Below are 57,671 nucleotides of genomic sequence, written 5' to 3'. Positions count from 1 at the left end.
CAATCACTGTTTCTCCTGCTTTTGGTCGCTTTTTTGAAACAGCGACTAAATCCATTGAAATACTGCCTACTACTGCAATATTTGGCATATATCTCATCTCCTTACTTCGTTGTATTTCGTTCTATAATTTCAATCGGTAAACGATAATGTTCTGTGTCTAATTGATTCCCTTCCATTTGCTCTAGCAATAATTCTGTTGCAATTCGCCCCATTTCATAAATAGGCTGCGCAACTGTTGTAAGAGATGGGTACATCATTTCTGTTAAAGAAATACCATCAAATCCAATAATTTGCAAATCACCTGGAATAGAAATCCCTTTCTGTAATGCTGCTTTCACTACACCAATTGCAATCAGATCATTTCCGGCAACAATACCATCAATATGTGGATGTTCTTCTAGTAGTTCCCTTGCCACACGCTCGCTATCAGTGGGATTAAATGTACTCTCCGCAATCATATAAGGAAGCCCATATTGTGTAATAACATCTACAAAACCTTCAAAACGCTCATTTGCTGTGCTAACATCACGTGGTCCACGAATATGCGCAATGTGTTTGCAGCCTTTTTCTAACAATAACTTTGTCGCTTCTTGACTTCCTACATAGTTATCCGCATACACCGTAGGTATACGCTCATTAAACATGCGGTCAATCGCAACAATTGGTACAGACAAGTTCATGTAATTCATACTGTTTTGTGGATTTGTCGCCACAATAAAACCGTCTACATTATTCTGTCTGAGCACATCGATATATTGTTTCTCTTTTTCTAAACTTTCATCAGAATTACAAAGTACAACTGTATATCCTTGTTTATGTGCTACATCTTCTACGGCACGAGCAACTTCTGGAAAGAATGGATTTACGATATTTGGAACGACCAAACCAATTAAACGAGATTTTTTATTATACAAAGAACGTGCTACTGTACTAGGCTTATAATCTAGCAGTTCAATTGCTCGTTCTACTTTTTTTAACGTATCCTCATGAACGTATCCATTCTTATTTAACACTCTGGAAACGGTCGCAACAGATACTCCCGCTAATTTTGCTACATCTTTAATCGTACTCATTCTCTTCCCTCTCCATTCTCTGTAACCGTTTACACAAAACAATATAACGTATTTAGAAAAATACGTCAATCATTTCTAACTAAAAAAGATTGTATGTTATACATTACTAAAAAAGCACCACCGTAAGGTGATGCTTTTTTCTTATTATGAGTAAGATACGTTTGTTTCTTTTTCCTCTTTCACAGCAGGCTCTTCTGCATCTTTTTTGCGATCAGAAAGTTTGATTTTTTGTAAGAAAATTGTAAACACAGCCCCAACTACAATAAAGACTAATCCCGTCATAAATACAGTATGAAGTGAACCTACTAAAGATGTTTTTAAAATAGGTACGATTGTGTTTGTAATTGTCTCTGGCATTTGTTTTAATGCTTCCGGACTAAATAGCATCGAATATAAGCCTTGTGGATCTGTATGAATCATATCTTTAAATTTCTGTACTATTTGCCCAGCTTCTGCAGGAAACGTATTCAGTACAGGAACTAATTTATTTGTCAATGTTGTACCTGAAGTGTTATTCATAATAGAACCTAAAATCGTGATTCCAAATGTTCCCCCGATTTGACGGAAGAATTGGCTGGAAGATGTTACAACACCAAGGTCTTTTTTCGGAAAGCTTTCTTGCAATGCTAATGTTAATGTCGGCATTACAAGTCCCATACCTAAACCAATAACCATCATATATGATGTTGCGACAAGCTTCGTTGTATGCATATCCATTGTTGTTAACAGCCAAAATCCTCCAGCCATAATAAGCATACCTGTAATAATTTGTGGTTTCACGCCAACCTTTAATACAAGCTGTCCACCAATAATACTTATCACAATCATCGTAATCATCATTGGCGTCATAATTGTTCCCGATTCAGCAGCACTTACGCCCACAATTCCTTGCATAAAGAATGGGACAAACATAATTGCTCCAAACATTCCGATACTCATAAAGAAGCCAATTGCATTTAAAAGAGTAAAGGTGCGATTTTTAAAGAAATGCATTGGTAAAATTGGTTCTTCTGCTTTTGTTTCAACAATAATAAAGCTCACGATACCAATAATAGCAAACGCAAACAACCCAATAATCTGCCAAGAATCCCACGCATAATCTTTCCCGCCAAATGTTAATGCAAGTAATAAACTTACAACACCGAGAATCATTGTGAAAATACCAGCGATATCAATTTTAATTGGACCTGTTTGTTTATGTGCTTTTAATCCCATTGCGATAAAGATTGTCGCTAAAATCCCAACTGGTAAGTTAATGTAGAAAACCCATCTCCAGTTAACAGCATCAACAATCCAGCCACCAACTTGTGGTCCAATTACAGAAGCGAGACCATATAGCGCTCCAAAAACACCTTGCCATTTCGCACGTTCTTTCCCTGTAAACATATCCCCGATAATAATCATTGCCATTGGCATCATAATACCGCCACCAAGACCTTGAATACCACGGAAAATAATTAACTCTGTCATACCGTTTGCCATACCACATAGAGCTGAACCAACCATAAAGATAATTAATCCTGTGATATATACGTTACGACGTCCTAATAAATCTGCTAACTTACCAGCAATCGGTACAACTGTCGTTGATGTTAACATATAAGCTGTTGTTAACCATGTCATTAAACTTAATCCGCCTAGATCACCAACGATGCGCGGCATTGCTGTACCAACAATTGTCCCGTCTAATGCAGCAAATAACATGGCAATTACTAAACCGATTAACAGCAGCTTTCTATTTTGATTTTCTTGTTGCTCCATGTAATCTCCTCAATTCCATTTAGTTTTTCTCTTTTTTCTCAGATGCCCCACAAATAATGGCTTCTAACTTTTCAAATAAGCGTAATAAATCTTCTCTTTCCTGTAATTCCAATTGTGAGAAGTACTTTGCAATATGCTGATTACGAGCAGCCATCGCTTCTTCTAATGTAGCTTTCCCCTTCTTTGTTAGCTCAATAATAACAACACGGCGATCATCTTTGTCATGATAGCGCAGCACCCATTCTTGATCAATTAAACGATCAATCATCACTGTAATTGCACTTGGCTTCACATACATTTTTTTCGCCAGCTTTGTCGCTCTTGAAGCACCATAATGATCTAAAATCTTCAAAATATAAAACTGCGGTGGTGTAAGTCCTGATGCTTGTAACTGTTCTAGTAGCTCTGTTTGCATTTTCTTTCCTATAGAGAATGTTAGAGCTTGAATTTTATCAATATGAGTCATATCATTTGGCATGTTTTCCACCTCTTATTTAAACAATAAAATAGTTAATGTATTTAAATATTAATTCCTCTAATTAATTTCGTCAATACCTTTTATTTATAAAAACGTTTACAAAGTTGTCACAAAGTTGTATAATTTTTGACGAAGTTAATATTGAAAGTCATGGAGAATTAGAGTATACGACTATGGAGCATGGAAAGAGTACCTTTCTATATTTCATGGTCTTTTTTATTTTCCATGGTATAAAACGCTTTCAATAATAAAGGAGGATTTTAGGCAATGTTTTTAACTCAGTTATTTAAACCTGCGCCGCATACAGAACGCTTGCCTGCTGATCGTGTTGACAGTGAGTACCGCAAACTGCGTTTGCAAGTGTTTTTAGGCATTTTCATTGGCTATGCAGGTTATTATCTTGTTCGCAAAAACTTTTCACTGGCTATGCCTTATCTTGTTGAACAAGGTTTTAGTAAAGGAGAACTTGGGGTTATCCTTTCTGCCGTATCTATTGCATATGGCCTAAGTAAATTTATTATGGGGATTGTATCCGACCGTTGTAACCCTCGCTACTTCTTAGCAGCAGGACTATTTTTATCTGGTATCATCAATATTATTTTCGGTTCGTTCTCTTTTATTACAACGAGCATTTTACTTATGTTTGTCTTTCAGTTTTTAAATGGTTGGGTACAAGGTATGGGCTGGCCACCTTGTGGTCGTACAATGGTTCACTGGTTCTCTATTAGCGAACGTGGTACAAAGATGTCCATTTGGAATGTTGCCCACAATGTTGGCGGTGGACTTATGGGTCCACTCGTAACATTAGGACTGTTCTTATTTGCAGGTAGCTGGCAAAGTATTTTCTACTTCCCGGGTATTCTATCAATTTTAGTTGGAATTTACGTTTTAATTGTAATGCGTGATACACCACAATCTTGTGGATTACCACCTATTGAAGAATATAAAGGTGAATATCCTTCAGGTGAAAAAGTAAAAGACCGTGAGCGTGAACTTTCGGTAAAAGAAATTTTATTCACATATGTACTGAATAACAAATTTTTATGGTACATCGCCATTGCTAACGTATTTGTATATTTCGTACGCTACGGCGTTGTAGACTGGGCTCCAACTTATTTAGTAGAAGAAAAAAGCTTTACACATAATAGCTCACGTACTGCATACGCACTGTACGAATTTGCCGGTATTCCAGGTACGCTCCTTTGCGGGTGGATGAGTGATAAATTATTTAAGGGCCGCCGTGCACCTGCTGGCATTTTATTCATGGTTGGTGTATTCATTGCCGTTCTTGTTTACTGGTTAAATCCAGCTGGTCATCCAATCATTGATAGTATCGCACTTGTAGCAATTGGATTTTTAATTTATGGACCAGTTATGTTAATCGGTTTACATGCGCTTGACTTAGCACCGAAAAAGGCTGCTGGAACAGCCGCTGGTTTAACAGGTTTCTTTGGTTATCTGGGCGGAGCAGCATTTGCTAGTGCTGCTATGGGCTTTATTGTAGATGCTTTCGGATGGGATGGTGGGTTCATTTTACTACTTGCATCTTGTGTGCTTGCAATCGTCTTTCTTGCTCTTACTTTAAATACAGGATCGAAAAAATCACAACAAGCTTAAGAAGAAATTTTTCTACATTTCTTTCTCCCCTCTTTAAATTGTTTTACTTTTAGTGAGGGGAGATTAGCGTAACAAATGAAAAAAAGCGAAGTAGAGAAATAAAAATAGCTCCTAGCATTGATATATATGCTAAGAGCTATTTTTTATTTAAACATGCTGTTTCTTTCTTGCAGTATATAAAAATCATTCCCTTCCATTCACAAAATCCATCCTATAAAAACATGTGCTGAAACACCTTTACAGCAACAGCCAACATCACCGAACTAGCAAAACCAGCTAAACAAACAAGACTTACTCCTTGACTATATGATAAACTTTGAAATCCTTTCATTTCTTTCATCCTCCCATTCGCTCATTTGATATTTTTATTTTATCAATGAAAGGAATTCTATAACATCGATTTCGCTAACAACTATCTTACAAAATTGTAAGTTTTCTTCCTACTAAAAACAGACAACATTTCTGCTGTCTGTTACTTCACTATCATCACCGGACATTTCACTCTTTTTGCAATTTTATGACTTACACTACCAAGCACCATTTCTTGCAATGTATTTAAGCCCCTGCTTCCCGCTATTACAAGATCAATGTCTCCTGTATTTACGTATTGAACAAGGGTATTTCCTGGATCACCATGTAAGATTGTAATTTGATAAGAAACTTCTTCTTGCTGTAATAACGCTTCTATTTCTTTTAATCTATCTTTTCGGCTAGTTGAGATTGTTTCTATATTCGTCTGTCCCTGTATAATATCTGATTTTGCCGTCTTATTATCTACTACATATACAACTTCAACGTTTGTTTCTTTATTAAATTTAGCGATGTACGCGGTATGTTTTGCAGCACGTAATGAGTGTTCTGAACCATCACACGCTAATATAATCTGCTTATACATATGCTGAAGCCCCTTTCATCATCATACTCGTATTATAATACAAAAATCCCCTTTCTGGTCTTCCAAAAAGGGGATTCATCTTCACTTAGCCGTTTGCTCTACATTGTTATTCTTGTTATAAGTGATTAAATTCGCAACAAGCTGCGAACTACGCTCATTTAACCCTGTTATATTAACTCCCACACCACTTTGTTCATACTTCATAGCAACTTTATCAATTGCAGCTACAGCTGAATCATCCCATACATGTGCATGTGTGAAATCAATTTCTATTTCTTTTACATCCTCTTTAAAATGAAATGCATTTATAAACTCTGTCGCAGATGCAAAGAACAGTTGACCATGAATAGCGTATACTTTTTTCTCACCAATATGAGAATGTTTCACGTGAATCTTTGCCATATTTACTGCAAATAAAACTGCACTTATTACTGTACCAATAATAACACCGAGACCCAAATTGTGTGTTATGAGAACAATCGCAACTGTTATAAGCATGACAAACGCATCGCCTTTTGGAACTTTATGAAGCGTAAATACAGAATTCCAATCAAACGTTCCGATGGCCACCATAATCATGACAGCAACTAATGCTGCCATTGGAATATGAACAACATAATCACCTAGAACGAATAGCAATACAATTAAAAATCCACCGGCTACAAATGTTGATAATCGACCACGACCACCTGATTTAATGTTAATCACAGATTGTCCAATCATTGCACACCCTGCCATTCCACCAAAGAATCCTGCAACAATATTTGCAATTCCTTGTCCACGTGCCTCTTTATGCTTGCTACTTGGCGTATCTGTCATGTCATCCAAAAGAGATGCTGTTAGTAGTGATTCCAGTAAACCAATAACAGCTAGCATTACAGAGTACGGTAAAATAATTGCTAATGTTTCTAACGTAAATGGTACATCTGGGATATTAAAGAACGGTAATTCTGTCGGCAAACTTCCCATATCACCAACTGTACGTAATTGAAATCCACTAAAAATCGCAAGACTTGTAACAACGATAATAGAGACAAGTGTAGAAGGTACTGCAGTTGTAATACGTGGAAACAAATAAATAATTGCTAATCCTAATGCAACTAACGCATACATTTTCCAATCTACCCCTTGAAAATGTGGCAATTGTGCTGTAAAAATTAAAATTCCAAGTGCATTTACAAAACCACTCATTACAGAACGAGGTACAAATTTCATGAGTGAGCTTAACTTCAGCACTCCAAAAATAATTTGTACAACACCAGTTAAAATTGTTGCAGCAAATAAATACTGCAGTCCATGATCCTTTACAAGTGTAACCATTAACAGTGCCATTGCACCTGTTGCAGCAGAAATCATCCCCGGTCTTCCGCCAACAAATGAAATCGTCACAGCAATACAAAACGCAGCATATAATCCAACCATTGGATCTACCCCTGCAATAACAGAAAAAGCAATTGCTTCAGGAATCAATGCTAACGCAACAACAATACCTGATAATACATCGCCTTTCACGTTAGAAAACCATTCATTTTTTAATGTTTGTAACAAAATAACACGCCTCTCCTTCTCTCTCTTGATTTTCTTCATAAGAAAATCGGTCCGACTGCACGAGAGACATTATATAACGAATGTTAGATTTTTTGCTATGAAAAAGTTTCCCAAACAAAAGAGACGCTACATCACGTAACGTCTTTCGCATTTAATGTCCACCGTGCCCTCCGCCATTTTCCTGAACAATCTCTAATTTTTCATCCAATATCCCTTGCGTTTCAAACGAAATATTCTCTATATTCCCCAATAAGAAACCGTGATTATATGGACCTAGCGTTGGATCATCTTTAAACTTAGGTTGAATTGTTGCTAGTAAATCATATATTGGCTGTGAAACATTCCCTTTATCTAATAAAAGAACCGGGGCATGTTTTCCCATATGCGAGAACGGTGCGCCAGCAATTACTAATTCCGGTGTTTCCGTTGAAACAAATGAGACACCATGACCTGGTTTAGTAAATCCCCAACCAAATTTTGTTTTCTCATCTTTAAACTTAGCAAACGCGATTGAGTTCTCAGTTGGCGTTTCCCCACTAATACGTGTCACTTTCCCATGCTTACTTAGCTCTTTCTCTACCTCTTTTGAAATAATTTTCTCTGGACCTAAAACATATATATTTGCTTTCCCTTTTCTTTCTTTTAACGCTTCAATTGTAGCTTCTGATACTTTATCTTTTTCTACATATAAAAGAGATTCAGGCATATGAGCAATCCAGTTCACAGCTGGTGTCGTATACAAACGTCCTTCTTCTTCAGATGAACCGATAATAATGCTATTTGGGTACTTCCCTGTTATATCGGCATATTCCTTATCAACGTCTTTTGCAAAAATTGCTGGATCAGTTTCTTTTATTTGTTTTACTTTATATCCCTTCAATTGGTCTAATGCAGAAGGTTCTACATCCCCCATTACCATAATTTGTGTCCCATCTTTTGTTCCGAGTGGATTTAACCGTTTAATTTCTTTTAACGTCACCTCAGGAACACTTTCTTTATTTATAAATAAAATAGGACCATTATTTGGATGATGAATGAGATCAGCACTAGCAAGTCCAATTTGCCATTGGTTAGATGGTACTAGAATAACTGCTCCTGGCTGATTCTCTTTATGAGTCGCTGGCCAAATTGTTTGCGATGTTAATACTGCCATTTGCATAGGATCATTTGTATTTAGTCTTGTGATATTTTTTAAACTTGTTGTTAACAAATCACTAGATGCTCCTGCGTTCATTTCTTTCGGTCCCATCGCCCCATGATCCATTTTCATATCCTTTTGATTCTCATCCTTCTGATGCTTTGTATGTTCATTCTTTTTTTGCTCTGTACTCATTTGTCCACACGCCGCGAGCCCGAGTGTAGCAACTATTGTCATACTCAAGACTTGAGTTGTTTTTTTCATTATATCGCCTCCCTGTCCATTATGTTCTGAGCCTATATCCTTTACCTAAAATGTGTATTTCAACTATACGATAACAAGCAATTCTGGAGAAATTATGCAGACACCTCATAATCTGCAACATTTCTTCATAATTTTGCATTACACTTTGTATAAAGTGAAACTTTAGTCAGTGTAGTTTTTCTTCAACCACACTGATTATTAACATTTATCAATCCGAATTTTACGGGATAATGAATACAAATACGGAGGATACTCTATGATTGATATACTACTCGTAGATGATGAGCCAAGAATGCTAGAATTATTAACCCTTTATCTGACTCCCAGAGGATATAACTGTGTATGTGCAACTTCAGGACATGAAGCCATTTCCTATATAGAAAGCAAAAGTTTCAAGTTCGTTCTTCTTGATATTATGATGCCAAAAATAGATGGATGGGAAACATGTAAAAGAATCCGTTCATTTAGTAGTGTTCCTATTATTATGGTAACTGCTCGGGATCAAACGATAGATGTTGTTCAAGGATTGAAAATTGGAGCTGACGACTATATAACTAAGCCTTTTCATGAAGAGGAACTGTTAGCTCGTATTGAAGCTGTCCTGCGGCGCAGTAATCAAAATGAACAAATACAATATAGGACAATTTTGTGGGATGAAGCAAAACATTTTATTTCTGTTCATGGACAAGAGATTTTTCTTACCCCCATTGAATTCTCTTTACTCGGATTATTTTTACGTCACGTAAACTACGTGCTTAGCCGCGATCAGCTTATTGAACGGATTTGGGGACTGGAAACAAATACAGAAGATCGCACAGTAGATTCCCATATTCGTAATTTACGTGATAAATTACGAAAAGCAAATTTTCCAATTGATGAACATTTAAAAACGGTATATGGAATTGGCTATCGATGGATTGATACTGAAAATCAAGGAGCTATGTGATGAAACGAATTTCTGTTCAACTTGGTTTTTATTTTTTAATTGTTACGTTATTAATTGAAAGCTTACTGTTTATATCGCTCTATTACAGCCTTGTCAATACGAGGGTAAATGAAGAAATGACCGCGTTATTAAAGCGTGGAAATAGTCACCGAGATGTGCTTGAAAAATATTTTGATTCGCAAACCATCTCTCATGTTGCCTTAATGGAGTCAGAAGCTGCAACGAAGGTTGTCATTACAAATGCCGACAAAAAGATATTAGCAAAGTCTAATGATATAGATTCTACTATAAAGAAACATATTACGAAAATGATAACAGGTGCTAACCATAACGGAACCATCATTGAGAACCACTGGAAAACATCTAATTATATATGTACAGTCAGCCCTATTGTAATTAATGGAAAGACCGAAGGGTATGTTTATATGTTTCTTGGAACAAATTCTATTGAACAAATGATTGACGGACTAACAAAGCAGTTTATTATCGCTGGTGCAATTACCTTTGTATTAACAGTTATTACAATTTTTCTTCTATCACGCTTGTTAACACAACCACTTCTTCGTATGAAGCATGCTACTGAAAAAATGAGTCGTGGTGATTTGTCCGTTTCATTAATTACTACTCAAAATGATGAAATTGGTGAACTTGCAGAGTCTATTCAAACACTCGCAAATGACCTACATTATATGAAAAAAGAAAGAAGTGCGTTTTTAGCAAGTGTGGCCCACGAACTAAGAACACCGTTAACCTATGTAAGAGGTTATGCAGACATCTCGCTGAAAGACAGTACGTCTCATGAGCAACGTCAAAAATATTTATCAATTATAAAAGATGAAGCGGATTACATTACAAATTTAGTACAAGACTTATTCTTACTTGCGCAAATGGAACAGCTTAACTTTTCCATCCAAACAACAGAAATACACTTACACAACTTTCTTTCTCGCATTGTTACAAAAGTGAATACTATGTATGAAGCAAAACATATCAATGTTTCTTTAACATGTTCTTCTTCACTTTTTACCGTTCTGGATGAACAACGATTTGAACAAGTTATCGTTAATATTTTAAATAATGCGTATGCACATTCAGCAGAATATTCTCAAATTATGATTTATGCTACAGCACATAAATCACATATTGAAATTGCAATCCAAGATGAAGGTGACGGAATTCCCGAAGAAGATCTCCCACATATCTTCGAACGCTTTTATCGCGTCGATAAAGCAAGGTCACGCGCTACTGGCGGAACTGGATTAGGACTTGCCATTGTCAAAGAAATTGTAGAACTACATGGCGGAAAGGTTACCGTTAAAAGTACCTTAGATCATGGTTCTTGCTTTACTATTTCTTTGCCAATAGTAGAAAAAGCTTAAGAAAATTCCTCTTAAGCTTTTTCTATACCCGTCATTTGATTAATCGTTTCTTTTAACAATCGTTTCGTATCAGAAAAATTATGAATCTTATTTTCCCTATCTATTGACTGCTCAATATAAAAATCAGCAAATGGTTGGTTTTTATACCTTGGTACAACATGCATATGATAATGAGTTAATTCATTAAAGATCCCACCATTTTGACAAATTGTAATTCCGTCCGGTTTGTACAATAACTTGATGGCTTTTGAAATAAGCTTAGAAGCATCCATAATCGCTTTTGCTGTATCTGTATCAAGTTCATCTACTTCTAGGAAGTGCTGCTTTGGAACGATTAAAGTATGCCCTGAATTAAAAGGAGCATGATCTAAAAAACAAGTCACATAATCATTTTCATATATCTGATATACAAGTTCATCATTATTTGCTAATTTACACCCTAAACATTCATTATCTAACTTCATATTACCACCCCCTTTTTCAGTATATATATAATTTAATTCAAAAGAAAAATCGAGGGCAGGATCTATACGCTCTTACTCTCGATTTCTTCCGATTTTACATATCTCTCATAAAAATTATTCACCAATTAGCTCAAGTGTTTCCGTAATTTTTATACTATCCTTCACAGATTGAGCAATCGTACAATTTTTCACCGCAAGTTCTAGAACCTTTTCTAACTGCTCCTGCGTAATTCTCTCTGCTTTTATTATATAGTGCAGATGAATACTTTCCACCGGTCTTGATAAAGCTTCACTTCTTCCAATTTCAGTTTCAATTGTAAACGCATCGTATGAAATACGCTTCTTTTCTAAAATTGTTCGAAAGACAATAGCGCTACATCCTGCAATAGAAGAAACGAGTAATTCTAGCGGTGTAAATCCACTTTCTTTTCCAATTTGTAATTGTCCATGAGAAAGTTCTACCTCAATATCATCATGCTTGATTGTTAGTTTCATGCGTTTTTTTCCATCTCCACTTTCGTAATTTGCTGCCTTTTCTTATTTATATAATAATATACATAGCAGAAAATGATAAATGGAATACCGCAATATAACGCCATACGCTGCTCTGGAATAAACGCTAAACTAATGACAACAATGCTATTCGTAATCAATGCTAGAATTGGTACAATTGGATATAGCGGTGTTTTATATTTTAAATCTTCCACTTTCCCGCCTTGTTTTACATATTGACTTCTAAAACGAAGCTGCGATAATGCAATGATAATCCAGCTTGCAACCGCCGATAATCCAGCAATAGATAATAAGTAAATATATACTGTATCTTCCGCTAAAATACTTGTTAATAACGATAATGCTGCTACCGCAATTGTAACCACTAATGCTGTAAGAGGAATACCACGTTTATTTACCTTTTTGAAGGAAGCTGGTGCCATTCCTTCATTCGCTAGTGACCATAATATACGAGTTGCTGCATATAAACCGGAATTTGCTACAGATAATAAAGCGGTAATAATGACAAAGTTCATAATATCCGCTGCATATGGGATACCGATTTTATCAAATACAACAACGAATGGACTTTCAATAACACCTGCATCTTTCCATGAAATTAACCCTACTAAAATTGTCATTGTTAAAATAAAGAACAACATAATGCGCCATACTGTATTACGAATCGCACGTGGGATTGTTTTTTCTGGTTCTTCACTCTCCCCCGCTGCAATCCCGATTAACTCTGTACCTTGGAATGAAAAGTTAACCGTAATCATTGTAAGAAGCACTGCAGCGAGCCCGTTCGGGAATAATCCACCATCGCTCACAAAGTTAGAAAAAAGAGGCGCTGCTTCTTTTCCGTCATAAGATACAAATCCAAATAATGCACTGCCTCCAAGAACAACAAATGCAATAATCGTAAGCACTTTAATACTAGAGAACCAAAATTCTAATTCTGCATAACTTTTTGCTGAGATAGCATTGGACATGTATAAAATTAAACCAAATACAAGGCACCATACCCAAACATCAACGGATGGAAACCACCTTTTCATCATTAAACCAATCGATGTTAACTCTAAGCCAACTGTAACTGCCCAGCCTAACCAATACAACCAACCAATCATAAAACCTGTGCCAGGTCCAATAAACTTAGTCGCATATTTTTGGAAAGAACCCGAAACTGGCATTGCTACCGTTAATTCACCAAGACAGAGCATTGTTAAATACATTATAAATCCACCGACTAAATAAGAAAGAATTGCTCCTCCTGGTCCTGCTTGATTAATGGTATAACCCGATCCAAGGAAAAATCCTGTTCCAATTACCCCTCCAAGTGCAATCATAAATAAATGTCTACTCTTCATCGTACGATGTAACTTCTCATTCGTTGTTTGCTGCATCTTAATCCTCCCCTACAAATACCCCTCTATATCTTTTAAAATTTTCTGATAATAAAAATATACACGAAAGCGTTTACAATTTCTATATAAAATTAAAACTTTTCTGATAAAATATCATATTTTTTCAATTCCACTACTAAAAAATAAATATCTAGCAAATCACAATTTCCATACTATGTAAAAAAACAAAAAACTCTTACATCTCATTTCATGTAAGAGTTAACGGTTTTCCAATTTCCTAGATACAAGCGATAAACTGTAGTTGACAACGAAATACATACAAGCAACAAGTATAAGGGTAGGAATCATATAGTTTACGTTTTGTCCATTAATAATTTGAGCGTTATGCATAAGTTCTGGTAATGAAATAACAACCGCTAGTGATGTATCTTTTAATAAAGAGATAAACTGACTCACGAGCGGTGGTACCATACGCCTCAATGCTTGCGGTAAAATAATATACCAAAGTGTTTGTACATATGATAACCCAGAAGCGCGCGCGGCTTCAATTTGTCCTTTTTCAATCGATAATAACCCACTTCGCACAATTTCTGATATCATTGCTGCCTCAAATATCGTTAAGGCAACAATAGCCGCCGTTGTAATTTCTAATTTCAGTCCAGCTTCTGGGAGTGCAAAATACGTAAAGAAAATAATTAAAAGCAGCGGTAAATTACGAATGATTTCAACGATAAAGGCCAGTAACTGTGATATAACTGGTATTTTCGTATATCGCAAAATTCCAACTACACTACCAATAATAAAGCTAAGCAAAATGGCTACAACAGCTATCTCTAACGTAACAAGCAGCCCTTTTAATAAAAATAGAAAATGATCACCTGTGTAAGCACCTCGAAAATCCATTTACACCGCCCCTTTCGCCAAGCGCTTCTCAAAATAGCGCACAAGCATACTGAGCGGTACAGTCAACAGTAAATAAAACATGCCAACAAATATATATACATCGAATGTAACAAATGTTCTTGTTGAAATTAAATCCCCTTGATACATTAAATCCGCTCCGGCAATAATACCAAGTATAGAAGAGTTTTTTACTAAATTAAGAAATTGATTACCTAATGGCGGAATTACTATTTTAATAGCTTGGGGTAAAACAACATAATACATCGCTTGCACATATGTTAGACCTGAAGAGCGGGCTGCTTCAAGCTGCCCTTTCGGAACTGACAAGATTCCAGCTCGAATTACTTCTGCAATAAAAGCAGCGGTATAAATCGTAAGTGCAGCAGTACCAGCAACAAAACCATTTAATGTAACACCCATTACTGGAAAAGCAAAATAAAATACAAATGCAATTAACACGAGTGGAACATTTCGAATAAATTCTACATAAGCCGCGCCAAACCAATTCAAAATTCGAATGGGTGCAATTCGCATTACTGCCATTATAATACCAAGAATAAAACTCCCAATCAGTGCAACAATACTAGACATCACTGTATATTTGAACCCTTCTAAATACAAATCAAGATTGTTTGTAAGAATAGAAAAATCAGGCAAATGCTCCCCCCCTCTTTCTTTACAAGAAGAGGATGAGCATCTCTCACCCTCTTCCTATACTCTACTTCTCTGGCTTTTCACCAATCCATTTTTCATATAACTTATCGTATTCTCCATTAGCTTTCATCTCTTTTAACAAATCATTAATTGCCTTTGTTAAATCTGTTGCTCCTTTTTGAGCAGCAATTCCATATGGTTCATCTGTGAAGATTTTTCCAACAACTTGATAATTTGCATCTTGTTTTGCCATGCCATATAAAATAGCGTTATCTGTTGTAAGAACGTCCCCTTTTCCTGCTTTTAATGCTGTAAATGCTTCACTGTAATTTTCAAATTCTAGCACCTTTGCCTCTGGTGATTTTTTACGAATATTTTGCGTAGAAGTTGATCCTTTTACTGCCAATACTGTCACACCGCTTTTCACATCATCAATACTCTTAATCTTGCTTCCTTTTTTCACAAGTAACGACTGCCCCGCTTTAAAATATACATCTGAAAAATCGACTTCTTTTTTACGCTCTTCTGTAATTGTCATCGTTGCGATAATCGCATCGATATCACCATTTTTTAACATTGGAATACGCGTTTTAGAAGTTACTTCTTTTAATTCTACTTTACTCTCGTCTCCTAGAATTTTTTTCGCAAGCTCTTTTGCTACATCCACATCAAATCCTTCTACCTTTCCTGTTGCAGGATCTTTCAATCCAAATAAGTTTGTATCATTCTTAACCCCGACCACTAATTTCCCACGCTTTTTAATTTGCTCTACTACTTTCCCGCCCGAAGTTTCTTTAGAAACTTCTTTTGACGCTTCTTTCTTGCTTCCACAACCTGCAATGATCAGAGTAAATAAACACGAAAACACAATTAAACCAAACAGTTTTTTCATTTTCAAAATGAAATCCCTCCCCTAATGATTTAACACTCGACTTAAAAACAATCTTGCTCTTTCTTGCTGTGGGTTTGCAAAGAAATCTACTGGCTTTGTATCTTCAAGGATTTTCCCTTCATCCATGAAGATGATACGATCTGCTACTTCACGTGCAAACCCCATCTCATGTGTTACGACAACCATCGTCATTCCTTCCTTCGCTAAGGTTTTCATAACATCAAGTACTTCTCCAATCATTTCTGGATCAAGTGCAGAAGTTGGTTCATCAAATAACATAATTTCTGGTTTCATTGCTAATCCTCTAGCAATTGCTACCCGTTGTTGTTGCCCTCCAGATAATTGCTGTGGGTACACACCCGCTTTCTCTGGGATACCTACCTTCTCTAAATAAAACATCGCTGTTTTTTCAGCTTCTTCTTTCGAAACATTACTTACCTTTGTAGGTGCAAGCGTAATATTTTGGAGTACAGTTTTGTGCGGATATAAATAAAAATGTTGAAATACCATTCCAATATTTCGGCGTAACTCATTCATATCTGTTTTCGGATTATGTACTTCCACTTCTTGTACCAATAATTCACCGTCTGTTATTGTTTCCAATTGATTGATACAGCGTAACAATGTACTTTTTCCAGACCCTGACGGCCCAACAATTACAACTACTTCTCCTTTTCCCACTTCTAAATTAATATTTTTCAAGACTTGAAAACTACCATAAAACTTATTCACATTACGAAAGGCAATCAATACACCGCCCCCTTTCTTCGCTATTTTTATCATATTTTTACTTGATTCAATTCTTAATAAAGTGAACCTTCCCTGCTTCAAATTTTATTCGGCCATGCAAATAGAAATTCCCATTATTTGAGCAATAACAGACAGATAAACTGCCCGTTATTGCTTTACAAACATTTCACATCATGACACTTCTTCTTTTTTATCCTTTCCATACTCGTGTTCCCAAAAATCAGCATTTTTAATTCCTAGTTCCTGCGGATCAAATACAGGATCTTTTCCTTCTTTCTTCTGCTTTTCATAATCTTTCAATGCAAGTAGCGCTGGCTTTTGTAAGAATAAAATTGCAATGATATTTACCCATGCCATAATTCCTACGCCGATGTCACCAAGAGCCCACGCAGTCTCCGCTGTTTTCACGCAACCATAGAATACAACACCTAAAAAAACAAATTTTAATACAAATGACATCCATGGACGCTCTTTATCACGGTTTAAATAAGCGATATTTGTTTCTGCAATGTAGTAATACGCCATAATTGTTGTAAAGGCGAAGAATAATAAAGAAATTGCAACGAAACCGCTTCCAAATCCAGGGAATACAGATTCTACTGCAGCCTGTGTATATCCAGGTCCTGGCTGTGCTCCATTTAGTTTATTTACAATGAAGTTTTTTCCGCTTGCATCAAATACGTTATACATGCCTGTAATAATCATCATAAAAGCTGTTGCTGAACAAACAAATAATGTATCAATGTAAACGGAAAATGCCTGCACAAGACCTTGTTTAGCTGGATGCGATACCTCTGCAGCAGCGGCAGCATGTGGCCCAGTCCCTTGCCCAGCTTCATTTGAATAAATACCACGTTTTACTCCCCAAGAAATAGCCAAACCAATAATTCCACCAAAAGCAGCTTCTAATGCAAATGCACTTTTCAAAATCAACATGAATGCTTCTGGTAATTTTTCAATATTCATAAACACAATCACGCAAGCGACAAGAATATATCCAACCGCCATAAATGGAACAACAACTTGCGCTACATTAACAATTCGCTTAACTCCGCCAAAAATAATAAGAGCTAATACAACTACCATTACTGCTCCTGATACAGATGTATTAATACCAAAAGCCGTTTCCAAACTTACGGCAATACTATTTGCTTGAACGCCTGGCAATAGCATCCCAGTTGCAAGAATTGTCGCCGCAACAAACACAAGCGCATACCACTTAATCCCTAATCCTTTTTCAATGTAATAAGCTGGTCCACCGCGGAATTGACCTTGGTGCTTCGTTTTGTATATTTGCGCAAGTGTCGACTCTACATAAGCAGATCCTGCTCCTAAAAAAGCCACAGCCCACATCCAAAACACAGCTCCTGGTCCACCAAATGCAATAGCGGTTGCTACACCGGCGATATTTCCTGTTCCTACGCGTCCAGATAATGAAAGTGCTAGCGCCTGGAATGAAGAAACACCAGCCTCTGACTTTTCTCCTTTAAATGTAAGTTTCACCATCTCCCCTACATGTCTAACTTGTAGAAACCTCGTTCGAATGGAAAAATATAAACCTGCGCCTAAACATAAATAAACAAGTGCGGGACTCCATACAATAGTGTTTAGCCAGCTTACGAAAGCCTCCAATCTATTCCCCCCCTTTTTTATAAAGAATATTCAGAATATATAAAAATTATAAATGTATCTTTAGTCTATGACAATATTATTTTAATAAAACAAACATATTTTTGTATAAAAAAACAAAGTATATATTTGTTTTATATACTTTGTTCTCTTACAACTGTATTATATATTCACAATCGACTGTTGCCCCATAATTCTCTCATACAGTACATTGGATAGTTCAAGAAAATTCTCTGGCATCTCTTTCCCTTTGAACTTTTTCTGAATTGTACCATACAAGCCGACATCACGGAGTCTTAAAAACAACGGTAGCGATTCATACCAAATTTCTTCTAATTGGTGTTCAGATTCATATCCTTTTCTTAGCACTTTTAATTGATTACGAGCAAACACTGTTTTCTCTTCTTCTGTCCAGTTTGTTGTAAGTACAGAATAATAGATCACCATCGCCAAATCATGAACAAAATAATTGTAAGTTGCATCGTCAAAATCAAAAATCGTCAACTCTTTCCCATCATAATGAAAATTCCCTTGATGAATATCACCATGCATAAGTCCGAAAGTTTCCTTTGCTATTGGAAGTACCTTTATCTTATCAATTAGTGCATGTGCAATCTTTTTTACTTGTTTATCCTCTAATTCATCAATAATCGTCTTCTCATCTATTTCCCATGTCTCACGATATTCTGTTTTAGGATACTCCATTGTAAGGCGATGAAGTTGACCAATTGCTTTTCCCCACGCCTCAAAAAGATTGTCTCCCCAATACACTGAAGTTGCACCTTTTACTCTTTCTCCTTTTGCATATGCAAATAGAGAAGCGTAAAAGAAAGTTCCATCTACTGCTTGTATCCCTTCTACAAGTTTTTTAGATTTTGAATAATATGGCCCTGCAATCTTAGCTCCATGCTCTCCAAGATACTGTAAAAAGTCTAATTCTGCTTCTACTTGTTTTTCAGACCGATGAGAAGAGTGCGTTAATCTTAATACGTAAGATGCGCCCTTTTCATCTTCTGCACGAAAAATATAGTTTTCAAAATCTCCAAGCGGAGTTTCTTCCGCTTTAACATTAAATAAATTTGCTGCTTCTTCCAAAATTTCATTGGTAAAAACTCGTTCTACAGCTATTTCCATATATAATCCCTCCTTTATGTATCCCTTATTTAATTCGCCATAAACGTGAAAAGTACTGCTACGAATGTAAGTAAAAGGTATAAATCCTATCCACAAAAAAATCTGACAATAAAAAAAACAGATTGATTTATCAAACCAATCTGCACAATATTTAGAAGAAATTACCCAAAAGTGTTTACATCACAACTAAAGATATCGCTCTATCAACCTATTCTTGTATAAGAACAGTAATCTTTATATTTACTTATCCTCACCTTCTGTCTGCATTGAGTTGAAAGTCCAGTTCAAATTCAATGCATCTCCTTGAAACACATTTTGATCTTCACCGTTATCGACAAATGTGAACATTACATAGAAAGTATCATCATCACCAGGAGCAAGTCCGTTTCCTTCTCGATCTACAACACCTTTTTGTACAAGATCAAGAATACTTCCATTTTGTGTAGCTTCCTTCAATTCAGACAATGTAGTAGACCATATAGGTAATGTATTTTTATCTAAGTTCCACAAGAAATCAACGCGGATGTGATCACCGAAATCCAAGCTTCCATTATCTCCTTTAGCATCGGTTACAGTGTAATCAGTAAGAAGCTTCACATTTCCTATCGCTAATGTACCTTTGTTAACTAGCTGAAAACCTCGCTCCATTTCATCACCCGGCTTAATGTTATCGACATTGATAACAACTTTAGGATCAACGCTCAAATCTAAAGTACCAGCTGCAAACGTGTTATTTGATACTTCTTTATCACTGAAATACGCATACGTTCCTCCCCCAATTAAAGATAAACCAAGAACCGCAGTCATAGCACCCATACCAAGCCTTTTCTTAAGACCCATTTCAACAATCCCCCTATTTTAAAAATTCAAATTATAGATAACGTATTAATTCCACGAAAAATAATAATCAAGCTAGTAACTTGTCCCACGTTGAAAACTAACCAATTTTAATTACTTAATGTGGAAATTCAAGTATCAAAATACATTTCACTATAGAACTACTTTAAGAAAAAACGGTAATGTTACAATGAAGCATTACCGGTCCTCATTAATTATGGATGCACGTCCCTAATTGATTTTATAGTAGTTGTTTAATAGCATACTGTACTCCAAAATTATACCTACTTATTTTTTCGGTTCTAATCCAATCGAACGCAAAATTTTCTCTAACGTCACTGGTCCCACATTTTCTTTTGGTTTCTGATTCTCTTTAGCATCTGGACCTTTTTTCAAGAAGTTCTTCTCGATAAAGCGAATATCTGTTTCATTCACAACACCGTCTTGATTGATGTCACCATCTTTGACAGCCACTTTTCCTTTTTCATATGATAGAGCTGCGATTCTAGCATCTTGAATATCTACCATTTTATCGCCGTTCACATCACCAGCAAGGTTATCATCCATATTAGCTCTAAAATATTGACCTACTAATTCCCCGTCCTGCATTTTACCTATTTTTGTTGTTAATTTACTATTTAAATGACCCGGCATTTCTACAAAAATATCGTATTCTTTATCGCTCACAGGAACATTGTGAATTTCAAATTGGCCGTTATCATCAATCTTTCCTGTGTATTTCTTTCCATCCTTGCCAACCACGTACACTTTTGCTCCCAGTTTTGTGTAGTCGTTCTTACCTAAATACCCCTCTTCAGTCAAGAATGCTTCTGGTCCAATATATCCTGTAACCGTTGAATGTTTCGAAACAATAGAAAAGGATTTATCTTTAAACACAGGAATCTCAGCACCTTCTGATGTACCAGCTTTTGTATAAGAGAATTTATCTACTCCAAATACAGTTAAATCATTAAAATATTCATCGCTCGTCATCTCAAATGTAACATCTAAAAATGGTGTATCTCCATCTAATCCCTTAAATTCAGCTCCGTCTAAAGACGCGCCAACTTTTACTTTATTTTCCCAAGCGCCTTCTTCATTTATCGCCGAATCTTCTAACTTGATATTTAATCCATGTTGTTTTGCATATTCCGTAAGCGTTGGGTTGGGCTTAACATCTGTAAATTTAAATAGCTGTTTACTATAAGGAATCTCAAATGTACCTGACATAAGTTGTTTCACATTATTGAGATTTAAAGTTAACGTAATTTTTTCTCCTAATTTTATTTTATCTTTGTCATAGCTTGGAACGGCGTATTCTGTCCCTTCTTTGACAAAGACATAATCTTTAAATCCATTCGCCATATTCGCTGCAGTTGCGAGGTCATATCCAAATAACCTTAAATTAAGCGGTTCATTGATTTCCTCTGGAAGTACTCCAAATTTAAAATCACCATTGGCTTGAATTGTATTCAACCAACCTGACGGAAAAGCAGAGTTTTGGTAATATACAATTTCATTAGCCTTTTGGTCATACTGAAGGCCTTTTGCCTTTAATGCATCCACCGTAGAATCATAAATATTACCATGGACCCATAATGCACGCTGACTATCTTCTTCTTTGAACATAGATTCATTTACCTCATGAACCCCAGGTTGTACATCAGCAAATTTCACTTCAGGTTTAACATTATCAATAATTACGCTATCACCTTTTGTATAAGGTTTTCCTTCTTTGTCGTATCCAACGAAGTCCAGTTGGTAATCTCCATCAGGCAACATAACCCGCTTGTCTCCAATTGGATAATTCGGATCTCCTGTAAATGGGAACACATATCCTCCCATACCATCGAACATGATATATTCAGTATTCGGTGTTAGACTGCTAGCGTTAAGTGTACCAACAATTCCTAATGCCTTTCCTGTTTTTCGATCCTTCACAACTGCATCAATGGTTTCAAGTGGACTATTTAATTTAAATGTCAACGGTGAACTCGGTCTTTCCATAAATGGGTGGAAGTTAGATGCATCTGTCGCCATTGCATCTCTAAGCAAATCTACAGATGCAATTCCTTTTTCCGTGAATTTAACTGCGAATGGCACTTGATATGTTTCTTTGTCATTGTTTTTATTTGAAATATGAATGTACCCTTCATATCTACCAAATTCTGCGTTTTCTGGAATAATAATTTCAGGGTTAATTTCCCCAGATGCACCAGGAGCTACTTTAATAGAATCTTGTACATTTAATTTCACACCATTCTTTGCTGCATCTTTCACTCCTACATTTGTTGGCGAAAACTCTACTTCTAATTTGAACTCTTTTCCTTCTGTTTTACTATTGTTTTTAATGAGAACTTTTCGATTATCTTTAATTGGTCCATTTGCTAATTGCGTTTTATAACCGAATGCAATAGAACCAGTTTTTTCTTCAATTTCTACTTCTTCATCATTTACCACGTTTGTTGTTTTATCGATAACTTCAATCGCTGTATCTGTATGAACTGCACGATACGCATCAATTCTTCCTGATCCTACTTCAAATACAGAACGCTCTTCTTTTAAATCAACTGCTGTATTCATAAGTGCTTCTTTTACTTCAAACGGACTATAGTTTGGATGTTCTTGTAAAATTAATGCTGCTACCCCCGCAGTATGAGGAGTTGCCATAGATGTACCCGACATTCTTCCATACGCTACCAGATAATTATCGCCATCCTTTGGATCATTAATATATTCAGGAACAGTAGAGAAAATAGACACACCTGGCGCTACAATATCTGGTTTAATGTCATCTGTTTTACTTGCAGGACCGCGAGAACTGAAATCAGCTAAGTGATCTCCCTCTGTTTTTGTGTTACTCAGTTCTCCAAACGCTAAAGATAAATCTCCTTGTACAGCTTTTGCTTGTAATTTCTCACCATCTACTTTTGTTAAGCGGAAAGATGGAATAGATGAAGTACTTTCTCCAAGATAACTTGTAATTTCACCATCTACATTGTTGTACACAATCACAGCTTTCGCGCCTGCTTCCTTAGCATTTTTAATTTTTTCATCAAATGTAATCTCACCACGCTGGATGAGCGCTAGCTTCCCTTTTACATCTTTCCCCGTAAAATCATCTGATTTTCCAAGACCTGTATATACAACAGATAAGGATTGCCCTTTTAAATCCTCAAGCTTATCAGTAAAGCTTTTTCCAAGTAGCATCATCTTATCCACATGTAAATCACTCGCATCAGCCGAAAACGTTAGAATGCTCATCGCAGCGTCACTTGCTCCAACTGTAATCGGAAGTGCCGCCGCGCTAGGTGATCCAAGAGTCCCCTCTTCTGGACCGCTATTTCCTGCCGCTACAACTGTGACAACACCAGCTAACATGGCGTTGTTCACTGCCACAGAAGTCGGATATAAAGGATCATTAATAGACGCCCCTAGTGATAAATTGATAACATCCATATCGTCTTTCACAGCTTTATCAATCGCAGCAAGAATACCATTTACTTGTCCACTTCCATATGGTCCTAATACACGATATGAATATAAATCTACATCAGGGGCAACTCCCTTAACTGCATAATCTACGTTATTTTTTTGGTCTGCAGCAATGGTTCCAGCTACATGAGTACCATGAGATGTATAATATGCATTTCCATCATAAATCTCAGGATAACCTCCAGAATTTTGCCAGTCTTTATATGTTGTTTCCATTGGATCAGCATCGTTATTAACGAAGTCCCATCCTTTTACAGCGTTTGGATCTACTTTTTTTGGATCTTCCCCTTGTGTTGCACGATATCCTTTATATGCATCTTTTAAATCAGGGTGGTTATAATCGATACCTGTATCCAGTACCCCCACCTTAATTCCTTTACCTGTTATTTTTTCATCATGAAGCTTGTCCACACCGATTTGTGGTACACTATCTGCCATTTTTGGCTCGGCAGCAGCCTTAGCTGTTTCTTTCGGCAAATCAATTTTGACCTCCTGATCTTCCCATACGCGCTTAACAATACCAGTGCGAACTAAGTCTTCAATCATATTCCCAGGTAAGGACATTGCCACACCATTAAAAGCATTCTTATATTCTCTTGTTATTTTGGCAGATTTGAAATTTTCCCCTTTATCTTTCTTTTTTCGAAGCTGTTCAAGCTCAGATTTAAATCCTTTATGAGATGCTTCCACCTTTTGTTCTGCAGTGGAAAGAGCTAGCTTTTTCCCTTTAGCGGCTTGTTTTAGCACCTCAATTTTAGCAGGAGCTTGCTTGAACTCTACAATTACATTCACATTATCAGGACTTGCTGTATTGATACCTGGTGAAATAACAAAACCCGGTTTTGTATCTAATGTTTTTAAAGCATTACGTTGTTCCTTTGTAAGTCCTTTCAATATAGAATTTGCATCATCAATTCCAGTTAAAGTAGATGTATTTACCTCTTCTGCCAATACGTTATATGGAATTCCTTGAGACAATAACATACCAACCGTCAACGTTCCAATAAGAATCTTTCCAAATTTTCTTCTCTTCATATGGCATCCCCTTATAATTACAAAATTATTTTTTCTAAACGAATTGATTCTCAAAAACTTGTTCAGCATTGGCAATTCTATCAATCTTGAACCTTTATTTCGTATAATTGAGAATATCCAACACTGCTACCATCCCCACATTTCATCTAGCTGACCACTCACTTTAATTTTTTCTATAAAAGCCCCCCATAATTTATTTTCAATAACAGATTTTTATAAAATGAATTATTAATAGGATTAAACTATAATTCTATTTTTATTATTCCACATTCTAATTTTTCTGAAAATTGAACAAAAGGAGTAATTTTTATTCTAATGATTCTACGCCTAAATAGTACAAAAGAACTATCTTGCTCTTTATTCCTTGTAATATAGAATAAAGAAACACGATAGTTCTTTTAAACATCTCTTATTTAGTCCAGCGGAACCAGTTGATTTCGAACAGCATAAATCACTGCTTGCGAACGACTTTTTACATTTAACTTTTTAAAGATTTTATTAATGTGAATTTTAACTGTCTTATCACTAATATATAGAGCCTCAGCGATTTCTTTATTACTAAACCCTTTGACCAATTCAAAGAGAATTTCCTTCTCACGTTCTGTCAATTCATTTTCGTTTAATTCTGATTTCATTTGTTGCTGATGATACGTAATTAATTTCTTCGTCATGCGCGGATGAATAACTGAATCGCCTTGATATAACATTCGAATTGCTGCCACTACTTGCTCCGATGATGAATCTTTCAACAAATAGCCATCAGCACCCGCCTGGAGCGCATCCATTAAATACTCATCATGCTCATACATAGTAAAAGCAAGCACTCGGCAAGTCGGATACTGTTTTTTCACTAATGCCGTAGCTTCAACTCCATTTTTCCCAGGAAGATTAATATCCATCAGAATACAATCTGGCTCGCATTCCTCGACTTTTTCCAATACTTCATCCCCAGAGACAGCTTCTCCAACTACTCTTATGTCAGATTCAACCTCTAGTATGCTACGAATTGCGTCTCTTAAAAAAGCATGATCATCCACTACTAATATTTTAATCATTTTACGCACCCCTTGTTTGTGAATCTGGAATTAACAATGTAATTTCTGTCCCCTTCCCTACAGAACTATCAATCTGTAAAGTAGCCCCTAGCTGTTCAGCTTGTTCATTCATATGTAATATACCATAATGTGGATCGGACTTCGTTTTAACCATAGACTCAAATAGCGAAAAACCAATTCCATTATCCTTCACCTTTAAAAGTACGTGTTCACGCTGATAACTTAACAAAACATCAACTGTTTCTGCATGTGCATGTTTAACAATGTTCTGCAAACTCTCTTGAAATGTATCAAAAATAACTCTTTCTTTAGAAAAACTGATTGTACGAGAATGACCTCTTTCATGGTATCTAATGTCTAGTTCGTATTCTTGTTTTAAAGATTTTATCTTACTTGCTATCGCTTGCTTAAGTCCTAATTGTTGTGTTGGATATGGCTTTAAAGCATAAATAGAATAGCGAACTTCTCCTAAACTTCCCCTTAATTTCCTTATACTGCTTTCCACTACTTGTTGCATATCTATAGGTTTATCACCGTATTTTTTCTGAGCTGATTCTAGTTGGAATATTACCCCAGCCAACGCTTGTGCGATACCATCGTGAATTTCGCGTGCAATTCGATTTCTTTCTTCTAAAATCATTCTTTTTTCCTGTTCAGAAATTAGTATCCTTGTTTTAACTACGTTAGCTAATTGGTTAGAAAATGTAGCTAAGGACTGTACATCTTCTGGAAAAAAACCCGCATTTCTACTTTTTCCTGCAACAAACATTCCAACTAATTCATTATTTATAATAAGAGGAAAATATACAAGTGAGCGTATGACATTATCAAATACTTCATCTCCAGGAGCCATACCAGTTTTCCAATCATTAAAAACAAGATTTTTAGAGATTGCCTCAAACGCCTCATATATATCAGAATGATCAGAAACATCAGAATGCACTTCCCCATCTTTTAATAGAAGATTCCAATCCCCATCATCTTTTGTCCATATTACATATGCTTGTATTCCCAAAAAACCTTTAAGTGCTTGTTTTATGTGCTTCAAGTTTCCTCCAGTTAGTCCACGACTTATTTCTGTTGTAATAAGAAACAGTTCGTATAATCGTTCCTTCTCCATCCTTATTCGCACAGAAAAAGAGCTGATAACTGAAATTGCTACAAGTGGAAAAAAGAAAAACAACACTGTAATCTCGTTTATCTCCACACCATATTTACTAACTAAGATATGCATAAGAGCAGCGTAAAATAAACCAAAAGTTTCACAAAGAAATACCGTTATAGATTTTTTATACCATTGATGTATCGAATACGGCTGAGGAAGAAGTACCATTAACAAATCGTAAAAACGGTTGTTGAAAAAACAAAAAAGCAGACAAAACAATAACAAAAATATTAATTTCTCATACAGAACTGACATGTCCATTCTGCTAATCAATAAAGACATACATTGGTTGGAAAACCATTCTGCCAAGATCAAACTAAGAGCATGCTGGGTACTATTAAATAGCATTCTTTGTATTGGCGAACGACGAAGCAGATGAATAATTAACGTAACAAATACAATAGCGATAATAGTTATATGTATTCCAAACTGCCAACTCATAGCGTAAATAACCGGAAAGGTAAGCGAGCTAGTTCCTCTCCAAAATCGTACAGGAAAATACTCTGCAATCCCCATAAATATTAATAACAATATTAGTATTGTTGGATGAGAAGGGATTTTAATTTCAAGTAAAGATATAGTTATAGTAATCAAACCAAGAAAAGAAATGAAATAAAGATAAAAACTAGCAACTTTTTCTCTCATAGAAATAGAATCTACATCTTTCAAAACAGTCCCTTCTTTCTTTATAAAAATATATTTTCTCTATTATCCAACAAAAAACCGGCACTGGCAAAATGGAAGAACTTCCACTAGCCAATCACCGGCTGTGTACTACGCCTAAACAGGCAAGACACAATATTAGTATAAATCTACCTTCTTAAATTTTCTATTCATCAAATGATGTAATTATAAATACCATTGGACTTACTCTCCATAGTCCAAAAGATATATATTAATATCGTTAATCTAGTATAGATGTAATTCGCTTGTAATTTTATCTCTAAATTCAAAGCAAGAAACTCCTTGATCTGCCATTCTCATTTTATTTACGGTCGCTTGTTCATTTTTAGCCTACAATACATTCAAAGTCATTGTACGATTTTACGTTATGGCATCGATCCTTATTATTCCTTTAGCTTTTTTAATTGGTCTCGGTCTTACCCGTGCTGAGTTTTCATATATTTTTCCGATTATAGAAGCGGGTTGGTGGAATATCGTTCGGGGAGCTAAAGAAACGATAACTGTGATGTACGGGTTCGAAATTATACTCATTGCCTATCCATTTGTACAAGGAAGTCCGGCAGCAAGGCTAAAAGCAATTTCAATTGCCAATGGATTTGTGACGTTATTTTATACTTTTACAGTATGGATCTGTTTTATCGTCTTTAGCCCAAAGCAAGTTGAACTGATACCTGAACCAGTCGTATATTTACTAAGATCTCTTCACATCGGCATCGTAGACCGCGCTGACCTAATTTTTATTCCTATGTGGATGACAACTGTTGTGGTTTCTATTGCCAGTTACTTCTGTGCATCTTCAACCGGAATTGGCCATATTTTCAAACTAGATAAACACCAGAAAGCTGTTCCCATTGTAGGTCTTATTTCTTTTAGCATCGCATGTTTTTTTGACATACCTGAAGAGCTAGAAGTTATTGCGAATTTCACAGATCATATCACGTATATTTTCATTGTCATTCTTCCTCTATTATTTCTACTTTACGCCATACTGTGGAATAAGAAAGGTGGAGAATCGTGCTAAAAAGAAAACTATGTATCATTGTATGCTCGCTCCTACTCCTTTCAGGATGCTGGGACCAAGAACCACTGAGAGATGCTCGTTTAGCTTATAGTATTGGCTATGACCTTTCTAATAAAAATCGACTCAAACAAACAGTTGAGCTTGTAAGAAGTTCTGGCGGAGAACAGTCCTCTGTTATAAATGAAATTCACTCGGCGACTGGTCATACAGCGCGAGATACGAGTGATTCGCTAAGAAAAGACGTAACAGGAAATATTCGTTATTTCAAATATGGAGTACAGTTAATGGGAAAACCGCTTGAAAAAAAGGGGATATTTCCACACCTAGATGTCAGTTTCCGTGATCCAGGTAATCCAACTGCACTTGTAAAACTCATTTCAGTAGATGGAAGTGCCTCTAAAATTCTTGAGAAAAAAAGATAGGGAATTTGTTAATAGGTGAGTTTTTAAAGAAAAAAGTACAAAGTTTAGAAGACATGAGTGTTTTCCCGAAAGAAACCTTAGAAACCGTATTCCGAAAAATGGTAGACCCTGGTGAAGACTTTACACTTCCTTCCATAAAAATTAAAGGAAAAGAAATTATAACAAATGGAATAGCGTTATTTCACAATGATCGATTAACAGGTCTTTTACCTCCTGAACAGTCAGCGCTCTTCGTATCGCTATCCGAGAAAATGGGCCCAAGCGGTCGTATAACCCAGAAATTATCAGGAGAAGATTCAGCCAAACCATCTGATTATGTGACCGTTGAAGTAAGTAATCGAAAAGTAAGAAGAAACTTAAAAATAACAACCGACAAAAGCGGAGATGTTCATGTAAACATCAAACTTCATTTACGGGTCATTGTCGTCGAATATCCGAAAGATCAGTTACATAAAGCAAAAGAACGGAAAAAATTAAACAAGCAATTATCCCAGCAACTTACAAAAGAATCAAAGAAAATTATTAAAACTCTTCAAAAAGCGAATTGCGATGCTTTTGGTGTTGGGAGACATCTGATTGCTTATCACCCGGATTTGTGGAAGAAAAAGAACTGGAAGAAAGATTACCCAAAAGTAAAGTTTACTCCTGAAGTAGAAGTAAAGATGTTATATAGCGGTGTTTTAAATTAATAAGAGGTTATATACCCACAGCATACAACCTCTTATTCCAATTAATTAGTAAATCGATACACAATGGATTCATACGGCTTCAATACAAGATTTCTAATATCTCTATCTGAATCCTCATAATTTGATAACAATATTTCTTGCTTCATGCCATTTACCTGAACCTCATCTGGTACAGAATATGTGATTGTTTCCCCATAAAAATTGCTTAAAACAAGTAACACTTCATTATCCAATGTACGAGTATACACCCAAATATTCGGATGATTCATATCTATAACTTCATATTTCCCTTCTGTAATTACATCATATTTCTTTCTAAGATCAATTAGCATTTTATAGTGATAAAACACAGATCCTTTATCTTGTAATGCTTGTTCCACATTAATATTTTTATAATTATCTGCAGCTGATATCCAAGGTGTGCTTGTTGTAAAACCAGCATTCTCTTCTGCATTCCACTGCATAGGAGTACGCGAATTATCACGAGATTTCTGCTGTAGGATACCAATGATTTCTTCGTTTGACATCCCTTCTCCTTGCTTCATTTTATAAATATTTAAAGATTCTACATCCCGATATAGCTCAATACCGTCAAATTTTGGATTCGTCATCCCGATTTCTTCACCTTGATAAATGTAAGGTGTACCTTGTAACATATGCAACGATGTTGCTAGCATTTTAGCAGATTCATTTCGGTACTGTTTATCATCACCAAAACGAGAAACAATGCGTGGCTGATCATGATTGCACCAGAATAAAGCATTCCAGCCCCCGCCCTCTTGCATCTCAATTTGCCAATTTGACATGATTTCTTTTAATTTTATAAAATCAAAATCAGCTTTCGTCCACTTATCTCCATTTGGATAGTCTACTTTTAAATGATGGAAACTAAATGTCATACTTAATTCCTTACGCTTTGGATTCGAATACTTAATACAATTATCAATTGTTGTAGATGACATTTCTCCAACTGTAATTACATCTTTTCCTTCAAAGACATTTTGATTCATCTCTTGTAAATATTCATGAACACGTGGTCCATCTGTATAATATTTACGTCCATCACTTGTAGCTAAGCTTCCTTCATCATCTAAAAAACGCTGATCTTTTGAAATTAAGTTAATCACATCGAGTCGAAATCCTGTTACCCCTTTATCGAGCCAAAAGCGCATCATGTCATATACTTCTTGACGAAGAAATTCATTTTCCCAATTTAAATCAGCTTGTGTTTTATCAAATAAATGCAAGTAGTATTGTCCTGTTTCTTCATCATACTCCCAAGCAGAACCACCAAATTTAGATTGCCAATTATTTTTTTCATCACGCCAAATATAATAATCACGATACGGACTATTTTTATCTTGCCGGGATTCTTTAAACCACTTATGCTCCGTTGAACTATGATTTACAACAATATCAAGCATAATATCAATCCCGCGTTTTTTAGCCTCTGTTAACAGTTCTTCAAATTCTTCCATCGTTCCATAAGAAGGATCTATCGCATAGTAATCACTCACATCGTAGCCATTATCATTTTGCGGTGATTGATATACCGGCGTTAACCAAATATAATCTACTCCGAGTTCTTTTAAATAATCTAGTTTCTCTGTGATCCCTTTTATGTCACCAGTTTCTGTGTTATAAAAGCTATTAAAGCTTTTCGGATAAATTTGATAGACAACACTTTTATGCCAATCTTTCATGCCAAACTTCCTCCTACTTCTATTTTGCTCGTTTTGCAAATAACCATGTTAAAACAAATGGAACAACGATTGCAATAATCATCCCAATAACAAACATTGGAATCGATTTCGGAATGATAGAAATAAATGCTGGTAATCCACCGATCCCGATTGCTGGTGCTAATACACCATTTAATGTAATAAACACTGCTGCCAGCGCCGAACCTGCAATCGCTGCATAAAACGGAAATTTATTTCGTAAATTCACACCAAACATTGCGGGCTCCGTAATACCGAAGTACGCTGAAATCGCTGATGTTGATGCCATGCTTTTATCGTTTTGATTTTTGGAAATCCAAAACATCGCTAGTGCTGCACTACCTTGTGCAATGTTAGAAAGTGCAATCATTGGCCAAATAAATGTACCACCATTTTGCGCGATTAATTGTAAGTCGATTGCAATAAACATATGATGCATACCCGTAATTACGAGCGGCGCATATAATGCTCCAAATAACAATGCACCTAATGCAGGAACTGTTTCATATACACCAACTAATCCAGCTGTTAATAAATCTCCAATATGACGCGTAACTGGACCAATGATGCCTAACGCTAACACACCAGTGACAACAATTGTTGTAATTGGAACAACTAATAATTGAATCGCATTTGGTACACGTTTTTTTAAGAAAATCTCAATTTTACTTAGTACAAATGCCGCAACTAAAATCGGTAAAATCTGTCCTTGATATCCTACTTTTTCGATTTGGAACAATCCTAAAATATTAAAGTACTCGATTTTTTGTCCATCAAGCCCTGCCGCTGCTTTCCCATAATTCCAAGCATTTAATAAATCAGGGTGTACAAGCATTAATCCCATAACAATCCCAAGTATTGGACTACCACCAAACCGTTTCGTCGCTGACCATCCGACAAGCGCTGGCAAGAATACAAATGCTGTATTCGCCATCATATTAATTAAATCCCAAAGTCCACCTAAATTCGGATATACTTCTAATAAATTTTTCCCATCAAAAAATAAGTCCTTTGCACCTAGCAGGTTATTAATCCCCATCAATAAACCAGCTGTTATAATCGCCGGTAAAATTGGCATAAATACATCAGAAAATACTTTTACGAACTTTTGAAGCGGATTCAATTTTTGATTCCCTGAATCCTTTACATCTGCAACTGTTGATTCTTTCATACCTGCAAGCGTTATCAACTCAGCGTATACACGATCCACATCTCCTGGACCAATAACGATTTGAAATACACCAGAGTTATGAAAGGCTCCCTTCACTAATGAAATCGCTTGTAATTTATCGTTATCTATTTTGCTTTCGTCCTTCAGCGCAATGCGAAGTCTTGTTACACAGTGCGCTGCTTGTTCAATATTCTCTTTACCACCGATATATTGCAGCACTTCTTCCGCCGTCTTATGATAATCCTTCCCCATATTCCGTCCCTCTTTTCTTTTTTTGATACCGTTTACAATTACATATTAACTCGTATATATAAGTTAGTCAACACTCGTATATATGAGTTGGTGAACTTTTTTTATTTGTTCTCGAAATATACAAAAAGAGATGAAACAATATATCGTTTCATCTCTTTACTTTCTCCGTGCCACGTCCGAAAAATGAAAAATATCCAAACGGTGTCGTGATTCCGTATATTCAAATTGACTACCATCATATAAATGAGTAAAGTTTTTCACAACGACAACATAGTCTGTCCCATTTAAATCTAAATACTTCCGATCATCTTCTGTACATGGCTGTACTTCAATGACACGCTGTGAATAACTAATATGTAACCCTAATTCTTTCTCAATGTATTTATAAATCGATTTCTCTGCTATTTCTTTTGTTAATCCTGGGATATGTTCAGATACAAAATAATTCACATCTAAAATTACATTTTCTCCATCCATATTTCGCACACGCTTAATGTGGTCAATCTTCGCCTTCACTTTAACATTTAATAGTTTCGCTATCTCTTTCGTCGCTTGAAGATTTTCCATCTCAACAACATCAGTTATACAATGGCGACCTAAACGTTCATTTTCTTCTTGAAAACTCACAATACCACCAAAGTTAAATTCAATATTTTTTCGTTTTAAAACAAAAACACCTTTACCATGAATCTTCTGCACATATCCGCGTTCCTGCAATAAATCGACAGCTTTTCTTACCGTCCCGCGGCTTGCTTCGTACTGCTTCATCAATTCTGTTTCAGATGGAATTTTACTTCCCTCTTTTAATTTACGATTATCAATTAAGTTACTTATCTCCGTATAGATTTGTTCATACTTACTCATCATTTTGAATAACCCCTTGTCACCTTCTAATTCTACTTGTATTATAACATGCAAAATTCCTCTGCCAATCTCTCACTTATTTTCCAATACAAGAAAAATATGTATAAATATTCAGTCAATAATCCGTATTTTTATAAAAACTTTTATATTTTTCTTTCCATTCTAAAAAACATGTAGTATACTAGCTTCAAAATCAGAGGAGAAAGGGAGCAAAGAACTATGCTTACTTATACAACTGTAGTTACATTTGCACAAAAACATCATCATCATACGTAAACCCTTGAAACCTAGCGGAAAAAATTACGCGTAGGTACAAGGGTTATTCCCGTTGTACCTACGTTAGGCGAAGAGCCATGTAGGTATTTTTTATCTACATGGCTCTTTTTTGTTTATAAAAACGCTAGTAAAAAGATGATGAATAAGCAAAACTACTACAAAGGAGATAGACAAACATGGAAACGAAAAAATGGGGTTTATGGATTTTAACAGCATTCGTTGTTGGAAATATGGTTGGGGGCGGTGTATTTATGCTTCCAGCAAATTTAGCACACGTATCAGGACCGATGGGATCTACACTTGCATGGAGTATTACAGGCCTTGGCGTATTTATGATTGCACTGGTATTTGGAAATCTTGCAATACGTAAACCAGAGTTAAAAGCGGGACCACAAAGTTACGCACAAGCAATGTTTCACTCTCAAAAGATGGGTAAGGTTGCTGGATATAGTATGGCATGGGGATACTGGGCTGCGAACTGGGCTGCAACTGCTTCTGTTATTATTTCTTTTGCAGGATATTTATCTACGTTTTTCCCCGTTTTACAAAGTAAGCAAGTTCTCTTTTCAATAAACGGGTTTTCATTAGAGCTTGGAAAGGGATTAACATTTGCTGTATGCAGTATTATGTTATGGGGCATTCAATATATCCTTTCTCAAAACATCGATAGAGCGGGCAACATGAATCTCCTTGCAACAATTGCAAAGATTATCGGATTTACAATGTTCATCGTCATTACATTATTTATTTTTAACGCTTCTAATTTCGGTGATGGCCAAACATTTATGAATGAGGCTGGAAAATCAATTCCGTTAGGTGGACAAGTCAATGCTGCTGCCATTGCAACACTTTGGGCATTTATAGGAATTGAATCAGCTGTTATGCTGTCTAACCGTGCAAAGTCACAGCGCGATGTGAAAAAAGCAACAATTTTTGGGTTAATCATTGCTCTTCTTATATACATGGCAATTACATTATTAACAATGGGCGCTCTTCCACAAGATGCTTTAAAAGAGTCTCAAAAACCATTAGTAGACGCTTTAAACCTGGCAATCGGTAATAAAGGAGCTTACATTATGGCGCTCCTTGCACTTGTATCATTGTTCGGATCTACTGTAGGGTGGATTGTCGTTAGTTCAGAAGTACCTTATCAAGCAGCAAAGAACGGGCTTTTCCCGAAATTTTTTGGGAAAACAAATAAAAAAGGAAGCCCATCAAAATCATTACTAGTTACAAATATTATGACGCAAATTTTCTTATTTTCAACAATCTCTGGTACCGTTTCAGAAGCATATAATTTTGCCATTGTTGTTGCAACATTAGCTTATTTAATTCCATATCTTGTTTCTACTCTATACCAACTAAAACTTGTTATTACAGGAGAAACTTATGATGTAATGCCAGGATCTCGCATGAAAGATGGAATCATTACCGTGCTAGCACTTCTATATTCCCTTTGGGTCATTAAAACAGGAACAGCTGATTTAAAAACATTTTTCTTAGGAATCGGATTATTTGTATTAGGACTCGTTCTCTATCCAATTCTGATGAAAAACGCATCACCTTCCGTTTCAGAACAAACGAATAATAGAGCAAACTAATATAATAGAAGCTGTCAGCGACCTCCCAATACACTGGGTGGCTCGCTAACAGCCTTTTTTGTTTCTCTGATTAATTACTTTTTTGTTGTTCTATGTGATACTCTTTTTCGAGTTAAGAGTACAAGAGATAATCCTCCCATTAACAACATAACAATTAACGAAATGACCCCAATCTAAAGGTAGCTTTTTATCATTATTTTTTTAAAAATCACTTGTTAATTTCTTTTTTAAATCGTTTACTGTTAACGGTTCCGCATAATAAAATCCTTGCACATAATCACAGTTCATTGAATTTAGTAATGCTTCTTGTTCTACCGTTTCTACTCCCTCTGCTACAACTTTCATATTTAAGCTATGAGCAATTTCAATAATAGATTTTACAATTGTTCTTTCTGCTTGTACGTGCTCATAGTGAAACTCCCCAATAAATTTCCGATCTATTTTCACAATATCAAGCGGTAGCTGCTTTAAATAATACAATGAAGAGTAACCCGTTCCAAAATCATCTAATGCAATAGAAATCCCCATACTTTTTAATTCTTGCAACGCAGCAATAATATATTCAAAGTGCCGCACTGGGACACTTTCTGTCACCTCTAAAATCAATCGATGAGTGGGAAATGAAGTACGTTGTAAAATACTACAGAGCGATAATATAAAACGTTTCTGCATCAACTGTTGAATGGATACATTTACAGATAACCGTAAATCCGCTGGATAAGCAGGCAACTCTTTGAAAAGTTCACACGATTTTTCTAATACCCAATCTCCTAATTGTGTAATGAGTCCGCATTCTTCTGCAATTGGAATAAATTCATCCGGAGAAATTGGACCATCTTTTGTATAACAACGTAACAAGGCCTCTACCGCTATACACTGCTTTGTTTTCAAATCAATAATGGGCTGGAATACAACTTTTAAGTCCTCATCACGTATTGCTTTTTGTAACGCAAATTCAACTTCCATTCGCCGATTTATTTTTGCATGTAGCTCCTCTGAAAAAAAACAAGCGGTATTTCTTCCTTGTTCCTTTGCATTGTACATAGCTAAATCCGCATTTTTTAATACGGTATCTACATCTTGGCCATCTTTTGGATAAGAACAAATTCCTAAACTTGATGAAATATACACTTCATTTCCGCCCAACATAAATGGAGATTGAAAACTAGTCAAAATAGAATTTGCTAGCTGCTTCAAATCATCTTGTTTATATTTATGCGTTAATAAAACAAATTCGTCTCCACCAAACCTAGCAAGTACGTCTGTATCCCCTATTACATTTTGAAGACACAATGTTACTTCCTCTAATAGTAAATCACCAACTGCATGTCCAAGTGTATCATTCACTAATTTAAAACGATCTAAATCAAAATAAATGACACCAAAATTCATTCTCGCTTCTATTGAATTATTTACCAATAAATTAAATTGCAAACGATTTGGTAATTTCGTCAATGCATCATGGTAAGCTAGTTCACGGTAACGATTTTCACTTATCCTTAGTCTCTGTTCCATCTCTTTACGACTGGTAATATCATTACGAATTGCGATAAATTGATATGGTTCTCCATTCTTATCGAGAAAAGGAACGATTGTCGTATTCACCCAATAATACGTTCCATCTTTTGCTCTATTTCGAATTTCACCATGCCAAACTTTTCCATTTAAAATCTGTTTCCATAACTGCTTAAAAAAAGTTTTTGGATGATAACCTGAATTTAAAATCCGGTGATCTTCCCCAATTAGTTCTTCTTTTTTATATTTAGATATGTTACAAAATTTATCATTTACATATGTAATACGACCATATCGATCTGTAATAGCAACAATTGATGATTCATCTAAAGCATACTTTATATCTTTTAATGCGAAATCATATAATATAAGATTTCCCATTTCTTGCATGCGCCTCATCTCCTTGTCTATCTCTCTTACTAAAAAGACAGCATCTTTTCCTTATGATGGGAATCTCTCATCTATTAGTATTTTCCTATTATTTATTTTTCTTCATACTTTGAAAGTAAAGTTGGTTTTTCTATTTATATAAAAATATTACAATACACACATAATAGCATAAAGTAAAACTTTAATCAGTGGGGGATCCTCCTCCACATCTATGATTTTTCTTTTCATTACATTTTGATGTGCAGTATTATCCCTCATTAATACCCTTCATATAAAGAATAAGGATATTGCGCTGGATAAGTCACCGGGTATGGCGCTGGATAGGCTACCAGATATGGTGCTGGATAGGCCCCACCACTCGTTAATGCTCCTGCTGTAAGTCCTCCCACCAAACCACCAGCAAAGCTACCAGGGAAAAATGATCCTCCTCCCCAGCCCCATCCGCCACCATGATGATGTCCGTGGTGGTGGTGATGTCCGCCATGATGATTGTGATGGTGTCCGCCATGATGATTGTGATGGTGTCCGCCATGATGATTGTGATGGTGTCCGCCATGATGATTGTGATGGTGTCCGCCGTGATGATTGTGGTGATATCCGCCGTGATTTCTTATATCATACATTTTATTTCCATCTCCTTTTTTACTGATTATTTATTACCATACGCAGGACAAAGGCGGAAGGCATGGGCAAAATGTCTATATTTTTGTAAAAAAAGTAAAACGTTTTATAATAAAACATATATAAGAAAGAATAGGTGAATTTATACATATGAAAAACCGTGTTGTTCAATTACTATTTGTATTTACAATTGTAGCAATTGTTCTTATGCTCTTAAATAAAGAAGTCATATCTTTATATACCTTTATTGGTGTAATCTGGTCTATTACAATCATAGGGATTTCCTTCGTTATTTTTATCGAAAACCGTTCTCCACAAAGTACACTTGCATGGTTTTTAGTATTAGCGCTTCTTCCTGTTATTGGTGTATTCTTGTATTCACTTTTTGGACGAAGTCGCTGGAGAAGAAAGAAGCATTTGCATCGATCAGAAGAGCAAAGAAAGTTATTCCGTGAAATTTTAGAGAATAAGCGTTTAGACGTGAGCCCTCCGTCTTCATTAAGTGAACGATCTATCTATTTAACGAAAGCGATACAAAAATTTGGCGCCGGACCTGTCGCAAATGAAACAACACCAACTCTCTTAACAAATGGAGATGAAACTTTTAATGAGATTATAAAGTCTCTTGAAAATGCTAAACACCATATTCATATTCAATACTATATTTATCGATCAGATGAAATCGGGACTAAAATTAGAGATATATTAATCAAAAAAGCAAAAGATGGTGTAACTGTACGTTTTCTGTATGATGGTCTTGGAAGCAACACATTGCGAAATCGCTTCTTACGTCCTATGAAAGAAGCGGGGATTGAAATCTTAGAATTTGACTCTATTCTTTCACCATGGCTACTTGAAACAATGAATTATCGTAACCATCGTAAGATTGTTATTGTAGATGGAATAATTGGTTTTACAGGCGGACTCAACGTTGGAGATGAATATCTTGGCCGTTCGAAAAAGTTTCCTATTTGGCGCGATAGTCATTTAAAAATAGAAGGAAAAGCATTATATAAACTGCAAGCAGTTTTTCTAGAAGATTGGCTCTATGCTTCTAGTGGTTTAAATACCTATTCTTGGGATTCATTTATGAACAGAGCATATTTTCCTGGACAAGGGATCCACCAAGCAGAAGGTGCCGTTCAAGTCGTCGCAAGTGGGCCAAGTTCAGATGATACAAGTATCCGTAATACCTTATTAGCGGTTATGGGCTCTGCAAAAAAATCAATTTGGATTGCAACGCCATACTTCATACCAGATCAAGAAACATTAACATTACTACGTTTAAGTGCAACCGCTGGAATTGATGTTCGCATTCTATATCCTGGAAAAAGTGACAGTATTATTAGTGACCAAGCGTCTCAATCCTACTTTACACCACTGTTAAAAGCAGGCGCATCAATTTACTATTATAAAGATGGATTTATGCACGCCAAAATTGTACTTGTTGATGATGAAATTGCAACAATTGGAACAGCAAATATGGATATTCGTAGCTTTGAGCTTAATTATGAACTCATTGCAGTGCTATATGAATCGAAAACGGTTTTAGATATAAAGCGTGATTTCGAGAAAGATTTTAAAGATTCCATAGAAATCAGATGGGACTCCTTTCAAAAGCGAAGTATTCGAAAGCGGATACTCGAATCTCTTATGCGACTCATTTCACCTTTGCTGTAACTTTCTAAAGAGTAATCAAAACAACTTTGATTACTCTTTTCTTTTATCATGCCATGCTTCTCCCCCCTCTCCTTTTCTTTGCATACCATATTAAAACAAGTTATCATAAGATGTATTGTTTTACTTTATGAAAATAATGTTAGGTGGGAAATAGATGTTAGAACAATTTCATATACATGCTGATTTAAAACAGCAACTTGCAACAATTCATGATAAAAATAAACAAACAGCTCGTGAAGATTCACATTTAATCGGAACAAAGATGTATAAGGCATCAGATAATAGCATTATTGAAGATGCAATTACAGCACTTCTGCTCGGCAAAAACATTCTATTAAAAGGACCAACTGGAAGCGGAAAGACCGTTCTTGCAGAAACGCTATCTTCCTTATTCCAAAAACCTATGCACAGCATTAACTGTTCAGTTGATTTAGATGTTGAAGGTATTCTAGGATACAATACTTTAAAAACAAACGACGGTGCGTCTGAAGTTTCCTTCGTTGATGGTCCTCTTATGAAAGCAATGAAAAATGGCCATTTTCTATATATCGATGAAATCAATATGGCAAAGCCTGAAACACTCCCTCTCCTTCACGGTGCACTAGATTATCGTAAAATGATTACAAACCCATTTACACAACAAGTTGTATATGGTGATGAAGAATACCGTGTAATCGCTGCGATTAATGAAGGTTACGTTGGGACTAGCGAACTAAATGAAGCATTAAAAAACCGCTTTGTTATTATTGAAGTTCCTTATATACAAGGTGATACATTAAAAGAGTTATTACTCTCTGAATCCAAGTTAAAAGACGTTGCAACAATTGAAAAGTTTGTTGCATTTGCAAGTGACCTAATGCCACTTGCACGTGATGGCCGTGTAAGTGAAGAAGCAGCAAGTATTCGTGGTATTATTGATGCATGTGACTTAGGCGTATACATCCCTGTTATGCGTGCGATTGAGCGAAGCATCATCGCAAAATTAAATGATGAAACCGAGCAAATGACTGTCCGTGAATTAGCAGAAAGCTATTTCTTTGAGGGATAATTCATGAGACAAATTTTTAGTGACAAAAAAATTGATGCGTCGCTGTTTCTTCAAATGGAAAATTTAATGTATGCCCTTCTAAAAGAAGATGATGCTTACTTAGAGTATGGCTATAAAGCATATTACGATGAGATGGAAAAGAAAGTTGTCATCAGTCACTTTTGGGATGATCGAAAAGAAGAGGATACAATAATTGGATTAAAAAGCGAAGTGTTTTTAAAAGCACTTGGTAATAAACATTACTCGGATATGACATTACTTCGCTCCTATGCAATCGAATTACAAGAATCTCCTCTTAAAAAGTTTTTAACACAATTATTTGTTCTGTTAGAAGATTTACGGGTTGAGGAAATTGTGGAGAGCCTGCGTCCTGGCACGAAACATATTTTTAGCAGACGTAAAGAGATGTATCGTAATTACTTCAGCTCACAAAATGAAATAAACCGTGTTCGTAACTATCATGGAGATCGTCTATTTTGCCTATGCTATCTTTCCTTAACGAGCGATAAATATGAAATGTTTAACAACGAGCATTTTGAGCAAATTGAAGCTAGTTTACATGAAACATTCCAAGCTCGTAATACCGAAGATACAATGTATATTGTTGAAAAAATTCGTTATCGCTTAGAAGGATTTCTTGAAAATGATATGCTTAACAATTACTTTGGCCATGCACCACTCTACTTATCTGTTATTGCTGAAGATAAAGATGGACGCGTGGAAGATTTGGCGAATGATGATATCCAAATCGTAGATGACGATGAGAATAAAAGTAAAATTAATGAGAGCTTCTCTACATGGCATCGTGAAAATAAAAATAACGAAAATGAAAATTTCTTACGTTTTGAATTAGAAAGTGGTACAAAAACAAATATGATGGGTGATACGGCTCGTGAGTCTGAAGATGGTGATCAAGCACTCGGTTCGGTACAAGGTACTTCTCAAAAAAGTACACAATCAAACTTTGATGGGGCTGATACTGAAGATGCGAGAGCTTCCCATGCTTCTAGTCAAAATGAGGGGATATACGGTAAATATAACGTTGGTGCTTCACATACATTTAAAGAAGCTCGTAAGTCAACCCCTGAAGATAAAAAAGACTATCAAGCCATCAAGTCAGTCATTAATAAAGACGTAAAAGAATTAAAAAAAATTATTGAAAAAACAATTGAAAATAAAACAAACGCAAATAGTGATAAATATTATGGCAGACTGCGTAAAAAGTTTCTACGTATTTATACAGAAAAACAACCGCGTATGTTTTATAAAAAAGGGCAAGAATCTCAAGAACTCGATGTTGCATTTCAGCTATTAGTTGACTGCTCTGGCTCTATGTATAACAAAATGGAAGAAACGAAAAAAAGTGTTGTTCTGTTCCATGAAGCATTAAAATCATTAAAAATCCCACATGCGATTAGCGGATTTTGGGAAGATGCTTCTAACGCGAAGCCAGAAGACAAACCAAACGTAATTCATGAAGTTGTAACGTACAAAAATTCAACGCTTCCAAACATTGGTCCGGAAATTATGCAACTTCGTGAAGAAGAAGATAATCGTGACGGTTATATCATTCGTATCGTTTCTGAAAAACTTGCCAAAAGGCCCGAGAAACACAAATTCTTACTTGTCTTTACAGACGGTGAACCATCCGCTTTAGACTACCAACAAGACGGTATTTTAGACACACATGAAGCTGTCAAGCTCGCTCGTAAATGCGGTATGGAAGTCATCGGGATTTTCATCGAAGAAGGCGAAGCAAAAGAAGCGACATATCAATTAATGAAAAATATTTATAACCATCATTTCTTAGTCGCCAACCACGCTGAGGATTTACGATTGAAGATTAAACCGTTACTAAAGAAGTTATTACTGAAGACGATTGAATAGGAAACAGGAGCTCATTAGCTCCTGTTTTTTATTCGTGATTTGTCGAACGGTCGATATCTCATGTCGAATCGCCGATATATTTTAATTTGCATCGATATATTTGAAAAATCGCCGATAAAATTTCATTTACTATTTCGTTTCTCTTTGAAATCTGTACGGAATGTATGCCTCTAATAATGATTCAATTCCTCCATCATAGTATGGGAAACGCTCATTTGCTGTTTTTATATCTACCCATTCCACTACTGAAATCTCAGCTGCATCTTGCACACCAATTTCTCCATCTATCACATTGGCATGAAAAGTAATCAATAACGCATGATTTCCTACCTCAGTAAAAAACTTTTCATTTATTGCAGCAATTCCCTGCATTTCTACAGCTAATCCTGTCTCTTCTTTTACCTCTCTTACCACTGCAACTTCTAATGTTTCTCCTTTTTCCACCGCACCACCTGGTAATGACCAAGCACCTTGTTCTACGTTATGTACCATTAATACTTGATTTTGTGCCTGGTTATAGATTAATGCATAGACAACATCGACTCGTTTCATATATAGTTCCTCTCTAAAAAAGAACCGACTCACTCGAATCGGCTCTTTCTTCTTAATTCATCACTAACTCAGCTGTTAACTTTTTTTTTAACTTTGCCAGCATATCAGCTGTCATCTTATCTAAATCATACTCCGCTTTAAAGCCCCACTCTTCTTTTGCTGCTGTTGCATCGATTGAGTTTGGCCAGCTATCAGCGATTGTTTGACGAGCTGAATCTACAGCATAATCCATTGTAAACGTCGGAATATGCTTACGAATTGCTGCTGCAATGTGCTCTGGTTCGAAACTCATCGCGGTAATATTAAAAGCGTTACGATGTATTAGCTTACTTGGATCTGCTTCCATTAAAGAAACAATTGCTTGCAATGCATCTGGCATATACATCATATCCATGTACGTACCTTCCGCAATATAAGAGGTGTAAACGCCTTTTTTAATTGCTTCATAATAAATTTCAACTGCATAATCAGTTGTACCCCCTCCTGGAGGAGCTACATAAGAAATCAACCCTGGGAAACGCACACCACGCGTATCTACACCAAATTTTTGATAATAGTAATCACATAACAATTCTCCTGCTACTTTGTTTACCCCATACATTGTGGTAGGACGCTGAATCGTATCTTGTGGTGTATTATCTTTTGGCGTCGTTGGACCAAATGCCCCAATAGAACTCGGCGTGAAAAACTTACAGTCAAGTTCACGTGCTGTTTCTAGTGCATTTACGAGTCCCCCCATATTTAAGTTCCAAGCGAATAACGGATTTTTTTCTGCAGTTGCTGAAAGTAAAGCTGCTAAATGAATAATTGTATCCACTTCATTACGTTTCGCAATATCATGTAGTTTCTGGCCATCTGTTACATCTAACGTTTCAAATGGGCCAGATTTTACAACATCGCTATCTGTTTCACGAATATCTGTTGCAATAACGTTTGATGCGCCGTATACATCACGAAGTTTCATGACAAGTTCAGAACCAATCTGCCCTAAAGAACCGGTTACTAGAATTTTTTTCATTTTCCCCACTCCTCATTTGCAAGCTTTCAAAAGATGTAAATGTGTTAAATAATCCCCATTTCTTTACCCACTTTTTCATACGTACGAATCGCTTCATCTAGCATTTCTTTCGTATGAGCCGCTGTTGGCATATTACGAACACGCCCTTTTCCTTTCGCTACAGTCGGGAACACAATTGATTTTGCGTATACGCCTTCTTCATTTAACCGTTTACTAAATTCTTGTGTTAACACTTCATCACCAATAATACAAGGTGTGATCGGTGTTTCACTTTCTCCGATATTAAAGCCAAGTTCTTTTAAGCCTTGTTTTAAATAGCGACCATTTTCCCATAAACGATCATGTAATTCTGTACTCTCCATTAAGATTTCAATAGATCTCATACAAGCCGCCGCGTCTGCTGGTGTTAAAGCTGTTGAGAATAAGAATGGACGTGAACGAACTTTTAGCCAATCGATTAAGCTTTGCTTTCCTGCTACATATCCCCCAATTACACCAATTGCTTTTGATAATGTACCAATTTGGAAATCTACTTTATCAGAAAGACCGAAATGTTTTACAGTACCTGCACCTTTTCCAAGTACACCTGAACCATGTGCATCATCTACATACGTCATTAAATCTAGTTCTTCTGCAATCTCAACAATTTCCGGTAGTTTTGCAATATCTCCGTCCATTGAGAAAACACCATCTGTAATGACCATTAATTTATTGTAAAGACCGGATTCTTTTGCCTCAATTGCTTTTTTGCGTAAATCTTCCATATCAGAATGTTTATAAACAATAATTTTCGCTTTAGATAATCGACTACCATCAATGATAGACGCATGGTTCAATTCATCAGAAAGAATTGCATCATTTTTATCCATAACAGCTGAAATCGCTGCCATATTACAATTAAATCCTGATTGATACGCAATCGCTGCTTCTGTATGTTTAAACTTTGCAATTGTTTCCTCTAATTTGATATGCAAATCAAGTGTACCGTTGATTGTACGAACAGCTCCTGCACCAACACCATACTTATGAATCGCACCAATTGCCGCTTCTTGCAGACGATTGTCTGTTGCTAAGCCAAGATAGTTATTTGAAGATAAATTAATATATTCTTTCCCGCCAATTGTAATGATTGGTCCATTCGGACTTTCTAGCGGATCAATTACGTTATAAAGCCCCTTTGTTTTCAAATCCTCTAAATTTTCTTCTAAAAAGTTTGCAAGTGTTTTACTAGACATCGTGAAGCCTCCCCATCTCTCATGTAAACGGATTATTATCTTAATAATGCCAATAATTCCTCTACTAGCTTAACACGTTTTCGAAATTTGTTATAGAAAAATAGTTTAAAGAAAACGCTTACATTTTTTGATTATATACGATTTAATAAAAGAAATCTATTATTTGCTGCTAATATTTGCTAGAATAATAAAAATGTTTTAGGAGCTGAAAAAATGGCATTTATAGAATCTGAAGTATATAACAATGACTCGTTTTTCAAACAAATGAAGCGGAGATATCGAAATGATAATCCAAATGACACAATTGAAAAACCTGCTTTACTCCAGCTCATTGGTGATGTAAAAGAAAAAGATATTCTCGACTTAGGATGTGGCGATGCCAAATTTGGTGTGGAATTACTAGAAAAAGATTGCCACTCTTACACTGGTATTGAAGGCTCTCACCTTATGTATACAGAAGCTTTAAAACAACTAGAAAATAAAAATGGAAGCGTCCATTTCATAAACCTCAAAGACTATACGTATCCTTCTTCTCATTTTGATCTCGTTACATCTAGACTCGCCCTGCACTATATTGAACATATCGATATTATTTTTCAAAGCGTTTATCAAACTTTAAAAACTAGTGGAACTTTTACCTTCAGCGTTCAACACCCCCTTATTACTTCTTCATTCAAAAGCTTACAAGCTAGCGAAAAACGCACAAGTTGGCTCATTGATGATTATTTCAAGACTGGAAAACGTCTCGAACCATGGATTAATCAAGAAGTCATTAAGTATCACCGCACCATAGAACAATACTTCAACCTCTTACAGCAAGCTGGATTTACAATTACAGACTTACGAGAAGCCACACCAAAGCGAGAACATTTTCAAAGTGAAGCAGAATATACACGCCGATTGCGTATTCCTCTTTTTCTTTTATTTTCTTGTAAAAAATAAAAAAGCGATAAATATTCATCGCTTTTTTCTATTTCATCGCCTGTGGGATTAAACATCTTCCTCTTCCCTGCGGAATGCAGAGCGGCGTCCCAAATAACGGATCTGTTGTAATTTGGCAATCCATGCGGAATACGTCACGAACTAACTTACAATCCACAATTTCCTCTGGTTTACCTTGTGCATAAATTTTCTTATCTTGAATGGCTACAATATTGTCTGCATAGCGGCACGCTAAGTTTAAATCATGCAGTACCATAACGATTGTTCTTTGTTCTGTTTCATTTAATTCGAATAGTAAATCTAGTACTTCAATTTGATGAGTCATATCCAAATATGTAGTTGGCTCATCTAATAGGATAATATCTGTATCTTGTGCAAGTGTCATCGCAATCCAAGCACGCTGACGTTGTCCACCTGACAGTGCATGAACATCGCGCTCAGCAAATTCAGTCATACCTGTTGCCGCAAGAGCCTTTTGCACCATTTCCTCATCTTTTTCCGACCATTGTTTCAGCCAAGTTTGATATGGATAACGTCCTTGTTTTACAAGTTGCAATACTGTAAGACCTTCTGGAGCTTGTGGACCCTGGGGTAAAATTGCCATTTGACGAGCAATTTGCTTTGTTTGCATGTTTTGAATTACTTTGTCCTCTAATAAAATATCACCCGCTGTCGGTTTTAATAACCGAGCTAGCGAACGCAGTAAAGTTGATTTTCCACATCCGTTAGAACCGATAAAAATCGAAATTTTCCCTTTAGGGATTTCTAGATTTAACTCATTAATAATAATTGTTTCACCGTAAGACAGTGTTAATGATTTCGTCTCTAATGCTTTTTGCATATTCATCTTCCCTTACTCCGTTTTTTAATAGACAGTAAATCATCTATGTATTTTTATGAATTTCGGCTTTTATAAAGTAAATAAATAAAATACGGAGCACCGATTGCTGATGTAAATACACCCGCTGGGACTTCAAGTGGTGTAAAGACTGTGCGTCCAATCAAATCGGCTGCAAGTACTAAAATCGCTCCGACGATAGCAGCAACCGGAAGCAATGCACCATATAAAGATCCTACTAATCTTCTTGAAATATGCGGTGCCATTAAGCCAACAAATCCTATTCCACCTGCAAAAGCAACTGCTCCACCAATTAAAGCTGTGCTAAGTAAAAGTAGGAGAAACCGTACTTTTGTTAAGCGCATGCCTAGTCCAGCAGCAATATCATCGCCAAGTTCCTGCGCATTTAAATGTCTAACAGCTACAAATGCAATTACTGTTAAAATAAGTATCCATGGTGCTAACACCCCTACATTTTCCCAAGAAGAACCATAAACAGTACCGGTAATCCATACATTCGCTTGGCTTGCTTGATAAATAGGTGCTAACAGCATGAATAAAGTTGTCGCTGCCTTCGTTAGCGCCCAAAACCCAACACCAATTAAAACAAGGCTAATTGCCGATAATCCATCATTTCTCCATGCAAATAAATATACAAAAAACGCCACAATAGTTGCCCCGACAAAGGCCGCAAGCGGCATATAATGAATGCTTACTGTTAACGCATTATTTTTATCACTAAATATAGCTAAAAATAATACAACTGCTACACTTGCACCACCTGTAATCCCAATAATATCAGGAGAAGCTAACGGGTTTCGAACAAGCCCTTGTAAAATACATCCTGCGACAGCAAGAGCTATCCCTACAAGAATTGCAATTAAAATGCGTGGCATTCGGAATTTGTTTACAACCATATTTGACATCGCATCACCATTTCCGGTAATTGCTTGCCATACATCATATGGAGCGATCTTCATATCCCCCATACCCGCACTTGCAAAAAACAATCCAATTAAAATAACTAGTAAACCTAACAAGACGAGACAAGCTCGTTTATACATTAAAAACGAGAGGCCGTCTTTTCCTATACGAAACGGAATATACTTCTTCATTTGCTAAGCCCTCTCTTACGTGCAATATAAATAAAGAATGGAGCACCAATAAATGCTGTCATAACCCCTACCGGTACTTCTTGTGGCATAATCACATATCTTGCTGCAATATCTGCAAGTAACAATAACATTGCACCTAACAAGCCACTATATGGTACTCTCCAGCGATGATCTACACCAACAAGAGCTCTTGCAAAATGAGGAGTAATGATTCCAACGAATCCAATTGGACCAGCAACCGCAACAGCACCACCAGATAGTAATACAACAATGAGCAGTACCAATGATTTCATTAAAATTGTTCGTTGTCCTAACCCTTTCGCTACATCTTCTCCCATCATTAACGTATTTACTTTTCCTGCCATCAGAAGAGATGCTATCCATCCTACTAATAAATACGGAAATACAGATTCCAATATTTCTAGCTTTCTCCCTTGTACAGAACCAGCTAACCAGAATAGTACTTCTTCTAATGCCTTCTCGTTTAATACGAGCAACCCTTGTGTTAAAGATGAAAATAAAGCACTAATTGCTACACCTGCCAATGTTAACTTGAGCGGAGTTGTCCCTTCTTTTCCTAGCGAACTAGACGCAAATACAAGTATCGCAGCAATCGCTGCACCTAAAAAGGCAATCCAAGTAAAGGCTGATAACGATGTCACCGAAAAAATAACAATTGCTACAACAATGAAAAAGGCAGCACCTGAATTCAATCCGATAAAATCCGGGGCAGCAAGCGGGTTCTTTGTTAAAGTTTGCATAAAACAACCCGCGATAGCTAAACTAGCACCAACACTAGCTGCAATCAACGCTCTTGGAAGACGTACATTTTGAATAATAATATGTTCATTTGAGCCATTAAAATGAAAAAAAGCATCTAGTGCTAATTTCCAACTTGTATTTGTATATCCAAAAATAATACTTCCCCAAATACAAATAATGACTGCAATGATTCCAACAAATAATCCAATCCATTTTGCTTGATTTGTTTTTAATAACATGCAGTGTTTCTCCTTCAATGTATAATGCTACGTTGTTAGTTTATTTCAACTTAATTTACGTTGTCAATGATAGTGATAATTACTGTCAATTATTACTATTGACAATCTAATTATAAAACCGTAATATCGATTTTGCTAATGAAAATTATTCTCAATATGTAGGGGGATACATAATGAATTTCATCAAACAAAAAACGTTTGCACTATTTGCACTCGTACTAACATTTTCACTTCTGTTAGGTGCTTGTAGTAAACCTGATAACAAAGCAGAATCAAAAAAAGAAGATAAAAAAGAAATGATTACAATTGAACATGCGATGGGTAAGACAGAAGTTCCTGCAAACCCAAAACGTGTTGTTATTTTAACAAATGAAGGTGCAGAAGCATTACTTACTCTTGGCGTAACACCAATTGGTGCTGTACAACCACCCACTGGTGGGCAATGGTATCCACACACGAAAGATAAAATGAAAGATGTAAAATCTGTTGGTAACGAAAGTCAAGTCAATATCGAAGCAATTCTTGCTTTAAAACCCGACTTAATTATCGGTAACAAAATGCGTCAGGAGAAAGTGTACGAGCAGCTAAAAGGCATTGCTCCTACTGTTTTCGCAGAAACACTGCGCGGTGAGTGGAAAGACAACTTTAAATTTTATGCAAAAGCGTTGAATAAAGAAAAAGAAGGTCAAAAGGTCTTAGCTGATTACGAAAAACGTATAAAGGATTTAAATGGAAAACTTGGTGATAAAGTAAATCAAGAAATTTCAATGGTACGCTTTATGCCTGGTGATGTTCGAATTTATCACGGCGATACATTCTCTGGTGTTATCTTAAAAGAACTTGGCTTCAAACGTCCTGGTGATCAAAACAAAGCAGATTTTGCGGAACGTAATGTATCCAAAGAACGCATCCCTGCAATGGATGGCGATACACTCTTCTACTTTACGTACAATCAAGGAAATGAGCAAAAGGGATCTGAATTAGAGAAGGAATATATAAATGATCCTCTATTCAAAAACTTAAATGCTTCCAAAAACGGTAAAGTATATAAAGTTGACGATGTCATTTGGAATACAGCTGGTGGTGTAATAGCTGCGAACTTAATGCTAGATGACATTGAGAAAAGATTTATAAAATAATATTTTTCTAAAACAGCTCCCTTTCCCGGGAGCTGTTTTTCATTTCACGGAAGTGTCACATTATTTCATTTTGTATTTTTATTCCCAATATGTTATATTATAAAAGTAAATAGAATATATTTTCTTTATATCAGAAGAGTTTTTTTAATCTAAATTTTCTGATTAATCACTATTTTGATTTCTTTTAGAATTCAAATACTACATTTGAAAACGCTTATTATCTAGTTTTCAGGGAAAAATACAATAACGGTTGAAGATTTAATAAATTATTCAAGGAATTTCCTTTCTATTTCCATATAATTCTATTGACTTCTAAATATTTTGTAAATTAAAATGATTACATAAATATCCGTTATACAGGATTAGGGGGAAGCAAAATGGATGCAGCTTTAAAATTAGACAAAGCTGGAGAGCAACAATCACCAAAAAAACATCCACCTGGATTATATTTGTTGTTCTTAACAGAAATGTGGGAAAGATTTAGTTACTATGGAATGCGTGGTCTTTTAGTTCTTTATTTAACAACAACAGTTGTAAGCGGAGGTCTTGGATTCGATAAGGCTTTTGCAGTTCAATTATACGGAATTTTTACAGCATTAGTATATTTCACACCAATTGCAGGTGGTTGGTTGACTGACCACTTTATTACGAGACGTCATGCAATTACCCTTGGCGGTATTATCATGGCAATTGGTAACTTTGTACTATTCTCAATGAATACAAAAACTGGACTCTTTTTAGGATTAGGATTACTAGTTATTGGTAATGGATTCTTCAAACCAAATATTTCTACACTTTTAGGTGAACTTTACAGTAAAAATGATTCACGTCGTGATAGCGCATTTACAATCTTCTATATGGGAATCAACTTAGGAGCATTCTTTGCACCACTTATCTGTGGTTTCCTAGCAGAAGATTTCTTTAAAACAAGTACTAATGGCGTTATGGTAATGGGTTATAAATACGGATTCTTAGCAGCATGTATTGGTATGATTATTGGACAAATCTTCTTCAACTTATTAGCACCTCGTTATCTCGGTACCGCCGGAACAACAGTTGTTGGTAAAAAGTCAAAAGATAAAGATGCCAAAGTAATTGAAAAGAAACCTTTAACAAAACAAGAGAAAAACCGTACTTGGGCAATTGTTATTTTAACTTGTTTCGTTGTATTTTTCTGGGCAGGATTCGAACAAGCTGGTAGTTCTTTAACACTATATACAAACACATTTGTGGATCGTACTATTTTCGGATGGGAAGTTCCAACATCTTGGTTCCAATCTGTTAACCCTGCATTTATCGTACTACTAGCACCATTTGTATCTATGTTATGGATTAAACTATCTAAAACAAAAAATGGTGATTTAAAAGTTCCAACAAAGATGGCACTTGGTATGATTCTACTAGGTATAGGTTACCTTGTTTTAACATTAGCTGTTCTAAAAACTGGCAGTGATGAAGCTCATATTACTGCTAAAGCAAACTTACTATTCATTGTTATCACATATATGTTCCATACAATTGGTGAGCTTTTCTTATCACCAATCGGCCTATCAATGGTAAGTGCTATCGCTCCTTTAAAATTAGCATCTCTGTTAATGGGAGTATGGTTAGCAGGTTCTGGTATGGCAAACTACCTAGCTGGTGCATTAGCTGCCTTCACACAATCTCTAGGCTACTTAGAAGTATTTGCAAGTATCGGTATTATCGTAATCATACTAGGACTGATACTTCTGATGTTCTCTAAGAAAATTGCACGTATGATGGAATAACAAGACCATTAAGAAAGGACCCTCAGATAAGAGGGTCCTTTTTATATTTTTCTTATTACTTTTAAGCCTCTTCACAAGCATCTAGCGCTAAACGGACAGCTCCATCCCCAATCGCATGAAACCTTACATGAAAACCTTTTTGATCAGCATCCACTGTCCATTTCTTTATTATTTCTGGAGGATAGGTAGTATGGAACCTTTGACGTTTCATCTCAATATGGTTCAAGCAAATAAGCGGGATAAATAAAAAACGGAAGTTAGCTCTTGAAAGCTAACTTCCGTTTTTTATTGCTCTTCTAACGCTGTAACATCCACTTGTACCGTTTCATGTGGAACATTTACATCATGCACATGCGCAATCCCACGTCCTTCATCACAACTTTCAATCCACACTGCTACACCTTGATACATAACATCGATTCTACTCGAAGATGACAAAATTTGTTTCACTCGCTTTACATCCATTACCAATTCCTCCTTCTACTTGCCAAACTCCTTTCTATCTTGTCATATCTCTTTAGAATATATGCTATAAAGTGAAAGTTTTCTCTTCACAAATAATTATTAAACTTTATCAACTATACTCCTCCGAACAGTAAGTCACCCACTAACTACTTTCACTTGCTATTACTGCATACAAATAGCAGAATAAAAAAAGACGTATATTTCTATACGTCTTTTTCCATAATATTCAAATTTTATGAAAATAATGTTTTTACAACTTCACTTACTTTATCATTATGCACTTGATAATATACTTCTAGACCACGTCTTTCAAAGCGCACAACCTTATTTTGCTTTAATTTCGTTAAATGCTGTGAAACAGTAGATTGTGGAATTTCTAATACTTCCTGTAATTGTGTTACGTTACATGTTCCGCGCTGCATAAGTTCCATTACTAAACGGAGACGAAGCGGATGAGCTAATGCTCGTAACATTTGTACGTCCTCTTCTGAAATACGACAATCAAATTGATTTTGATTCATAAAGTTCCCCTCATTTTTTCGTTTTTATTTTCTTTATTATTTATTTATATATTTGTTTTTATATTTCCTGTTACGACACAACTTTATCAACCTAAAATAATAAAATTATTTTCCTCCTTTTATCAACATACAATTCAGGAAAATCTCCCCGCTGATTTTGAATATTATACTACACGCTTTAGTGAAAAGGCAAAACATACAGATAGGAATACTTTGCTTCCAAAAGCTGTTTTCTCAACCTTTTTGTTATATTTTTTTACTCTGTAATCGTATTGTAAAATAATGTTCTAAAATGATATATCATTGTAACCTTTTTTAGTCGTTTGACCCATCATAATAGCTTTGCTACCATAAAAGAGTGAATTTTTGGTAAGGAGGAGATCTACAATAAAAAAGTGGTTCCTAATAGGCATAATTATTATTGCACTTGGTTGGACAATTATCCAAAACTTCCTATTAAAAGATAGCGTGGAACAAAACTCTACGACATCAAATCGTAAAATCGGAACAGAAATTGGTAATGTTGCTCCAAATTTTCTTTTGCAAACAGTTGATGGAAAAGAAGTTTGCCTTTCTGATTATAAAGGTAAAAAGGTGCTATTGAACTTTTGGGCAAGTTGGTGTGGCCCCTGGAAAATGAATATAAATTCCCCGTTTTATTAGATACAAAAGGACTAACAAACGCAACATATCAAATCATCAGTATCCCAACATCTTTTATTCTTGATAAAAAAGGAGTCATTCATTTTAAGCATATAGGGCCTATGACATATGAAAATATGAAAGAATATATGGATAGTTTATAAAACCCCGTATACTTTAGAGCATATGGGGTTTCTTTTTGTCCAGTTTATGAACAAAATGTAGCGGTTTTTTTACAGATAACACTATTATGGAATAATTATACTTTTTCACGTTGACAACAGTGCTGAACAGGAATATACTTAGCAATGTAAGTTGATTGTGAATTGTTTCACAAATAATGTGAATATCTTCACATATTATAGATAGGAGTTGTCATTATTATGAGTACTTGGACACAAATTTATAATCCGTTAAACAACATTTGGCTATCAGCACTTGTTGCTGCTCTTCCAATCTTATTCTTTGTACTTTGTTTAACAGTATTTAAAATCAAAGGATATTTATCAGGGCTTTATAGCGTAATTTTAGCAATCATTCTTTCCATATTTGTTTACAAAATGCCTGCAACTATGGCAGTATCATCCGCTGCATTTGGGGTAGCAGCCGGGTTTTATCCAATTTGTACAATCGTTATTGCAGCAATTTTTCTTTATAAATTAACAGTAAAAACTGAACAATTTAATGTTATTCGTGATAGCATTTCTAGTATTACAAGCGACCGTCGTCTTCAAGTCTTGTTAATCGCTTACTCTTTCGGTGCTTTCTTAGAAGGTGCGGCTGGTTTTGGTGTACCGGTTGCAATTACAGCAGCATTACTTGTAGGTATGGGCTTTAATCCATTAAAAGCAGCAGGTATTTGCTTAGTTGCAAATATTGCTGGTGGAGCAATGGGCGCAATGGGTATTCCAGTTACAGTACCTGCTCAATTAACACAGATGGATGCACTAATTGTTGGCCGTCAAACTGTAACATTATTACCTTTCATTAGTTTTGTATTACCATTTTTACTTGTTGCAATGGTAGACGGTTTTAAAGGAATTAAAGAAACTTGGCAAGGTATCCTTGTAAGTGGTGGTTCCTTTGCCATTACACAATTTGTTGTAACATATTTCCTTGGAGCTGAATTAACTGATATTTTCGCAGCTGTTGTCAGCATGGTTACATTAGCTTTATTCTTACGTGTATGGCAGCCAAAATCTTCAGCTGAAGCTACAGATCAACAAGTGGAAAAACATGGTTATACAATGAAACACATTTTATATGCTTGGTCACCATTTGCTTTTCTAACTGCATTTGTAACAATTTTCAATTTAAAAGCGATCAAAGGTTTATTCGCCCTAGATGGTGCATTAGGAAGCTTAGTATGGAACATTCAAATTCCTGGCTTACACAATCAAGTCATTAAAACAACACCAATTGTTAATGCGGATACACCATTTGCAGCGCTCTTCAAGCTAGATGTATTTTCATCTACAACTACTGCAATTGTACTAGCAATTATCGTATCTTTACTTGTATATCGTGCAAAAGAACAATTAGTTAAAGAACTAACTATTGAAACATTAAAAGAATTGAAAGCTCCAATTTATACAATTTGTAGTGTAATTGCATTAGCATATGTAACAAACTACTCTGGTATGTCTTCTACTCTTGGACTAGCTTTGTCATCTACTGGCGATGCATTTCCAATCTTATCTCCAATCCTAGGTTGGATTGGCGTATTCTTAACTGGTTCTGTTGTATCAAGTGGCTCTTTATTTGCACCACTACAAGCGGTAACTGCAGCTCAATTAGATATTGTTCCATCTACACTTGTTGCATTAAATGTAGTCGGCGGTACAATGGCAAAGATGGTTTCACCACAATCAGTAGCCGTTGCTTGCGCAGCAGTTGGGCTAGTTGGTAAAGAATCTGCTCTATTTAAAACAGCAATGAAATATAGCTTAATTTTCTTAGCAATAATTAGCCTACTTCAATTAAATTCTATATTTAATATCTTTTAAAAGATGAAAACGATCCCTGTATAAGGGATCGTTTTTTCAGGCTGTGGAGAAAGTCTTCTCCACAGCCTATTTTTGTGTCTGAACCTCTTTTTATCTGTCAACACTGATAAAAAAGAGGAAAAGGAGAGATTTATTATGATGGGTTCATTAAAAAATCACCGAGACGAGCGCGTAACGGTTTCTGTAGAAGAATTAGTTCCACAAGACCATTTTCTTCGTACAATTGAAGCCACAATTAATTTTGTCATTAAAAAATCACCGAGACGAGCGCGTAACGGTTTCTGTAGAAGAATTAGTTCCACAAGACCATTTTCTTCGTACAATTGAAGCCACAATTAATTTTGATTTTATAGAAGAGAAATTGCGTCCGTATTACTGTGAAAACAACGGTCGTCCCTCTATTCATCCTATTGTTTTATTTAAAATGATGTTTGTTGGCTATTTTTATGGCATTCTGGCATTCAATCTGAACGCCAACTAGAGAAAGAAATTAAAACCAATATTGCTTACCGTTGGTTTTTAGGTTTTTCTTTATCGGATTCAGTTCCARATCACTCCACAATTAGTTGGAATCGTCGTACTCGTTTTYTTCATACAGATATTTTTGAGGAAATCTTCAATGAAATTGTACGTCAAGCGATGRAACATCGTATGGTGGGAGGACGTGCGTTGATGACAGATTCAACTCACGTGAAGGCAAACGCAAATAAAAATAAATTTGTGCACAAAGTAAAAAAAGAGCKTCCTAAATTATATATGGAAGAGTTAGAAGCGGCGGTTATCGAGGRTCGGGAAACACATGGAAAAAAGAATTAAAACCGARAAAGGAAAGTGATACYCCAATCAAAAAAACACRCATAAGTACAACGGATCCGGATAGTGGTTTTTTAATGCGAGATGGAAAACCAAATGGTTTTCATTTCTTAGATCATCGAACAACGGATGCCAAATATAATATTAKTACAGACACTTTTATTACGGCTGGAAATGTAGCGGATTCCAAGCCGKATTTAGCACGTCTTCAAGCACAAGTTGATAAGTTCGGATTTAAAGTAGAAGCAGTAGCGCTTGATGCTGGCTATTTTACAGGTTATATCTGTAAAAAATTGTCTGAACAAAATATATTTATGGTGATGGGGTATCGCCGATTTGGAAAACGAAATAAAGAAGTACCAAAAAGCCAATTTCAATATGTAAAAGAAACAGATGGATTCGCCTGTCCAATGGGATGCATTTTAAAGTATGCGACAACAGATCGAGAAGGRTATCGTCAATATAAGTCTAATCCAGCAGATTGTGCGGTTTGTCCGTTGCGTAAAGATTGTTTTTCAGCAAAACAAAAACAGAAGGTCCTCACACATCATATTTGGGAAAAGTATAAAGATATAGCGCGAGCTAATAAGAGAACGAGTACAGGAAAAAAACTATATAAAGTACGCTGTTCAACAATTGAACGGAGTTTTGCGGATGCCAAAGAACTACATGGCTATCGATACGCTCGGTTTCGAGGGCTGAAGTCTGTCCAAATGCAGGCATATCTCACCGCAACTTGTCAAAACATGAAAAAAATAGCCCTTCACCTGACCAAAAAGGGTCAAATGAAGGGCTGTTTTTT

47 protein-coding genes and 4 pseudogenes (1 of these 51 running past the window's edge) are annotated in these 57,671 nt (G+C 35.8%); 16 read left to right on the top strand and 35 right to left on the bottom strand.

Translation table 11 applies throughout. The annotated features are described in order from the left end of the window. The 4 genes from rbsK to AZF08_RS08205 all read right to left on the bottom strand — a co-directional run. On the bottom strand, positions 1–88 hold the 5' end (the start) of the coding sequence (rbsK, locus tag AZF08_RS08220; RefSeq protein ID WP_033675148.1) for a ribokinase. The gene continues 809 nt to the left of window position 1, outside the view; the window shows 88 of its 897 coding nt (coding positions 1–88); it begins with the start codon at positions 86–88; the stop codon falls past the left edge of the window. A 13-nt stretch (positions 89–101) separates the two neighbouring features. Beyond that, positions 102–1,115 carry a LacI family DNA-binding transcriptional regulator gene (locus AZF08_RS08215; protein WP_265182907.1) on the bottom strand — a complete coding sequence of 338 codons (1,014 nt, stop codon included), beginning with the start codon at positions 1,113–1,115 and terminating at the stop codon, positions 102–104. Between the two features lie 102 nt (positions 1,116–1,217). Next, positions 1,218–2,834, bottom strand: coding sequence for an MDR family MFS transporter (locus tag AZF08_RS08210; RefSeq protein WP_033675150.1), 1,617 nt, complete (start codon positions 2,832–2,834; stop codon positions 1,218–1,220). Between the two features lie 19 nt (positions 2,835–2,853). Beyond that, positions 2,854–3,312, bottom strand: a complete 459-nt coding sequence (locus AZF08_RS08205) for a MarR family winged helix-turn-helix transcriptional regulator (protein WP_033675151.1) — start codon at positions 3,310–3,312, stop codon at positions 2,854–2,856. Between the two features lie 267 nt (positions 3,313–3,579). On the opposite strand from AZF08_RS08205, the gene glpT reads away from it, so the two are divergent. After that, positions 3,580–4,929, top strand: coding sequence for a glycerol-3-phosphate transporter (gene glpT / locus AZF08_RS08200; protein ID WP_033675152.1), 1,350 nt, complete (start codon positions 3,580–3,582; stop codon positions 4,927–4,929). A 211-nt stretch (positions 4,930–5,140) separates the two neighbouring features. Here the strand turns inward: glpT and AZF08_RS08195 are convergent, their stop codons facing one another. The 4 genes from AZF08_RS08195 to AZF08_RS08180 form a co-directional block, all read right to left on the bottom strand. Next, positions 5,141–5,260 (bottom strand): DUF4027 family protein, encoded by a 120-nt coding sequence (locus tag AZF08_RS08195; RefSeq protein ID WP_063177256.1) that lies wholly within the window; start codon positions 5,258–5,260, stop codon positions 5,141–5,143. A gap of 141 nt (positions 5,261–5,401) precedes the next feature. Further along, complete coding sequence (locus AZF08_RS08190) at positions 5,402–5,824, bottom strand: universal stress protein (protein WP_033675153.1); 423 nt, start codon at positions 5,822–5,824, stop codon at positions 5,402–5,404. Positions 5,825–5,905: 81 nt separating this feature from the next. Then, positions 5,906–7,372, bottom strand: coding sequence for a SulP family inorganic anion transporter (locus tag AZF08_RS08185; RefSeq protein ID WP_033675155.1), 1,467 nt, complete (start codon positions 7,370–7,372; stop codon positions 5,906–5,908). 151 nt (positions 7,373–7,523) lie between these two features. After that, positions 7,524–8,774, bottom strand: coding sequence for a cell wall-binding repeat-containing protein (locus AZF08_RS08180; RefSeq protein WP_033675156.1), 1,251 nt, complete (start codon positions 8,772–8,774; stop codon positions 7,524–7,526). 256 nt (positions 8,775–9,030) lie between these two features. On the opposite strand from AZF08_RS08180, the gene AZF08_RS08175 reads away from it, so the two are divergent. After that, the gene (locus AZF08_RS08175; protein ID WP_033675157.1) at positions 9,031–9,720 is read left to right on the top strand and encodes a response regulator transcription factor; all 690 of its coding nucleotides are present in this window, start codon (positions 9,031–9,033) and stop codon (positions 9,718–9,720) included. Continuing rightward, a complete protein-coding gene (locus tag AZF08_RS08170) occupies positions 9,720–11,099 on the top strand; it encodes a sensor histidine kinase (protein ID WP_033675159.1) in 1,380 nt (459 codons plus the stop codon). The genes AZF08_RS08175 and AZF08_RS08170 overlap by 1 nt, the downstream gene beginning before the upstream one ends. A gap of 11 nt (positions 11,100–11,110) precedes the next feature. Here AZF08_RS08170 and AZF08_RS08165 read toward each other — a convergent pair whose 3' ends face one another. From AZF08_RS08165 to AZF08_RS08105, 13 genes are all read right to left on the bottom strand, one after another. Then, positions 11,111–11,563, bottom strand: a complete 453-nt coding sequence (locus AZF08_RS08165) for an HIT family protein (protein WP_033675160.1) — start codon at positions 11,561–11,563, stop codon at positions 11,111–11,113. Positions 11,564–11,677: 114 nt separating this feature from the next. Beyond that, a complete protein-coding gene (locus tag AZF08_RS08160; RefSeq protein WP_033675162.1) occupies positions 11,678–12,058 on the bottom strand; it encodes an OsmC family protein in 381 nt (126 codons plus the stop codon). Next, positions 12,055–13,461, bottom strand: a complete 1,407-nt coding sequence (locus AZF08_RS08155) for an amino acid permease (protein WP_033675163.1) — start codon at positions 13,459–13,461, stop codon at positions 12,055–12,057. Before AZF08_RS08155 ends, AZF08_RS08160 begins: the two co-directional genes overlap by 4 nt. Positions 13,462–13,680: 219 nt before the next feature. After that, positions 13,681–14,325, bottom strand: coding sequence for an amino acid ABC transporter permease (locus tag AZF08_RS08150; protein ID WP_033675165.1), 645 nt, complete (start codon positions 14,323–14,325; stop codon positions 13,681–13,683). Further along, positions 14,326–14,982 (bottom strand): amino acid ABC transporter permease, encoded by a 657-nt coding sequence (locus AZF08_RS08145; protein WP_033675167.1) that lies wholly within the window; start codon positions 14,980–14,982, stop codon positions 14,326–14,328. It lies immediately after the preceding gene. 61 nt (positions 14,983–15,043) lie between these two features. After that, positions 15,044–15,880 (bottom strand): glutamate ABC transporter substrate-binding protein, encoded by an 837-nt coding sequence (locus tag AZF08_RS08140; protein WP_033675168.1) that lies wholly within the window; start codon positions 15,878–15,880, stop codon positions 15,044–15,046. A gap of 12 nt (positions 15,881–15,892) precedes the next feature. Beyond that, positions 15,893–16,621 carry an amino acid ABC transporter ATP-binding protein gene (locus AZF08_RS08135; protein ID WP_033675169.1) on the bottom strand — a complete coding sequence of 243 codons (729 nt, stop codon included), beginning with the start codon at positions 16,619–16,621 and terminating at the stop codon, positions 15,893–15,895. Positions 16,622–16,792: 171 nt separating this feature from the next. Continuing rightward, positions 16,793–18,253 (bottom strand): alanine/glycine:cation symporter family protein, encoded by a 1,461-nt coding sequence (locus AZF08_RS08130; protein WP_033675170.1) that lies wholly within the window; start codon positions 18,251–18,253, stop codon positions 16,793–16,795. 159 nt (positions 18,254–18,412) lie between these two features. After that, on the bottom strand, positions 18,413–19,384 hold the full coding sequence (locus AZF08_RS08125; protein ID WP_033675171.1) for a phosphotransferase enzyme family protein: 972 nt from the start codon (positions 19,382–19,384) through the stop codon (positions 18,413–18,415). Positions 19,385–19,624: 240 nt separating this feature from the next. Next, positions 19,625–20,224, bottom strand: coding sequence for a TasA family protein (locus AZF08_RS08120; RefSeq protein WP_033675172.1), 600 nt, complete (start codon positions 20,222–20,224; stop codon positions 19,625–19,627). A gap of 285 nt (positions 20,225–20,509) precedes the next feature. Next, on the bottom strand, positions 20,510–24,751 hold the full coding sequence (locus tag AZF08_RS08115) for a S8 family serine peptidase (RefSeq protein WP_033675173.1): 4,242 nt from the start codon (positions 24,749–24,751) through the stop codon (positions 20,510–20,512). A 413-nt stretch (positions 24,752–25,164) separates the two neighbouring features. Then, the gene (locus tag AZF08_RS08110; protein WP_033675174.1) at positions 25,165–25,806 is read right to left on the bottom strand and encodes a response regulator; all 642 of its coding nucleotides are present in this window, start codon (positions 25,804–25,806) and stop codon (positions 25,165–25,167) included. Position 25,807: 1 nt separating this feature from the next. After that, on the bottom strand, positions 25,808–27,640 hold the full coding sequence (locus AZF08_RS08105; protein ID WP_033675175.1) for a GAF domain-containing sensor histidine kinase: 1,833 nt from the start codon (positions 27,638–27,640) through the stop codon (positions 25,808–25,810). Positions 27,641–27,944: 304 nt separating this feature from the next. Here AZF08_RS08105 and AZF08_RS08100 point away from each other — a divergent pair. Both AZF08_RS08100 and AZF08_RS08095 read left to right on the top strand, forming a co-directional pair. Then, positions 27,945–28,676: pseudogene (locus AZF08_RS08100) on the top strand (GerAB/ArcD/ProY family transporter); the annotation flags it as partial. Beyond that, positions 28,667–29,787, top strand: a pseudogene (locus tag AZF08_RS08095) (Ger(x)C family spore germination protein). The pseudogenes AZF08_RS08100 and AZF08_RS08095, both read left to right, overlap by 10 nt. A gap of 41 nt (positions 29,788–29,828) precedes the next feature. Here AZF08_RS08095 and treC read toward each other — a convergent pair. The 3 genes from treC to treR all read right to left on the bottom strand — a co-directional run bounded on the left by treC (position 29,829) and on the right by treR (position 33,798). Continuing rightward, the gene (gene treC / locus AZF08_RS08090; protein ID WP_033675176.1) at positions 29,829–31,490 is read right to left on the bottom strand and encodes an alpha,alpha-phosphotrehalase; all 1,662 of its coding nucleotides are present in this window, start codon (positions 31,488–31,490) and stop codon (positions 29,829–29,831) included. Between the two features lie 19 nt (positions 31,491–31,509). After that, positions 31,510–32,931 (bottom strand): PTS system trehalose-specific EIIBC component, encoded by a 1,422-nt coding sequence (gene treP / locus AZF08_RS08085; RefSeq protein WP_033675177.1) that lies wholly within the window; start codon positions 32,929–32,931, stop codon positions 31,510–31,512. 156 nt (positions 32,932–33,087) lie between these two features. Next, positions 33,088–33,798: a trehalose operon repressor gene (treR, locus tag AZF08_RS08080; RefSeq protein ID WP_033675178.1), complete on the bottom strand. Its 711-nt coding sequence runs from the start codon at positions 33,796–33,798 to the stop codon at positions 33,088–33,090. Positions 33,799–34,247: 449 nt separating this feature from the next. Between treR and AZF08_RS08075 the strand changes: the two genes are divergently transcribed. After that, a complete protein-coding gene (locus tag AZF08_RS08075; protein ID WP_033675179.1) occupies positions 34,248–35,672 on the top strand; it encodes an amino acid permease in 1,425 nt (474 codons plus the stop codon). Positions 35,673–35,873: 201 nt separating this feature from the next. Here the strand turns inward: AZF08_RS08075 and AZF08_RS08070 are convergent, their stop codons facing one another. Further along, complete coding sequence (locus AZF08_RS08070; RefSeq protein ID WP_033675180.1) at positions 35,874–37,577, bottom strand: sensor domain-containing protein; 1,704 nt, start codon at positions 37,575–37,577, stop codon at positions 35,874–35,876. A gap of 257 nt (positions 37,578–37,834) precedes the next feature. Then, positions 37,835–38,200, bottom strand: coding sequence for a hypothetical protein (locus tag AZF08_RS08065; RefSeq protein WP_063177255.1), 366 nt, complete (start codon positions 38,198–38,200; stop codon positions 37,835–37,837). Between the two features lie 148 nt (positions 38,201–38,348). Here AZF08_RS08065 and AZF08_RS08060 point away from each other — a divergent pair, with 148 nt between their 5' ends. From AZF08_RS08060 to AZF08_RS08050, 3 genes are all read left to right on the top strand, one after another. Next, entirely contained in the window at positions 38,349–39,878 is a 1,530-nt protein-coding gene (locus tag AZF08_RS08060; protein WP_033675181.1) for a cardiolipin synthase, read from the top strand. Between the two features lie 154 nt (positions 39,879–40,032). Next, positions 40,033–40,926, top strand: coding sequence for an ATP-binding protein (locus AZF08_RS08055; protein WP_033675182.1), 894 nt, complete (start codon positions 40,033–40,035; stop codon positions 40,924–40,926). A gap of 3 nt (positions 40,927–40,929) precedes the next feature. Then, on the top strand, positions 40,930–42,813 hold the full coding sequence (locus tag AZF08_RS08050; RefSeq protein WP_033675183.1) for a vWA domain-containing protein: 1,884 nt from the start codon (positions 40,930–40,932) through the stop codon (positions 42,811–42,813). 129 nt (positions 42,814–42,942) lie between these two features. Here the strand turns inward: AZF08_RS08050 and AZF08_RS08045 are convergent, their stop codons facing one another. Genes AZF08_RS08045 through AZF08_RS08035 form a run of 3 tightly spaced genes read right to left on the bottom strand, consistent with a single transcriptional unit; the run spans position 42,943 to position 45,618 of the window. Continuing rightward, entirely contained in the window at positions 42,943–43,365 is a 423-nt protein-coding gene (locus AZF08_RS08045; RefSeq protein ID WP_033675184.1) for an NUDIX hydrolase, read from the bottom strand. Positions 43,366–43,417: 52 nt separating this feature from the next. After that, positions 43,418–44,383, bottom strand: coding sequence for an L-threonine 3-dehydrogenase (locus AZF08_RS08040; RefSeq protein WP_033675185.1), 966 nt, complete (start codon positions 44,381–44,383; stop codon positions 43,418–43,420). A 44-nt stretch (positions 44,384–44,427) separates the two neighbouring features. Then, positions 44,428–45,618 carry a glycine C-acetyltransferase gene (locus AZF08_RS08035; protein WP_033675186.1) on the bottom strand — a complete coding sequence of 397 codons (1,191 nt, stop codon included), beginning with the start codon at positions 45,616–45,618 and terminating at the stop codon, positions 44,428–44,430. Positions 45,619–45,831: 213 nt separating this feature from the next. Between AZF08_RS08035 and AZF08_RS08030 the strand changes: the two genes are divergently transcribed. Next, a complete protein-coding gene (locus tag AZF08_RS08030; protein WP_033675187.1) occupies positions 45,832–46,560 on the top strand; it encodes a class I SAM-dependent DNA methyltransferase in 729 nt (242 codons plus the stop codon). A 28-nt stretch (positions 46,561–46,588) separates the two neighbouring features. Here AZF08_RS08030 and AZF08_RS08025 read toward each other — a convergent pair whose 3' ends face one another. Genes AZF08_RS08025 through AZF08_RS08015 form a run of 3 tightly spaced genes read right to left on the bottom strand, consistent with a single transcriptional unit; the run spans position 46,589 to position 49,514 of the window. Next, entirely contained in the window at positions 46,589–47,407 is an 819-nt protein-coding gene (locus tag AZF08_RS08025) for an ABC transporter ATP-binding protein (RefSeq protein ID WP_033675188.1), read from the bottom strand. A 47-nt stretch (positions 47,408–47,454) separates the two neighbouring features. Further along, the gene (locus AZF08_RS08020; RefSeq protein WP_033675189.1) at positions 47,455–48,513 is read right to left on the bottom strand and encodes a FecCD family ABC transporter permease; all 1,059 of its coding nucleotides are present in this window, start codon (positions 48,511–48,513) and stop codon (positions 47,455–47,457) included. Then, positions 48,510–49,514: a FecCD family ABC transporter permease gene (locus tag AZF08_RS08015; RefSeq protein WP_033675190.1), complete on the bottom strand. Its 1,005-nt coding sequence runs from the start codon at positions 49,512–49,514 to the stop codon at positions 48,510–48,512. Before AZF08_RS08015 ends, AZF08_RS08020 begins: the two co-directional genes overlap by 4 nt. Positions 49,515–49,687: 173 nt before the next feature. On the opposite strand from AZF08_RS08015, the gene AZF08_RS08010 reads away from it, so the two are divergent. Both AZF08_RS08010 and AZF08_RS08005 read left to right on the top strand, forming a co-directional pair. After that, positions 49,688–50,653: an ABC transporter substrate-binding protein gene (locus tag AZF08_RS08010; protein WP_033675191.1), complete on the top strand. Its 966-nt coding sequence runs from the start codon at positions 49,688–49,690 to the stop codon at positions 50,651–50,653. Positions 50,654–51,030: 377 nt separating this feature from the next. Then, positions 51,031–52,422, top strand: a complete 1,392-nt coding sequence (locus AZF08_RS08005) for a peptide MFS transporter (RefSeq protein WP_033675192.1) — start codon at positions 51,031–51,033, stop codon at positions 52,420–52,422. 61 nt (positions 52,423–52,483) lie between these two features. Here the strand turns inward: AZF08_RS08005 and AZF08_RS29740 are convergent, their stop codons facing one another. From AZF08_RS29740 to AZF08_RS07995, 3 genes are all read right to left on the bottom strand, one after another. Continuing rightward, positions 52,484–52,633, bottom strand: coding sequence for a hypothetical protein (locus AZF08_RS29740; protein WP_407639467.1), 150 nt, complete (start codon positions 52,631–52,633; stop codon positions 52,484–52,486). Positions 52,634–52,707: 74 nt separating this feature from the next. Then, positions 52,708–52,887 (bottom strand): acid-soluble spore protein H, encoded by a 180-nt coding sequence (locus AZF08_RS08000; protein WP_033675193.1) that lies wholly within the window; start codon positions 52,885–52,887, stop codon positions 52,708–52,710. A gap of 233 nt (positions 52,888–53,120) precedes the next feature. After that, a complete protein-coding gene (locus AZF08_RS07995) occupies positions 53,121–53,408 on the bottom strand; it encodes an ArsR/SmtB family transcription factor (RefSeq protein ID WP_001075218.1) in 288 nt (95 codons plus the stop codon). 387 nt (positions 53,409–53,795) lie between these two features. Here AZF08_RS07995 and AZF08_RS29735 point away from each other — a divergent pair. The 4 genes and pseudogenes from AZF08_RS29735 to AZF08_RS28485 form a co-directional block, all read left to right on the top strand. After that, positions 53,796–54,214 (top strand): annotated as a pseudogene (locus AZF08_RS29735) (redoxin domain-containing protein). 219 nt (positions 54,215–54,433) lie between these two features. After that, on the top strand, positions 54,434–56,056 hold the full coding sequence (locus tag AZF08_RS07985; protein ID WP_033675194.1) for a lactate permease LctP family transporter: 1,623 nt from the start codon (positions 54,434–54,436) through the stop codon (positions 56,054–56,056). A gap of 135 nt (positions 56,057–56,191) precedes the next feature. Next, a complete protein-coding gene (locus tag AZF08_RS31165) occupies positions 56,192–56,383 on the top strand; it encodes a hypothetical protein (RefSeq protein WP_235604054.1) in 192 nt (63 codons plus the stop codon). Further along, positions 56,295–57,671, top strand: a pseudogene (locus AZF08_RS28485) (IS1182 family transposase); the annotation flags it as partial. The gene AZF08_RS31165 and the pseudogene AZF08_RS28485, both read left to right, overlap by 89 nt.

This window comes from Bacillus gaemokensis (assembly GCF_001590835.1).
GTDB lineage: Bacteria > Bacillota > Bacilli > Bacillales > Bacillaceae_G > Bacillus_A > Bacillus_A gaemokensis.
The sequence above is the reverse complement of the archived record's forward strand: the minus strand, read 5'-3'. Positions and strand labels throughout refer to the sequence as shown.

Excerpts from the sequence above, each read along its gene's own strand:
- AZF08_RS08210 (WP_033675150.1), bottom strand. The coding sequence starts at position 2,834 with ATGGAGCAACAAGAAAATCAAAATAGAAAGCTGCTGTTAATCGGTTTA.
- AZF08_RS08205 (WP_033675151.1), bottom strand. The coding sequence starts at position 3,312 with ATGCCAAATGATATGACTCATATTGATAAAATTCAAGCTCTAACATTC.
- glpT (WP_033675152.1), top strand. The coding sequence starts at position 3,580 with ATGTTTTTAACTCAGTTATTTAAACCTGCGCCGCATACAGAACGCTTG.
- AZF08_RS08195 (WP_063177256.1), bottom strand. The coding sequence starts at position 5,260 with ATGAAAGGATTTCAAAGTTTATCATATAGTCAAGGAGTAAGTCTTGTT.
- AZF08_RS08190 (WP_033675153.1), bottom strand. The coding sequence starts at position 5,824 with ATGTATAAGCAGATTATATTAGCGTGTGATGGTTCAGAACACTCATTA.
- AZF08_RS08180 (WP_033675156.1), bottom strand. The coding sequence starts at position 8,774 with ATGAAAAAAACAACTCAAGTCTTGAGTATGACAATAGTTGCTACACTC.
- AZF08_RS08175 (WP_033675157.1), top strand. The coding sequence starts at position 9,031 with ATGATTGATATACTACTCGTAGATGATGAGCCAAGAATGCTAGAATTA.
- AZF08_RS08170 (WP_033675159.1), top strand. The coding sequence starts at position 9,720 with ATGAAACGAATTTCTGTTCAACTTGGTTTTTATTTTTTAATTGTTACG.
- AZF08_RS08165 (WP_033675160.1), bottom strand. The coding sequence starts at position 11,563 with ATGAAGTTAGATAATGAATGTTTAGGGTGTAAATTAGCAAATAATGAT.
- AZF08_RS08160 (WP_033675162.1), bottom strand. The coding sequence starts at position 12,058 with ATGAAACTAACAATCAAGCATGATGATATTGAGGTAGAACTTTCTCAT.
- AZF08_RS08155 (WP_033675163.1), bottom strand. The coding sequence starts at position 13,461 with ATGCAGCAAACAACGAATGAGAAGTTACATCGTACGATGAAGAGTAGA.
- AZF08_RS08150 (WP_033675165.1), bottom strand. The coding sequence starts at position 14,325 with ATGGATTTTCGAGGTGCTTACACAGGTGATCATTTTCTATTTTTATTA.
- AZF08_RS08125 (WP_033675171.1), bottom strand. The coding sequence starts at position 19,384 with ATGGAAATAGCTGTAGAACGAGTTTTTACCAATGAAATTTTGGAAGAA.
- AZF08_RS08120 (WP_033675172.1), bottom strand. The coding sequence starts at position 20,224 with ATGGGTCTTAAGAAAAGGCTTGGTATGGGTGCTATGACTGCGGTTCTT.
- AZF08_RS08115 (WP_033675173.1), bottom strand. The coding sequence starts at position 24,751 with ATGAAGAGAAGAAAATTTGGAAAGATTCTTATTGGAACGTTGACGGTT.
- AZF08_RS08110 (WP_033675174.1), bottom strand. The coding sequence starts at position 25,806 with ATGATTAAAATATTAGTAGTGGATGATCATGCTTTTTTAAGAGACGCA.
- treC (WP_033675176.1), bottom strand. The coding sequence starts at position 31,490 with ATGAAAGATTGGCATAAAAGTGTTGTCTATCAAATTTATCCGAAAAGC.
- treP (WP_033675177.1), bottom strand. The coding sequence starts at position 32,931 with ATGGGGAAGGATTATCATAAGACGGCGGAAGAAGTGCTGCAATATATC.
- treR (WP_033675178.1), bottom strand. The coding sequence starts at position 33,798 with ATGATGAGTAAGTATGAACAAATCTATACGGAGATAAGTAACTTAATT.
- AZF08_RS08075 (WP_033675179.1), top strand. The coding sequence starts at position 34,248 with ATGGAAACGAAAAAATGGGGTTTATGGATTTTAACAGCATTCGTTGTT.
- AZF08_RS08070 (WP_033675180.1), bottom strand. The coding sequence starts at position 37,577 with ATGCAAGAAATGGGAAATCTTATATTATATGATTTCGCATTAAAAGAT.
- AZF08_RS08065 (WP_063177255.1), bottom strand. The coding sequence starts at position 38,200 with ATGTATGATATAAGAAATCACGGCGGATATCACCACAATCATCACGGC.
- AZF08_RS08060 (WP_033675181.1), top strand. The coding sequence starts at position 38,349 with ATGAAAAACCGTGTTGTTCAATTACTATTTGTATTTACAATTGTAGCA.
- AZF08_RS08055 (WP_033675182.1), top strand. The coding sequence starts at position 40,033 with ATGTTAGAACAATTTCATATACATGCTGATTTAAAACAGCAACTTGCA.
- AZF08_RS08050 (WP_033675183.1), top strand. The coding sequence starts at position 40,930 with ATGAGACAAATTTTTAGTGACAAAAAAATTGATGCGTCGCTGTTTCTT.
- AZF08_RS08045 (WP_033675184.1), bottom strand. The coding sequence starts at position 43,365 with ATGAAACGAGTCGATGTTGTCTATGCATTAATCTATAACCAGGCACAA.
- AZF08_RS08040 (WP_033675185.1), bottom strand. The coding sequence starts at position 44,383 with ATGAAAAAAATTCTAGTAACCGGTTCTTTAGGGCAGATTGGTTCTGAA.
- AZF08_RS08035 (WP_033675186.1), bottom strand. The coding sequence starts at position 45,618 with ATGTCTAGTAAAACACTTGCAAACTTTTTAGAAGAAAATTTAGAGGAT.
- AZF08_RS08030 (WP_033675187.1), top strand. The coding sequence starts at position 45,832 with ATGGCATTTATAGAATCTGAAGTATATAACAATGACTCGTTTTTCAAA.
- AZF08_RS08025 (WP_033675188.1), bottom strand. The coding sequence starts at position 47,407 with ATGAATATGCAAAAAGCATTAGAGACGAAATCATTAACACTGTCTTAC.
- AZF08_RS08020 (WP_033675189.1), bottom strand. The coding sequence starts at position 48,513 with ATGAAGAAGTATATTCCGTTTCGTATAGGAAAAGACGGCCTCTCGTTT.
- AZF08_RS08015 (WP_033675190.1), bottom strand. The coding sequence starts at position 49,514 with ATGTTATTAAAAACAAATCAAGCAAAATGGATTGGATTATTTGTTGGA.
- AZF08_RS08010 (WP_033675191.1), top strand. The coding sequence starts at position 49,688 with ATGAATTTCATCAAACAAAAAACGTTTGCACTATTTGCACTCGTACTA.
- AZF08_RS08005 (WP_033675192.1), top strand. The coding sequence starts at position 51,031 with ATGGATGCAGCTTTAAAATTAGACAAAGCTGGAGAGCAACAATCACCA.
- AZF08_RS29740 (WP_407639467.1), bottom strand. The coding sequence starts at position 52,633 with ATGAAACGTCAAAGGTTCCATACTACCTATCCTCCAGAAATAATAAAG.
- AZF08_RS08000 (WP_033675193.1), bottom strand. The coding sequence starts at position 52,887 with ATGGATGTAAAGCGAGTGAAACAAATTTTGTCATCTTCGAGTAGAATC.
- AZF08_RS07995 (WP_001075218.1), bottom strand. The coding sequence starts at position 53,408 with ATGAATCAAAATCAATTTGATTGTCGTATTTCAGAAGAGGACGTACAA.
- AZF08_RS07985 (WP_033675194.1), top strand. The coding sequence starts at position 54,434 with ATGAGTACTTGGACACAAATTTATAATCCGTTAAACAACATTTGGCTA.
- AZF08_RS31165 (WP_235604054.1), top strand. The coding sequence starts at position 56,192 with ATGATGGGTTCATTAAAAAATCACCGAGACGAGCGCGTAACGGTTTCT.